General features: G+C 38.4%; 57 protein-coding genes, 1 tRNA gene and 2 other annotated features (2 of these 60 cut by a window edge). Of the genes, 9 read left to right on the top strand and 49 right to left on the bottom strand.

Going from position 1 to position 57,671, the window contains the following annotated elements:
• On the bottom strand, positions 1 to 428 hold the 5' end (the start) of the coding sequence (locus FC85_RS10890; RefSeq protein WP_057865562.1) for a peptidoglycan D,D-transpeptidase FtsI family protein. The gene continues 1,630 nt to the left of window position 1, outside the view; only the first 428 of its 2,058 coding nucleotides appear in the window; the start codon lies at positions 426 to 428; its stop codon lies off the left edge, out of view.
• Between the two features lie 133 nt (positions 429 to 561).
• Between FC85_RS10890 and FC85_RS10885 the strand changes: the two genes are divergently transcribed.
• The gene (locus FC85_RS10885) at positions 562 to 3,198 is read left to right on the top strand and encodes a YfhO family protein (RefSeq protein WP_057865561.1); all 2,637 of its coding nucleotides are present in this window, start codon (positions 562 to 564) and stop codon (positions 3,196 to 3,198) included.
• A 119-nt stretch (positions 3,199 to 3,317) separates the two neighbouring features.
• Here the strand turns inward: FC85_RS10885 and FC85_RS10880 are convergent, their stop codons facing one another.
• The 9 genes from FC85_RS10880 to FC85_RS10840 form a co-directional block, all read right to left on the bottom strand.
• Complete coding sequence (locus FC85_RS10880) at positions 3,318 to 3,629, bottom strand: HesB/YadR/YfhF family protein (RefSeq protein WP_057865560.1); 312 nt, start codon at positions 3,627 to 3,629, stop codon at positions 3,318 to 3,320.
• Between the two features lie 326 nt (positions 3,630 to 3,955).
• Positions 3,956 to 4,432, bottom strand: coding sequence for a transcription elongation factor GreA (gene greA / locus FC85_RS10875; RefSeq protein WP_057865559.1), 477 nt, complete (start codon positions 4,430 to 4,432; stop codon positions 3,956 to 3,958).
• A gap of 30 nt (positions 4,433 to 4,462) precedes the next feature.
• Positions 4,463 to 5,137 carry a uridine kinase gene (gene udk / locus FC85_RS10870; RefSeq protein WP_057865558.1) on the bottom strand — a complete coding sequence of 225 codons (675 nt, stop codon included), beginning with the start codon at positions 5,135 to 5,137 and terminating at the stop codon, positions 4,463 to 4,465.
• Between the two features lie 20 nt (positions 5,138 to 5,157).
• Positions 5,158 to 6,279 carry an endolytic transglycosylase MltG gene (gene mltG, locus FC85_RS10865; RefSeq protein WP_057865557.1) on the bottom strand — a complete coding sequence of 374 codons (1,122 nt, stop codon included), beginning with the start codon at positions 6,277 to 6,279 and terminating at the stop codon, positions 5,158 to 5,160.
• Between the two features lie 43 nt (positions 6,280 to 6,322).
• A complete protein-coding gene (pheT, locus tag FC85_RS10860; protein ID WP_057865556.1) occupies positions 6,323 to 8,734 on the bottom strand; it encodes a phenylalanine--tRNA ligase subunit beta in 2,412 nt (803 codons plus the stop codon).
• A gap of 4 nt (positions 8,735 to 8,738) precedes the next feature.
• Positions 8,739 to 9,788, bottom strand: a complete 1,050-nt coding sequence (pheS, locus tag FC85_RS10855) for a phenylalanine--tRNA ligase subunit alpha (protein ID WP_057865555.1) — start codon at positions 9,786 to 9,788, stop codon at positions 8,739 to 8,741.
• 45 nt (positions 9,789 to 9,833) lie between these two features.
• Positions 9,834 to 10,051, bottom strand: a binding site (T-box leader).
• A 37-nt stretch (positions 10,052 to 10,088) separates the two neighbouring features.
• Positions 10,089 to 10,439, bottom strand: a complete 351-nt coding sequence (locus tag FC85_RS10850; protein ID WP_057865554.1) for a winged helix-turn-helix transcriptional regulator — start codon at positions 10,437 to 10,439, stop codon at positions 10,089 to 10,091.
• Positions 10,440 to 10,467: 28 nt separating this feature from the next.
• A complete protein-coding gene (locus FC85_RS10845; protein ID WP_057865553.1) occupies positions 10,468 to 10,965 on the bottom strand; it encodes an HD domain-containing protein in 498 nt (165 codons plus the stop codon).
• Positions 10,966 to 11,036: 71 nt separating this feature from the next.
• Positions 11,037 to 11,801, bottom strand: a complete 765-nt coding sequence (locus FC85_RS10840; RefSeq protein WP_057865552.1) for a TrmH family RNA methyltransferase — start codon at positions 11,799 to 11,801, stop codon at positions 11,037 to 11,039.
• A 41-nt stretch (positions 11,802 to 11,842) separates the two neighbouring features.
• On the opposite strand from FC85_RS10840, the gene FC85_RS10835 reads away from it, so the two are divergent.
• Positions 11,843 to 12,127 carry an acylphosphatase gene (locus tag FC85_RS10835; RefSeq protein WP_057865551.1) on the top strand — a complete coding sequence of 95 codons (285 nt, stop codon included), beginning with the start codon at positions 11,843 to 11,845 and terminating at the stop codon, positions 12,125 to 12,127.
• 68 nt (positions 12,128 to 12,195) lie between these two features.
• Complete coding sequence (yidC, locus tag FC85_RS10830; protein ID WP_057865550.1) at positions 12,196 to 13,224, top strand: membrane protein insertase YidC; 1,029 nt, start codon at positions 12,196 to 12,198, stop codon at positions 13,222 to 13,224.
• Between the two features lie 180 nt (positions 13,225 to 13,404).
• Here yidC and FC85_RS10825 read toward each other — a convergent pair whose 3' ends face one another.
• Entirely contained in the window at positions 13,405 to 15,006 is a 1,602-nt protein-coding gene (locus FC85_RS10825) for a HAMP domain-containing sensor histidine kinase (protein WP_057865549.1), read from the bottom strand.
• Entirely contained in the window at positions 15,003 to 15,689 is a 687-nt protein-coding gene (locus FC85_RS10820; protein ID WP_057865548.1) for a response regulator transcription factor, read from the bottom strand. Before FC85_RS10820 ends, FC85_RS10825 begins: the two co-directional genes overlap by 4 nt.
• Before the next feature lie 247 nt (positions 15,690 to 15,936).
• Here FC85_RS10820 and adhP point away from each other — a divergent pair, with 247 nt between their 5' ends.
• Positions 15,937 to 16,953 carry an alcohol dehydrogenase AdhP gene (gene adhP / locus FC85_RS10815; RefSeq protein WP_057865547.1) on the top strand — a complete coding sequence of 339 codons (1,017 nt, stop codon included), beginning with the start codon at positions 15,937 to 15,939 and terminating at the stop codon, positions 16,951 to 16,953.
• A 263-nt stretch (positions 16,954 to 17,216) separates the two neighbouring features.
• On the opposite strand, the gene rpmF is transcribed toward adhP, so the two are convergent.
• The 25 genes from rpmF to FC85_RS10690 form a co-directional block, all read right to left on the bottom strand.
• Entirely contained in the window at positions 17,217 to 17,390 is a 174-nt protein-coding gene (gene rpmF / locus FC85_RS10810) for a 50S ribosomal protein L32 (protein ID WP_057865546.1), read from the bottom strand.
• A 54-nt stretch (positions 17,391 to 17,444) separates the two neighbouring features.
• Positions 17,445 to 17,999, bottom strand: coding sequence for a DUF177 domain-containing protein (locus tag FC85_RS10805; protein WP_057865545.1), 555 nt, complete (start codon positions 17,997 to 17,999; stop codon positions 17,445 to 17,447).
• Between the two features lie 81 nt (positions 18,000 to 18,080).
• Entirely contained in the window at positions 18,081 to 19,220 is a 1,140-nt protein-coding gene (locus FC85_RS10800) for a nucleotidyltransferase (protein ID WP_057865544.1), read from the bottom strand.
• Between the two features lie 4 nt (positions 19,221 to 19,224).
• Positions 19,225 to 19,968, bottom strand: coding sequence for a class I SAM-dependent DNA methyltransferase (locus tag FC85_RS10795; RefSeq protein WP_057865543.1), 744 nt, complete (start codon positions 19,966 to 19,968; stop codon positions 19,225 to 19,227).
• Positions 19,965 to 20,321, bottom strand: a complete 357-nt coding sequence (rsfS, locus tag FC85_RS10790; protein WP_057865542.1) for a ribosome silencing factor — start codon at positions 20,319 to 20,321, stop codon at positions 19,965 to 19,967. Before rsfS ends, FC85_RS10795 begins: the two co-directional genes overlap by 4 nt.
• Positions 20,322 to 20,337: 16 nt before the next feature.
• Positions 20,338 to 20,943 carry a bis(5'-nucleosyl)-tetraphosphatase (symmetrical) YqeK gene (yqeK, locus tag FC85_RS10785; RefSeq protein WP_057865541.1) on the bottom strand — a complete coding sequence of 202 codons (606 nt, stop codon included), beginning with the start codon at positions 20,941 to 20,943 and terminating at the stop codon, positions 20,338 to 20,340.
• Positions 20,933 to 21,565: a nicotinate-nucleotide adenylyltransferase gene (locus FC85_RS10780; protein ID WP_057865540.1), complete on the bottom strand. Its 633-nt coding sequence runs from the start codon at positions 21,563 to 21,565 to the stop codon at positions 20,933 to 20,935. The genes yqeK and FC85_RS10780 overlap by 11 nt, the downstream gene beginning before the upstream one ends.
• 11 nt (positions 21,566 to 21,576) lie before the next feature.
• Positions 21,577 to 21,888, bottom strand: coding sequence for a ribosome assembly RNA-binding protein YhbY (gene yhbY, locus FC85_RS10775; protein WP_057865539.1), 312 nt, complete (start codon positions 21,886 to 21,888; stop codon positions 21,577 to 21,579).
• A gap of 17 nt (positions 21,889 to 21,905) precedes the next feature.
• A complete protein-coding gene (gene yqeH / locus FC85_RS10770) occupies positions 21,906 to 23,042 on the bottom strand; it encodes a ribosome biogenesis GTPase YqeH (protein WP_057865538.1) in 1,137 nt (378 codons plus the stop codon).
• A 9-nt stretch (positions 23,043 to 23,051) separates the two neighbouring features.
• Entirely contained in the window at positions 23,052 to 23,567 is a 516-nt protein-coding gene (locus FC85_RS10765; protein ID WP_057865537.1) for a YqeG family HAD IIIA-type phosphatase, read from the bottom strand.
• Positions 23,568 to 23,650: 83 nt separating this feature from the next.
• Complete coding sequence (gene rplT, locus FC85_RS10760) at positions 23,651 to 24,007, bottom strand: 50S ribosomal protein L20 (protein ID WP_057865536.1); 357 nt, start codon at positions 24,005 to 24,007, stop codon at positions 23,651 to 23,653.
• A 67-nt stretch (positions 24,008 to 24,074) separates the two neighbouring features.
• Positions 24,075 to 24,269, bottom strand: a complete 195-nt coding sequence (gene rpmI / locus FC85_RS10755; RefSeq protein ID WP_057865535.1) for a 50S ribosomal protein L35 — start codon at positions 24,267 to 24,269, stop codon at positions 24,075 to 24,077.
• 35 nt (positions 24,270 to 24,304) lie between these two features.
• Complete coding sequence (gene infC / locus FC85_RS10750; protein ID WP_057865534.1) at positions 24,305 to 24,814, bottom strand: translation initiation factor IF-3; 510 nt, start codon at positions 24,812 to 24,814, stop codon at positions 24,305 to 24,307.
• 38 nt (positions 24,815 to 24,852) lie between these two features.
• Positions 24,853 to 24,985 (bottom strand) — a sequence feature (ribosomal protein L20 leader region).
• A gap of 121 nt (positions 24,986 to 25,106) precedes the next feature.
• Positions 25,107 to 27,050 carry a threonine--tRNA ligase gene (thrS, locus tag FC85_RS10745; protein WP_057865533.1) on the bottom strand — a complete coding sequence of 648 codons (1,944 nt, stop codon included), beginning with the start codon at positions 27,048 to 27,050 and terminating at the stop codon, positions 25,107 to 25,109.
• 335 nt (positions 27,051 to 27,385) lie between these two features.
• Entirely contained in the window at positions 27,386 to 28,336 is a 951-nt protein-coding gene (dnaI, locus tag FC85_RS10740) for a primosomal protein DnaI (protein ID WP_057865532.1), read from the bottom strand.
• 10 nt (positions 28,337 to 28,346) lie between these two features.
• Entirely contained in the window at positions 28,347 to 29,732 is a 1,386-nt protein-coding gene (locus tag FC85_RS10735) for a replication initiation and membrane attachment family protein (protein ID WP_057865531.1), read from the bottom strand.
• Positions 29,732 to 30,223, bottom strand: a complete 492-nt coding sequence (nrdR, locus tag FC85_RS10730; RefSeq protein WP_057865530.1) for a transcriptional regulator NrdR — start codon at positions 30,221 to 30,223, stop codon at positions 29,732 to 29,734. Before nrdR ends, FC85_RS10735 begins: the two co-directional genes overlap by 1 nt.
• 14 nt (positions 30,224 to 30,237) lie before the next feature.
• Positions 30,238 to 30,828: a dephospho-CoA kinase gene (coaE, locus tag FC85_RS10725; RefSeq protein WP_057865529.1), complete on the bottom strand. Its 591-nt coding sequence runs from the start codon at positions 30,826 to 30,828 to the stop codon at positions 30,238 to 30,240.
• Positions 30,821 to 31,663, bottom strand: a complete 843-nt coding sequence (mutM, locus tag FC85_RS10720) for a DNA-formamidopyrimidine glycosylase (protein WP_057865528.1) — start codon at positions 31,661 to 31,663, stop codon at positions 30,821 to 30,823. The genes coaE and mutM overlap by 8 nt, the downstream gene beginning before the upstream one ends.
• 265 nt (positions 31,664 to 31,928) lie before the next feature.
• Positions 31,929 to 34,586: a DNA polymerase I gene (gene polA, locus FC85_RS10715; protein ID WP_057865527.1), complete on the bottom strand. Its 2,658-nt coding sequence runs from the start codon at positions 34,584 to 34,586 to the stop codon at positions 31,929 to 31,931.
• Positions 34,587 to 34,813: 227 nt separating this feature from the next.
• On the bottom strand, positions 34,814 to 35,509 hold the full coding sequence (locus FC85_RS10710) for a Bax inhibitor-1/YccA family protein (protein WP_057865526.1): 696 nt from the start codon (positions 35,507 to 35,509) through the stop codon (positions 34,814 to 34,816).
• Between the two features lie 98 nt (positions 35,510 to 35,607).
• On the bottom strand, positions 35,608 to 36,939 hold the full coding sequence (gene murC, locus FC85_RS10705; RefSeq protein WP_057865525.1) for a UDP-N-acetylmuramate--L-alanine ligase: 1,332 nt from the start codon (positions 36,937 to 36,939) through the stop codon (positions 35,608 to 35,610).
• A 51-nt stretch (positions 36,940 to 36,990) separates the two neighbouring features.
• Complete coding sequence (locus tag FC85_RS10700; protein ID WP_057865524.1) at positions 36,991 to 39,261, bottom strand: DNA translocase FtsK; 2,271 nt, start codon at positions 39,259 to 39,261, stop codon at positions 36,991 to 36,993.
• Positions 39,262 to 39,284: 23 nt separating this feature from the next.
• Complete coding sequence (ytpR, locus tag FC85_RS10695) at positions 39,285 to 39,923, bottom strand: YtpR family tRNA-binding protein (protein ID WP_057865523.1); 639 nt, start codon at positions 39,921 to 39,923, stop codon at positions 39,285 to 39,287.
• A 24-nt stretch (positions 39,924 to 39,947) separates the two neighbouring features.
• Positions 39,948 to 40,271, bottom strand: a complete 324-nt coding sequence (locus FC85_RS10690) for a thioredoxin family protein (RefSeq protein WP_057865522.1) — start codon at positions 40,269 to 40,271, stop codon at positions 39,948 to 39,950.
• 141 nt (positions 40,272 to 40,412) lie between these two features.
• On the opposite strand from FC85_RS10690, the gene FC85_RS10685 reads away from it, so the two are divergent.
• The gene (locus FC85_RS10685; protein WP_057865521.1) at positions 40,413 to 40,742 is read left to right on the top strand and encodes a hypothetical protein; all 330 of its coding nucleotides are present in this window, start codon (positions 40,413 to 40,415) and stop codon (positions 40,740 to 40,742) included.
• Here the strand turns inward: FC85_RS10685 and trmB are convergent.
• The 3 genes from trmB to FC85_RS10670 form a co-directional block, all read right to left on the bottom strand.
• Positions 40,727 to 41,368, bottom strand: coding sequence for a tRNA (guanosine(46)-N7)-methyltransferase TrmB (trmB, locus tag FC85_RS10680; RefSeq protein WP_057865520.1), 642 nt, complete (start codon positions 41,366 to 41,368; stop codon positions 40,727 to 40,729). The two genes, FC85_RS10685 and trmB, sit on opposite strands and share 16 nt — an antisense overlap.
• Positions 41,369 to 41,761: 393 nt before the next feature.
• Positions 41,762 to 42,991, bottom strand: a complete 1,230-nt coding sequence (locus FC85_RS10675) for an ABC transporter permease (RefSeq protein WP_057865519.1) — start codon at positions 42,989 to 42,991, stop codon at positions 41,762 to 41,764.
• Entirely contained in the window at positions 42,988 to 43,725 is a 738-nt protein-coding gene (locus FC85_RS10670; RefSeq protein WP_057865518.1) for an ABC transporter ATP-binding protein, read from the bottom strand. The genes FC85_RS10675 and FC85_RS10670 overlap by 4 nt, the downstream gene beginning before the upstream one ends.
• Before the next feature lie 93 nt (positions 43,726 to 43,818).
• On the opposite strand from FC85_RS10670, the gene FC85_RS10665 reads away from it, so the two are divergent.
• From FC85_RS10665 to FC85_RS10655, 3 genes are all read left to right on the top strand, one after another.
• Positions 43,819 to 44,283: an HIT family protein gene (locus FC85_RS10665; protein ID WP_057865517.1), complete on the top strand. Its 465-nt coding sequence runs from the start codon at positions 43,819 to 43,821 to the stop codon at positions 44,281 to 44,283.
• Positions 44,284 to 44,286: 3 nt separating this feature from the next.
• The gene (locus FC85_RS10660; protein WP_057865516.1) at positions 44,287 to 44,601 is read left to right on the top strand and encodes a hypothetical protein; all 315 of its coding nucleotides are present in this window, start codon (positions 44,287 to 44,289) and stop codon (positions 44,599 to 44,601) included.
• Between the two features lie 123 nt (positions 44,602 to 44,724).
• Positions 44,725 to 45,609 (top strand): peptidylprolyl isomerase PrsA, encoded by an 885-nt coding sequence (locus FC85_RS10655; RefSeq protein WP_057865515.1) that lies wholly within the window; start codon positions 44,725 to 44,727, stop codon positions 45,607 to 45,609.
• Between the two features lie 110 nt (positions 45,610 to 45,719).
• Here FC85_RS10655 and FC85_RS10650 read toward each other — a convergent pair whose 3' ends face one another.
• From FC85_RS10650 to FC85_RS10615, 8 genes are all read right to left on the bottom strand, one after another.
• Positions 45,720 to 46,664, bottom strand: a complete 945-nt coding sequence (locus FC85_RS10650; protein ID WP_057865514.1) for an OB-fold nucleic acid binding domain-containing protein — start codon at positions 46,662 to 46,664, stop codon at positions 45,720 to 45,722.
• 12 nt (positions 46,665 to 46,676) lie between these two features.
• The gene (locus tag FC85_RS10645) at positions 46,677 to 49,247 is read right to left on the bottom strand and encodes an ATP-binding protein (RefSeq protein ID WP_057865513.1); all 2,571 of its coding nucleotides are present in this window, start codon (positions 49,245 to 49,247) and stop codon (positions 46,677 to 46,679) included.
• Positions 49,244 to 50,479 (bottom strand): metallophosphoesterase family protein, encoded by a 1,236-nt coding sequence (locus FC85_RS10640; RefSeq protein ID WP_057865512.1) that lies wholly within the window; start codon positions 50,477 to 50,479, stop codon positions 49,244 to 49,246. Before FC85_RS10640 ends, FC85_RS10645 begins: the two co-directional genes overlap by 4 nt.
• 170 nt (positions 50,480 to 50,649) lie before the next feature.
• The gene (locus FC85_RS10635; RefSeq protein WP_057865511.1) at positions 50,650 to 50,994 is read right to left on the bottom strand and encodes a YlbF family regulator; all 345 of its coding nucleotides are present in this window, start codon (positions 50,992 to 50,994) and stop codon (positions 50,650 to 50,652) included.
• A gap of 68 nt (positions 50,995 to 51,062) precedes the next feature.
• A complete protein-coding gene (locus FC85_RS10630) occupies positions 51,063 to 53,153 on the bottom strand; it encodes a PBP1A family penicillin-binding protein (protein WP_057865510.1) in 2,091 nt (696 codons plus the stop codon).
• A gap of 784 nt (positions 53,154 to 53,937) precedes the next feature.
• Positions 53,938 to 55,629, bottom strand: coding sequence for an arginine--tRNA ligase (argS, locus tag FC85_RS10625; protein ID WP_057865509.1), 1,692 nt, complete (start codon positions 55,627 to 55,629; stop codon positions 53,938 to 53,940).
• A gap of 294 nt (positions 55,630 to 55,923) precedes the next feature.
• Entirely contained in the window at positions 55,924 to 56,661 is a 738-nt protein-coding gene (locus FC85_RS10620) for an SDR family NAD(P)-dependent oxidoreductase (protein ID WP_057865508.1), read from the bottom strand.
• A gap of 124 nt (positions 56,662 to 56,785) precedes the next feature.
• Positions 56,786 to 56,856: transfer RNA gene (locus tag FC85_RS10615), tRNA-Gly, on the bottom strand.
• 126 nt (positions 56,857 to 56,982) lie between these two features.
• Here FC85_RS10615 and FC85_RS10610 point away from each other — a divergent pair.
• The gene (locus FC85_RS10610) at positions 56,983 to 57,321 is read left to right on the top strand and encodes a YisL family protein (protein ID WP_057865507.1); all 339 of its coding nucleotides are present in this window, start codon (positions 56,983 to 56,985) and stop codon (positions 57,319 to 57,321) included.
• A 157-nt stretch (positions 57,322 to 57,478) separates the two neighbouring features.
• Here the strand turns inward: FC85_RS10610 and FC85_RS10605 are convergent, their stop codons facing one another.
• Positions 57,479 to 57,671 carry the final stretch of an aspartate/glutamate racemase family protein gene (locus tag FC85_RS10605; RefSeq protein WP_057865506.1) on the bottom strand. 530 nt of this gene lie beyond the right edge of the window, so the window shows 193 of its 723 coding nt (coding positions 531-723); its start codon lies beyond the right edge, outside the window; it ends in the stop codon at positions 57,479 to 57,481.

Raw genomic sequence — 57,671 nt, 5'->3', positions numbered from 1 at the left:
TCAATATTTGTTAGTCGGTCTGGCTCTGATAGGTAATAATCCGCTAGTTGGCGTTTGGTTAAACTGCTGGTTGGAACTTTAACATACTGAGCAAGTTTAGTTGCTGTCTTGTAAATATCAGTTGTTAACTCGTTAACACCCTTTGTATACACAATTGCTTGGTGTGCAGAATTACCAACCAATACCTTTCCTTCAGAATCATAAATCATGCCACGCTGAACATTGCCGCTTACGACCGACGTATCTGAACGATTAACCTCGGCTTTAAATTTGGATCCATACATAACTTGTAGATATGCCAATTGTGTCAGTAATGCAATAAATAAAATACCAACCACAATAAAAATAATGTTGATTCTAAAAGGTAATGAAGCTGCTTTGCTCTTCTTTACCTTTTTATTTCGATTTCGTTTCTTAAAAATTTTCAAAGTAATTACTCCTTGCCATGGATTTAATTCTATCAAATTTTTCGAGCAAAAACTAGAACCGTTGGTCAATCTTTAACTTATTATGATATTCTAGATGTTGACATTTATTTTTGATGAAAAGGACGATTAAAATATGAAATCAAGACGAACAACATTAATCATGTGCTTTTTAGTCCCAATCATAATTAGTGCCAGTTATTTTATTTTTAGGCACTTTGCTCCTTTTGGATCCTCTTCAGTTTTAACTGTCGATATGGGTCAACAATACGTAGACTTTTTCGCTCATTATCACGATACGCTGCTCCATGATCCAAGTGGCATCCTTTACTCGTTTGCAAAGGGACTGGGTGGTGATATGTTTGGGACCTGGAGCTATTACCTTATGAGTCCACTAAACCTAATCATACTGTTGTTCCCTGTCGAAAAACTTCCCAGTGTCATTGCTATTATCACAATTCTTAAATATGGCTTGTCAGGATTGAGCTTCGGCTATTTTATCATTAAAGAAAAAGCAATGACAAACTGGCCGGTTATTGGATTTGCCACTACATATGCTTTAATGGGCTGGATGGTCGCCAATCAACTCAATACACTTTGGATTGATGCAGCCATTCTGCTGCCAATTATTTTCTTAGGACTCCTGCGCATCTTAAAGGGTGGTTCGATTAAGCTATACATAATCAGCTTAACAGCCATGTTAATTATTAATTACTACATGGGCTGGATGATCGCTATTTTTCTAACAGCATACATGTTAATCTTTGGGTTCGCTAAAGCATTCCCAAAAAGTAATCAAACCTCTCGCCGCCGAATTCTTCAATGGCTGAAGGGTTCGATCATTAGTGGCGGGTTATCAGCCTGGATATTAATTCCAACATTCATTTCGTTGTTAAGCAGTAAAACACAGTATTCTAAAAATGAATTTCGTATCAGGTTTGAATACAATCCTTTACAAATTTTAGGAAAATTTGTAAACGGGGCATTTGATTTTAAACAGCTGCCAAATGGAACTGCCAATGTATTCGTTGCCAGCTTAGTTGTTATTCTGTTTTGTTATTACTTCTTTGGCTCACAAGCTAAGCGAAATTTTAAAATTGCAAACCTTGCACTAACAACCTTTTTTATCCTCTCGATGTGTTTTCAACCTCTCGATTTGTTTTGGCATGGCATGCAACTACCAGTATGGTACCCATATCGCTTCTCGTTTATCTTTTCGTTTTGGATGATTTACACTGCTTTTAATGCTTTGATGGATATCATAAAAAACGGCATCCACTGGAAAGGTTATGCTGTCAGTATGGTTGTAGTTATGTTGGCAATGACATACCTCGGCGTATTTATGAAGCAATTTGAATACTTGAATCAGTCAAATTATCTTTGGGGATGGGTTTACTTAATTTTAAGTGCCGGCATAATTACATTCTTAGGATTGTATCACGAGAACCTCATTCTGGCACTCGCTATCTTCTTTCTAATGACGGGCGAAATGAGTCTTAACTTTATCAACTCGTTTAACAATATTTCCTACCTCAATAATTCGGATTACACAAACTTTGCCAGTATCGTTAGAAAAACTGTTGGCAATATCAAGGAAACAGATAGAAGTTTCTATCGAATGGGAACGACTTTTTCTCGAACTAAAAATGATGCATTAACCGGTAACTTTAACGGCGGTTCCATTTTTTCTTCAACGCTTGAATCCGATACCTCAAATTTTATGGGTGATATTGGCCAACCTAATGGCGATGCCTACGTTTTCTATTCTAACGGCACTCTGTTTACCGACTCACTATTGTCGATGAAGTATTTTCTTAATCAGCGACCAATTCAAACAACCAACCCTGGGAAAGTAAAATTAACACAATTTTTGAACGCTCTAACAACTAAACCGGATTTAGGAAATTATCAGTTAACCTCACAAAATAAATTGATTTCAACATATAAAAATCCTTATGCATTGCCAATCGGCTTTGTAACGCCTAGTAAAGGACTAAAGAATAGTCGCGTTCCTAATAATCCTATTGCTTACCAAAATAAGTTGGCTCGTCAATTATCTCCAAATATTGGCAATCTGTTTCAAATTGCTAATTATAGTGATATTAAATATCATAACGTTTACCCCATCATGAAGCTAAATAACTCTGTCATTCGGAAAAAGAAAATGATGGCGCAATCATATTTCACAATTAAAGTTCCAATAAAAAAACATACATCATACTACATGACACTTGGTCCTGATATTTCTGATAAACAACTTACTATTTTGGTTGATGGTCAAAATCTGGTTCAGTTCCGGCCGTCAAAGAAAATGGTTGTTGCAAATATTGCTAACGCGACAGATCATGATCGAACCGTCAACGTTGAATTTATGACTACTGCAGATAATGTTTGGTTGCAAGATGTTAACATTTATCAGTTCAACCAAGCAAAATTCAGTAAAATGACTCATTCACTTAAGAAACAACCTTTTTCAATTAAAAAATGGAATAACCACACATTAAATGGCACGATTAATGTCAAAGCAAATAATCAGTCGCTTACAACGACCATCCCATATTCAAAAGGGTGGCACGTAACAGTTGATAATCATACTGTAACACCTAGACAATGGGCCAAAATGTTCCTATATATTCCAATCAGCAAGGGACACCATCAAGTTAAATTCACCTATTGGCCAGTTGGGTTATTTCCTGGTATCTTAATTACTGGAATGACTTGCATCTGGATCGGGACGGATTATTACTTAAAAAAGCGCAAAAAGTACGACTAAATTTTTAAATGCTACTTGCAGATAAAAAGAGGATTCTTCGACCAAAATTAAAAGTGGTCTGAATCCTCTTTTTGCTTACTGATATTAACGTTTTAACCATACATCGCAAAACATAGTTTTTACAGTTCACCATTTTCAGTGTACGTATAAACAACATTGTCTGGATCCTTTTTGGAATCAAAATCAACAGTTAAATCGTATCCCTTAAAGAACCACTCATCACCGGCGTCAACAAAATAAGTAATGCCATCCTTTTTAGTTTCAGTATAAACTTCCTCTGGATGGTCATCTCGGGTTAATGCGAGCGAAAAGCCATCATGAACCGGTGTTTTTCCATAAACTTTTCCATAGAAACGAACACCATTACCTTCGGCCAGTCCCATTTCATTTTGAAACCATTTGCTTGCAGAATCAGTTACTTCAATTTTCATTTTCCGCACTCTCCCAAATTGTTTTTCTGCGTCTTCTGAATTCGCTTACAACAATTATATCATCGTTCTCATATTTCACAAACAATCACAATCCAATCTTTCAGATAAAGGGCTGCTATTCAGCTAATAAGCGTATTTATTCGGTAACCGCGCTCGAGATCAACCGCCCATAGAATCAATTATTCAAGCATCTGTCACTCCCCACGTATAAAAATCATGATCCGGTCAAAACAAAAAAGGGCCAAAGTAAACTTCATGTTTACCTTAGCCCTTTAAATGAATCTGTTTAGAACTTTGTTATAAGCAAATTCATCAGTTCATTCAAACTATTCAACTTTGGTAATCTTAACCTTCATATCCCCAGCAGGAATTTGAATGGTTACCTGATCATTTAAACGGTGACCCAATAGTCCTTTAGCAATTGGTGAATCATTTGAAATCTTACCAGACATTGGATCAGCTTCGGCAGCTCCAACAATTTGATACGTTTCAGGTTCTTCATCAGGTAGTTCTTGGAATGTAACCCGTTTGCCGACCGTCACTTCATCTTTATCACTTGCGTTAGAATCAATAATTTCAGCGTATTGCAACATGTGTTCAATCGTTGTAATACGACTTTCTAACATACTTTGTTCATCCTTGGCAGATTCATACTCTGAATTTTCCGATAAATCGCCATAACTCCGTGCAATCTTAATACGTTTAACTACTTTAGGACGCTGATTAACTTTAAGATCTTCAAGTTCATTCTTAAGCTTATCGCGGCCCTCTGCAGTCATTGGATATGTTTCATCTTTAGCCATTTAATACGTTCCCCTTTATTCTGAATGATTTTAAATCGATGAATCAAAATTATTCTTAATTTGTTTGTTGCCACGTTTTATTAAAATCGAACGGACCTTCGTTGTCAAGAGGTCAATTGCAACTTGATTCTCGCCACCCTCTGGAACAATGATATCTGCGTAACGTTTTGTTGGTTCAACAAATTGATGATACATTGGCTTAACAGTTGTTAGATACTGTTTAATGATACTATCCAATGATCTGCCTCGTTCACCCATATCACGCTCAATTCGTCTAATTAGCCGAATATCATCATCCGTATCAACGAATACTTTAATATCCATCAAATCACGTAAACGTTTATCATCAAGAAGTAATATCCCTTCAAGGATAATTACCTCACGTGGATCCTGGCGAGTCGTTTTGTGACTTCGTGTCAACAGATTATAATCATAAACCGGTTTTTCAATCGGTTGATAATCAAGCAACTGCTTTAATTGGGTAATCAACAAATCATAATCAAATGCCATTGGATGATCATAATTGACCCTTGCTCGTTCATCCATGGACATATTTGCTTGATCGTTATAATAAGAATCCATTTGTAAAATCATAATCGAATAATTCGAAAGTTGATCAAATATTTTGCGGCTAACAGTTGTTTTGCCACTACCCGAGCCACCAGTGACACCAATCACAACTGGTCGTTTCTTTTGCGTTGTCATTAAGGTTGAAACCTCTCTAGTTAATTATTACTTGATGCATGTTTAGCAATTTGTTGTTGATGCTCTTCGTACGTTTTTGAGTAATACACTTTTTTAGTTTTTGTATTTGCAACAAAATACAGATAATTTTTCTTGCGGTCTAATGGATGCAAAACAGCCTCAATTGAACTAACGCTTGGACTATCAAACGGTCCCGGACCAAAGCCAGCATACTTATACAGATTGTATGGTGAATCATTTTGTAAATCTTTAGTCGTTAATGTTTTGTTATTTCGATGAATAGCATATAATACGGCCACGTCCGACTGAAGCGGCATATTAATATTAATTCGATTAATCAATACGCCCGCCATTTTTCGACGGTCAGTTTGGTTAACGCCCTCTCTTTCAATCAAGGAGGCCAACGTCATGAACTCTTGCATCGTCATATGGGTTTTCTTAATTTGTCGATAGTACGGTGACAAGACCTGATTTGTTTTGGCAACCATTTGAATAACTAATGCCTTTAATGATGTGTTTTTCTTGACTTCATAAGTAGCAGGATATAGATATCCTTCCAATCGATAACGCACCTGCTTTGCCTTCATTGCTGAATTAAGCAGTTGTGGATAATCACTGGCCAAACTCTTAATGAAAGTTTGATCCTTCATTAAGGTTAAAAAATCATTTTGATCAAAATCAGTCGTTAAGGCTACTTGAGAAGCAATTTGATCAACATTGGCGCCTTCACGAACTAAAACCTTTCCCTTGGTACTTTGAATCGGCTGATCGGTCCCACCCTTTTGTAATTGTTGGGCGATCTTTTTCAAACTCATTGATGGTTTTAACTGATAGTAACCAGCCCGGAAGTTGCTCATATTATTTGACTTAACGTAATAGTCAAAAACCATCCCACTCTTCACTATCTTTTTATTCTGAAGAATGGATCCAATCTGTTTATTAGATGCTCCTAGCGGAATATGAACCTGACTAACCTGCGTATTTTGTGGATTCATTGGTTTTAAAGCCTCTTGAAAATACCGGTATCCAAGTAGTCCGGTTGCCACAATTAAAATTGCTAAAATGGTTATGACGGAAATAATGATCCGATGCCCTAGACTTCGGTTGGGTTTGGGGGTTCGTTCATTTGAGTTGTTACTCATCGATAGCTCCTCCTATCTGCTACACTCAATTATATGTTTGAAACTACCTAATTTCCGCCTTTAAGTCATCTGTTAACCGTTTTTTAATCTTTTCAAATGCCGTAGTGACAACTTCATCCTTTAAGGTGTCTCGAGGATTTACATATGTCAGCGAATAAGCCATTGATTTTTTACCATCCGGCACATTTTTACCATCATAAACATCAAAAAGTTGAATATCGCTAAGGTAGGCTCCGCCACGTTTCTTCATAACTGCCAGAATTTGATCATTGGTAATTTGGCGATCAACAACAATCGAAATATCACGTTTAATTGATGGATACTTTGAAATTGGTTGATATTGGTCATCATTTTTCGGCAAATCAATCAATTCCTGAAGATTTAATTCAAACGCGTAAGTTTCTTTAATTTTAAATTGCTTGGTTACTTTCGGATGCACTTGACCAACAAAACCGACGTAATGACCATGAATCGAAATATTCGCAGTTCTTCCAGGATGCATATCAGAATATTGATCAGTAGCTGTATATTCAATATCACCATTAATGCCAAGGTTAATGAGAAATTGGTTGACAATGCCTTTCATCTGGTAAAAATCAACTGGGTTAATATGATTATTCCAAGCTGGATTGTCAAAATTACCAGTAATAACTCCAGCGATATGTTCAACCTCTTCTGGGCGAACTTGGTCAATATTGTCCTTATAAAAGACACGTCCGGATTCGTATAATGCCACATCATTGACCTTGTGGGCATGATTATAAGCAACATCGTCAAGCAAGCCGCTTAATAAGTTCATCCGCAAAACGGCATGGTCTTGTGTCATTGGTGAAAGTAGTTTTGTCACCTCACTTTGACGCATCAAGAACATTTTGGCTTTGGATTCTGTTGTTAATGAATATGAAATAGCCTGGGTTAGCCCCAAACCTTCGAGTATTTGCCGAGATGCCCGTTGAACCTTCTGAGGCTGAGTCAAAACACCAATCGTTTGTCGACCAGTTGGCAAGGTTGCAGGTAGCTTATCATAGCCATAAATTCGCGCCACTTCTTCAAATAAATCAGCATCGATGTGGATATCCCATCGTCGAGCAGGAATTGTAACATTCAAGCCATCTTCATGATCCTCACTCGTAAATCCCAGCCGATCAAAAATTTTCTTAATTTCAGCCAGGGTTAATTTAGTCCCCAAAACATGGTTTGTTCGTTCAGCGGTCATAAAAATTGTGGGCAACTCTGGATGATAGTCAGCTGCCGTGACAATTCCGGTTGCGATCTTACCGCCAGCTAAGGTTTGGATCATATTAGCAGCCTCGTCAATAGCTGCCTCAACTGTGTCCGGGTTAATGCCACGTTCAAATCGTTGTGAGGCTTCAGAGTGCAAAACATGGCGCTGCGCAGTCTTACGAATTCTAATCGAGTCAAAAATAGCTGATTCTAAGACCACACTAGTCGTCTGGTCATCAATTTGAGTATTAAATCCACCCATAACACCTGCAATTGCAATTGGATGATCATTATCCGCAATAACAATATCATTGGTTGATAGTTCATGATCTTCCTCATCAAGCGTCGTAATTTTTTCACCTTGTTGAGCCAAACGAACCTGAATATTACCATCAATTTTATCTTGGTCAAATGAATGAAGTGGTTGACCGTATTTTAATAAAATATAATTTGTCACATCAACAACGTTATTAATCGGCCGAACACCAGCATTCCATAAGGTAATTTGCAACCACGATGGACTTGGTGCAACCTTCACACCCTTGATAACTCTCAATTTATATGTTTTAGCCAAACTCGAATCAGCGGTTGCTGAAATTTCTTGATTCACATCAATTTGTGAGTCCTCATTAGCAACTGGTGTTTTGATATCGGCATGTTGATCATAAATAGCAGCCAATTCATGAACGGTCCCTAAAATGCTTAACATGTCACCACGATTAGGAGTGACGTCCAAATCAATAATCGGATCATCCATTCCTAAATAATGATAAACAGGTTCGCCAACTGGAACACTGTCGTCAAAAACATAAATGCCGTCTGCCCACTCCTTTGGAACGACATCTTTGCTAAACCCAATTTCATCAAGTGCACAAATCATTCCCTCAGATTCAACGCCACGCATTTTAGAACGCTTAATTTTAACATTGCCACCAATTCTAGAGCCGGGCAAGGCAACAATAACCTTTTGATCAGCTGCTACATTGGGTGCCCCACACACAATTTGTAATGGCTGATCTTCACCAACATCAACTTCACAAATGTGTAAGTGATCTGATTCAGGATGATCTTTCATGGACAAAATATGACCAATGACAAGTTTCTTCAACCCAGTTTGAGCAACGTCAACTGAGTCAACTTCAACCGCTGTCCGCTCAATCTTTTCACCCAGATCTTTTGCTGGCATATTAAGATCTAAATATTGTTTCAGCCATTTATAAGATACTTTCATTACTTTAATTACCTCTCTTGTTGAATTGATTTAGGAAACGAACATCATCGAGATAAAAATCACGAATATCATCGACCCCATATTTAAGCATTGCAAATCGATCAGGACCGACACCAAAAGCAAAGCCGCCGTATACCTTTGAATCAACTCCAGCCATATTCAAAACATTTGGGTGAACCATTCCGGCGCCCAGTACTTCAATCCAACCGGTATGTTTGCAAACATCGCAACCCTTTCCCATACAGTTAAAGCATGTCACATCGACTTCAACAGAAGGCTCAGTAAATGGAAAATAACTCGGTCTGAGACGAATATCGAATTTATTGCCAAAAATTTTTTGGGCCATTGTGATCAGAGTGCCCTTTAAATCGGCCATTGTAATATGCTCATCAATGACCAACCCTTCAACCTGATGAAATTGATGTGAATGAGTTGGATCATCAGTATCACGCCGATAAACAATTCCTGGTGAAATCATTTTTAAAGGCCCCTTTGAAAAATCATGCTTTTCTAAGGCTCGGGCTTGCATGGGTGATGTTTGCGATCTCATTAAAATTTCTTTGCTAATGTAAAAGGTATCTTGCATATCACGCGCTGGGTGGTTTTTAGGCAAATTCATCCGTTCAAAGTTATACTTATCCTCTTCAACTTCTGGACCTTGTAAAACTTCATAGCCCATCCCTAAAAACAAATCGACAAATTCATCAATGATTTGCTGAATCACGTGTGGTTGGCCTTGTGAAACCGGTTTTCCAGGTAATGTAACATCAATCTTTTCTTCTGCCAACTGAGCATCTAACTGTGCCTGTTCCAGTTGATCTCGGTGTTGTGTAACTGCCTGAGCAATTGCATCACGAATCTTATTTGCATAACTACCAACTTCAGGCCGTTCTTCAGGTTTCAAATCTTTAATCCCTCTAAGCGCGGCCGTAATTGGTCCTTTTTTCCCTAATAAATGAACCCGAATTTCGTTGAGCTTTTTTAAATCACTGACTTGTTTAATATCAGTTAATCCTTTTTCCTTAATTTCAGTGAGTTGATCACGTAATGACATAGTATCCCTCCAATTTATTTTTAGCCACAAAAAAAGCCTCGCCCACAAAGGGACGAAGCAACGCGGTACCACCCTAATTTGCCATCTTAAGAAATGACACACTTAGAATCGTTAACGGTGATTACCGGAAAATTTTTCGTTATAAATAACTCCCAATTTCAGCTCGAAAAATGAATTCGAATAATTGACCTTCTCTGTTCACACCAACCACAGATTCGCTGACCAAGTTAATTATCTACTACTTTTTTCTCAAACGCATTTACTTAATGAATGATAATCTAAAACAAAAAAATGGTCAAGCTAACTTTCGTCGCTTGGATACCATTTTTCAGACCATGAATGAATTGCATCCATAATTGGTGCTAATTCTTTTCCTTGTTCAGTTAATGAATACTCGATTAATGATGATTCAGGGAATTCCTTTCGGACAACAACCCCGTCCTCCTCAAGCTCCCGCAATCGTTCTACAAGAACGCGATCACTACACTTAGGAATCTGACGTGCAACTTCACGAAAACGCAAGGCACCTTCTTGCAATAAAACATCAATAATTAAACCATTCCATTTCTTTCCCAAAAATGAGAACGTCTTTTCAAACCTTGGACAAAGAAAATAGTTGATTGGATTTCGTAAACCAATACTTTCTCGCATAGTTTCCCCTCCTTAAATTGAACGATATTTATTTACTGGTTTCAATACGTTGTAAACGACTCTTAATTTTAGTTCGTAACGGGCTTAGAAACTCATGAACTGCTTCATAATCGTCAACCAACGATACGATAACACTTTCTTCGTACTTCGGTCGGGCAAGAGTTAATCCCCACATATGCTTCAAGATAATGTCTTTTTCAATTGGAGAAAGCTCAGTTATCTTTTCAGCATTTCTAAGGGCAACTCGTGGATGAATAAACGCATGAGAACCCAAATCAAACTTAGTTGTCCGCCAATCATAGAAAAACAAATCATGAAGTAAGCCGGCACGGGCAACCGCACGGTAGTCCAATTTCCGTCGCTTCGCAATTTTATAACTATCAAAGGAAACCGCTAGAGAATGCTCAAGCCTGGTTGAGTGATGGTGTTGTTTATAATTGGCCATTTTTTTCACAGTCTTATTTGCTAACAAATCGGCAACTATATCACAATATTCAGAATCATTTTTCCATTCATCCTTTTGCATGTAATACCCCTTTACCCTTTATTAACTGATATGATACTAGGAATACTTGTAAATAGCAATGAAAACGAACATTATTTACAAAAATGAAAAATTAAAATACCAGTGGCCACCGCAACATTTAACGATTCGGCTTCACCATTCATCGGAATATACAAATTTTGACTTGTCCAACTAAGGATTTCAGGATCGACACCATTTCCTTCATTCCCCATTACCAGGCCAAACTTCTTCGTTGGTTGGACATCATAGTAAGAAATTGCCTGATCATTGAGTTCGGTTCCGTATGTTGGCACCCCGTTCTTTTTAAATGCGGTCATCCAATCAATCAAGTCTCCGGCAAAAAGCCGCATGTGAAATTGGCTACCTTGCATTGAACGAACAACTTTGGGATTATAGATATCAGCGGATCCTTTTCCAAAAACGACACCATTCATTCCGGCTGCATCCGCTGTTCGAACCATCGTGCCAATATTACCTGGATCTTGAATACTATCTAATAACAACCATGAACCGTCCAGATCGTCGGGAATCGTTTCATGATAATCTTCAGTTGCGAGAACGGCAAAAACGCCCTGTGGTGTTTCAGTTGCGGCAATATGTTTGGCAATTTCAGGTGTAATCACATAGACTTCTGTAGCGGAGTCGACCGGTAGGTTTTCCAAGTACGTCTCATCAGTAACCATCAGGGCTTGGAGCTGTTTATGATGTTTAATTGCTTCGTCAACAATGTGCCAGCCTTCAATGACATATTGGCCAGATTTGACCCGTCCCTTTTTTGACTGCATTTTGGTCCATTCTTTAACACGTGAATTTTGATTTGAAGTAATTTTTTGCATATCGTTCTCCTTTATCAAACTAATTTTAGGTGGTTAATATCATGAACAAGACAATTAAGTCAGTTAAAATAATCATTTCTGGACACGTCCAGGGAGTTGGGTTTCGCTACTCAACGATTCAAGTGGCAAAACACTATAACATATCTGGTTGGGTAAAAAACAACTTAGACGGTACAGTCGAAATTGTTGCCAGTGGTCAGGAAGATAAACTAGATTCATTTATTAACAAAATTAAAAGTTCACCAACGCCGTTCGCCCGGATTTATGACGTCACAATTAATTATATATCCAATTATGAGCAAAAGGGCTTTAATGTAAAATATTAAATTGAAAACTAGTGGATAATCGAGTAATATTACTCTTGTTTACATCTAAATTAAGAAAGGTCTTATCAATGAAAAAAATTAAGCATTTTACGACCCTTGGAATATTATCAACGATTGCATTATTCCTAAGTGGTTGTGTTCGGACGACCAAATCTGGCAAACCATACGGATTTGTGTATGATTATCTAGCTCGACCCGCTCAATCAGTTATGGAAATGATCGCACAATTTGTAGGGAGCTATGGATGGGCAATTATCGTGCTAACTGTTCTTGTCAGAATTTTGTTGTTGCCAATCATGGTTCGCCAAATGAAGGCGTCAACAATTCAACAAGAAAAAATGCAGATGGTTCGACCACAAATGCGTGAGATCCAAAAACGACAGCGTGAAGCTCAAACTCAAGAAGAAAAAGCAGCTGTTAGTCAAGCCATGATGAAACTTTATCAGCAAAACGGAATCTCAATGACAGGCGGAATTGGCTGTTTACCGTTGTTAATCCAAATGCCGGTATTTGCTGCTCTTTACGCAGCCATTCGCTATTCTCCAGAATTATCCCATACGGTGTTTATGGGCATTCGCTTGGGACAGTCAAGTTGGATTTTAGCTTTGCTATCATTTCTATCTTATCTACTTCAGGGTTACTTAACGTTACTCGGAACTCCTAAAGCTCAGAAGAAACAAATGGGCGCGATGATGTTAATGAGTCCTGTCATGATCCTGGTGTTCACTCTTTCGGCTCCAGCCGGTTTAGGAATTTACTTCTTTATCGGTGGTCTGTTTGCCTGTGTTCAAACCGTTATCATTAACATGTACCGACCAAGAATTCGAAAGAACATTGCAAAGGAAATGGATGGCAAAAAGCCAGTCTCAGTCGAAGATTTGTTACCTAAATCAACCGTTGCTGAAAATCAGGGCAGCCATGAGACTTCGGGGACAACAATTCATCACCGAAACCGCCAACGAAATGCTGGTAAGCAACGAAATGCAGGTCCACAAAATCGATCTCATTCCGAAAATACCACAACCACAAGTAGCGAAACACCTGAGCCCAAACCGACAAATCGCAATCGAAATGCCGGCAAACAACATCGAAAATAAGCATCACTAGTTATAGCAGCTAGATTAGCCAGTGTTAATTTAAATTCTGCACCAAAAATAACCTGAACCTCCCAATATGGGAAGCTCAGGTTATTTTTTCTTAATTTCATTTATTCTTTGCAAGCCCATTAGTAATAATCTAACCGAATCAAAAACGTCGAATTTTCGCTAAAAATAGTCTTAATCATCCTCATTATCATGATTTAAATCTTTTTTTGAATCACGATCACTTGAGTGTTTAACAGTTTTTATTCCAGGAATTGGATTTTCAGCATTATCATCTTCCTCAGGCATATTCTGCATGATCGGTAAATTAATTTGGAAAATTGATCCGTAACCCAGCGAACTTTCAATTGTGATGTTACCATGATAAGCTTCAATTAATCTGTGGGCAATTGACAATCCTAATCCATTACCGCCCTTATCCCGACTTCGTGCTTTATCAACTCGATAAAACCGATTAAAAACTTTATCAATGTCTTCCTGAGAAATCCCTTCACCAAAATCCTGAACCGCAATATTAACAGTCGCCATTGCCGTTGACAAGGATAAGTGGACCTCTTTACGTTTTTCAGAATATTTAATGGCATTATCAAGTAGAATAACCAATACTTGCTCCAAATGATTCCGATAAATTTTAACATAAACCCCGTCATGAGTATCATCATCCAAAGTAAACGTAAAATCTGGATGAATCATTTTGAAATCATTGTACACTTGACCCACAACTTCATTAACATTCGTAATTTCTTCTCCGTAATTCAACTCGATCTGCTCAGCTCTTGACAGATCAAGCATTTCCGAAACTAAACTCTTCATTCGCTTTGTCTCCTGCAAAGAGGCATTCAGAGATTCCTTAAGGACTTCAGGATCGTCCTTTCCCCAACGAAGAAGCATTTCGATATGGCCTTGAATAACTGCCACTGGCGTTCGTAATTCATGAGAAACATCCTCGACGAACTGCTGTTGTTGATCAATATATCGCTGTGTTTGATCCAACATGCTATTTAGTAAATCAGCCAAATCTGATAATTCATCATGAGTATTTAATTCTGGTACTCGAACGTCTGCATCTGGATCGCTTTTAACTTTATTAATTGTGTTCTGAATCTCATTAATTGGCCTTAACAACTCGGCAACTAAAATGTAGGCAAAAATCATGGCAATTAAAACGGAAATCAATACCAGAATCGCCAAAATGGCTAACAACTTTCGCGCAGTAGCATGATAACTGCTAAGCTTGTCTGTTACCTGTGCATACCCTAAAAGTGAGCCATTCTTTTTCGACAATAACGGCTCAGTACCAACCATGACCTTTTTTCCGTTTAATTTTGTCATGGCAATCTTTCGTTTATCAGAAGAATGAAAATCAACTGCATCTTTTCGAGACTCAAAAAGTTGCTTTCCATTAACCCCGTATACATTCACTAAGATATTATCACGTGAAAAATTAACAATGAGCGAATCCGAATAGATATTGTCATCATTATCTTGTGAACTATCCAAAACTTGACCATCGTCGCCGGAGATTCGCGGGCGCAGATAGCGATTAACATCTTTACGTCCCAGAGGGGAAGCGTAGTTCGTTAATCTTGAGGAAACGGTTGTTAGTGTGTTACTGATATGCATACGCTCTTGCTCAAGTAAAACATTTGTAAACCTGTTAAAAATTAAAACCGAAAAAACAACAACGATCGCCAAAACACCAATGGATGTAAAAAAAGCCCACTTCCACTTCAGCGAGATTTTTCGTTTGTTACCTTTGCTATTGGAATCAGTCATGACCTCATCACGTACCCGGTGCCTCGAACCGTTTGGATATAACTATTTTCACCTGGTCGGTCAATTTTATTTCGTAAATATCTAATATAGACGTCAACTACATTAGTCTCAACTTCTGAGTCGTATCCCCAAACTTTAGTAAGTAGAACATCTCTTGCAAGAACAACGTCAACATTTTCCATTAATGTCAATAAAAGCTCATATTCGCGTTTCGTTAAATTAATCACTTCATCGCCTCGGCGAACGATGCGACTTTCCTTTTCAATCGTTAAATCTTTAAATGTAACCGATTTTTTATTGCTCTTTTGTTGATCATTCTCAATTTGAATTCGGCGAAGTAATGCCCGAATTCGAGCCAATAATTCCTCAATTGCAAATGGCTTAACAATATAATCATCAGCACCATGATCAAAGCCAGAAACACGATCAATCACTGAATCTCTGGCGGTCATCATAATAATTGGTGTGTTCTTCTTTTCCCGCAATCTGCGAGCAACTTCCATTCCGTTCAACTCCGGCAGCATTAAATCTAACAGGATAACATCAAAATTATCATCTATTGCTGCTTGTAAACCCGTACGTCCATTTAATTCAACTTGGGTTTCGTATCCTTCGTGTTTTAATTCAAGTTCGACGAAGCGCGCCAAATTCTTTTCGTCTTCAATAATCAAAATTCGACTCATAAATAATCAGCTCTCCTAAAGTATCTTAATTTGTTTATTATATGCATTGAAATATTTTAACATAACTCTCATTTTACCATAATTATGAGAATTATAGTGTTTTACTTTAATAAATCGAAGCAATCTTAAGGTTTGGAAATATTTTTCATTTTTATGCTAATTGTGTATTTTTTCACTTGAATAAAGTGAAACCTCCATTTATAATGAACCTGTGTTGAAAAAATATTACAAAAAAGGATGATTTTAAATGAAAGCAGCAGTTGTACGAGATCCTGTAGATGGATATGTAGACATTAAAGATGTCACACTTCGCCCAATCCATGAAGGTGAAGCATTGGTTAAGGTTGAATATTGTGGTTTATGTCACACAGATTTACACGTTGCCGCTGGTGACTTTGGAAAAGTGCCAGGAAGAATCATTGGTCACGAAGGTGTCGGTCGCGTCATTCAAGTTGCCGATGATGTTGATAATTTGAAGATTGGTGATCGGGTTTCAATTGCTTGGTTTTATAGAGGATGCGGCCACTGTGAGTATTGTACCACTGGTCGTGAAACACTTTGCCGGAATGTCCAAAACTCAGGATTCTCAGTTGATGGTGCAATGGCCGAACAGGTTATTGTTCCAGCTGACTACGCTGTTAAAGTTCCTGACGGCCTTGATCCGGTTCAAGCAACATCATTAACTTGTGCCGGTGTCACCATGTATAAAGCACTCAAAGTTGGCCAAACTCGACCAGGTCAATGGGTTGAAGTTGTTGGTGCGGGTGGTCTTGGTAACCTTGCTGTCCAATTCGCCCACAACGTTTTTGGCGCACATGTCGTTGCCGTTGATGGTAATCCGGATAAATTAAATGCTGCCAAAGAAAATGGTGCCGATATTACGATTAATCGTCATGATCCTGATGTTGCCGAACAAATTCAAAAGAAAGTCGGCGGTGTTCATAACGCTCAAATTACCGCCGTTACAACTGAAGCTTTCACAACCTCCGTTAATGCATTACGTCCGGATGGTCGCTTGGTAGCCGTTGCTCTTCCTAAGGGTGATATGGCACTTAACATTGATAAGACTGTTTTGGATGGTATTCAAGTTGCCGGTTCATTGGTTGGTACTCGTCAAGACTTGGCAGAAACCTTCCAATTTGGTTCTGAGGGTAAGGTCACACCAATCGTTAAGACTCGTCGCTTAGATGAAGTTAACGACATTATCGATGAAATGAAAGCCAACAAGATTGTTGGTCGAATGGTTGTCGATTTTACTAAGTAATTTGGCTTAACCTTCTTAATGATTAAACAGTTTGGCATTTCATGCCAAGCTGTTTTTTTGTGCAGCAAAACACATTTTACTAAAACTGTAAAAGTTTTACATATAAAAACGTAATAATTATCCATTAACTAATTTCATTCAATTTTGCTTTGTTGCTGACAAACTTTTATAATACCTATTGTTTCAGAAAAAAATTAACTACCTTTAGACAACAAAAAAACAACCTAGAATCCATGGCGTTCTAAGTTGTTTTAAATTAGGTCTTACTTATTCTTTAAAACTTTACGACCTTTATAAAAGCCAGATGGTGAAACGTGATGTGGCATGGTATATTCACCGGTCTTTGGGTCAAGACTCAAGTTAGGAGTCGTTAACTTAATGTGACCGCGGCGCATACGTTTACGCGCCTTTGATGTTCTACGTGCTGGTGTAGCCATTTTCTTTCCCTCCTCGTTGAATAAAATATCCACTAGTGAAATTTTAAAGTCCGGTTATTTTGAATGATCATCTTTAAAGAAGTTCTTCAATTTTTCCAGACGTGGATCAACAGTTTTAAGTTCCGCCTTCTGATTTTGATAGTCATCTAATGAAAGAACCTTCCAATCATCACCACTTGGCATGTGATCGCCAGTGGCCTCTTCAGGCGTTAAAATGTGCATAGGAATATGCAAAATTACGTTATCAATGACAGCTGATTGAATATCAACCTCATCTTCCTCATCGAGAACAAAAACAACGTCGTCTTTACTATACCTTGATTCAGCAATCTTTGAAGGAACATAAAATTCCTCAACGGTAAAATCAAGTGGTAAATGAACCGGCTTTAATGATCTTGAAGATGGTACCACTAGTTCACCAACAATGTGAGTATCAATTACGACATCACCACGATCGGCAAAAGCAGTACCATCGATACTAAAGCTCGAAGCATCGATAACTTCATCAGCATATCGATCTAACAATTCTTCTTTAATATTGAGAGTTTCATTGAACGTAAATGGATCAGTACCAGAGTACTTCTGTAAATCTTTAAAGTACCATTTCAATGTAATTCCTCCAATGCAACAAAACTTATTATACCGGCAACAAAAAGGCTTGTCAAGGTGTTTTCCTTGATAGGAACTTGTTCAATTTCCAATGATTAGCGGATGCCGATAATAATCTTGGGACTTATTATTAATCATTTGAAAGAGCATTCCTGCTCCAAAGTCCATCTGCAACCAATTTTTGACAACCTCTTCATTTACCTTTGTAATCAATGGCAACTTAAGTTTGTTTTTAATCTGATTTAAATATACCTGCCCGTTCTTACTAAAACCCAACAGTCGTAAATAATTGGGCTGATTTAACATCTGCGCTTCAGTTGCATGTAACAGCACATACGTACATAGCCGTTGGATTCGAGTATAAGTGTATCGTTTAGTTTTGACAAGGTGTAAAAATGTTTTGAAGGTATCAGCTTTAATCGCACAACGTTTTAACCGATATTCAATTCCTTCTGTCATTTGGTAAATCTGATGCAATTGAGAAATGGGTGCTTCCACTAATTCAAATCGAAGCAATGGCCAAAAGTCATTCCAAGTAATGGGACGTTGCCCTTGAATCATGGAAAAAGTTGAACGTGGCACAAACTTATTGACTTCAGAAACGAGATCGCTGTGAATTGCGTTGCGAATTGCAGAGGCACTGGCAATTAACCCCGATGGCGATAATTTGTCCTGATTATGATCACTACCGATCCGCTGAATTGGAACCAAGTTTAATGGTGAACCAAGATTAAAATTGGCGTTTGAATACCCAAATGCCAGAATATCATTGGGTTGGTTTAATTGAATACCCGTTTTCTTCTTTAAATAGTCCTGGAAAATTGAAGCATACGGTCGATCAAATTGTCTGAAACTGGCATCGCGTTCCGGCTGATTTTTAATTAATTTAAGATAATCTATATTGGGATTTTCTGCCCCAAACGCTAACCAGCGGCAATTCATGGCTGTAATTAAACGTACCGCACCAGTCGAAAAAATATGAGACGGCTGAACAGCTGAAAAAAACGGTAATTCAATAACAATATCAACACCATTATTAATTGCCGCTCTTGTTCGCTCCCACTTGTCATAAATAGCTGGTTCACCACGTTGTAGCCAATTACCACTCATCACAGCAACGACAATATCAGCGCCGGTTATCTGCTTTGCCCGTTGCAATTGATAAAGATGTCCATTATGAAATGGATTATATTCAGAAACAATTCCAACAGCTGAAAGCATTAATTTAACCGATCTCCTTATGACATTCAAACATCCACCGCTTTACATGATTACTGAAAGGGCGGTCACCAAAATCCGTCGTAACCAAAATTCTTGAAAAGCCCGCATTGGCAAGCATTTGTTTATACGTTTCAACATCGTATGTTCGTTCCTGATGAAGTTCGCTATACGCATCATAAGCATCTTTATCAGCATTATAAAGAAAGAAAGCTAGTTCATGTTCTACAGAATGAGCAGCAAACTCCCCTTCATAGCTGGTCCACATAAATGCCGATCCTTCGTCCTGATAATTGTACATAAAACCAGGATATACCGTGTCAGTTTGATATGGCGTAATAACATCAAATAAAAATACTCCCGTTGGAATCAAATGATCATTAATCGATTGAAAAGCACGTCCAAGGTCTGATTGTTCAATTAAATAGCACAACGAGTCATCATAACAACTAATTGCATCATAACGTGGCAACCCCTCTAGATTCCGCATATCAGCTTGAATAAATGGAACATTGACATGTTCTGTACGTGCTCGCTGTTCAGCCATCGTCAGCATATCTTCAGAGAGATCAGCCCCATCAATATCATACCCTCGGTGAGCAAGCCTGATTGCCAATCTACCAGTTCCACATGCTAAATCAAGCACGTGCCAATTTGAACGAATTCGTTTGACAGTATAATTGAGCCAACGATCATATAATTTTTCATCAAAAAGTTCATCATAAAAGTGAGCAAACTCTTGATAAATCATGCCTCAACCCATGATTCAATATTGACCATTGGTGCATCTGACCATAGTTTTTCAAGATTATAGAATGCACGAACGTCCTTTTGAAAGATATGAACAATCACATCCCCCAAATCAATTAAAATCCATTTGGCACTATCTTTACCAGAAACACTATAAACGTGGATATCGCTCGCTTGAACTTGATCAATAACTTCATCAGCAATGGCCTTTACTTGTCGGTTTGAATTTGCATCTGCAATCACGAAGTAATCTGCCATTAAGCTTACCTTTTGCATATCTAAAACAACAATATCCTCTGCTCTTTTGCCATCAGCGGCCCGAACAACAATTTCTGAAATTTCTTTACTATCCATTTATTTAAGTCTCTCCTTATTTCAATCCTGAATTTGGTACCCAACTATTATATGTGACAATTGTTTGTGGGAAGACAGGTTTATTATGAGCAACTAAGTAGCTTAACGTTTGTTGGGTTTGATAAGCGACCCCATCCTGCAAACTATCAAACGTCACTTTACGGGCCTCATCAACACCGGGAAAATCTCTAGCCGGTTCAATATAATCTGCCATGTAAACAATCTGTTCAATGGGCGTCATAAATTCATGCCCAACCGTATGGTAACGAACTGCATTTAAAATCTCAATGTCATTAATATGCAGTTCATTTTTTACAAATAGCCAGCCAACAACACCATGCCAAATTGCGTTACCATAATTTAACAATTCTCGATCCAAATGATAGGCTTTTATCGCTTCAATAAAGTCACTATCCGAACGCTGCTTTGCGTAATCATGAACAAGTCCACCGATTGCAGCACGTTGAATGTCAACGTGATTTTTTTCAGCTAAATCAATTGCAGTTTGCTCAACTCGTAAACAATGCTGAAAACGGCTATCAGTTAAAGATTTCTTTAATTTGGCAACGAGCTGATCACGAGTAAATGGTGTATTTTGATACGTTAACTGACTATTCTTCATACAATTGCTTCTCCTTTATATATTTCTCAACTGACGCCGGCACAAGATATTTTATTGATTGATGCTGACGAATTTTTGATCGAATTAATGAAGATGAAATATCAATATAAGGAACATCTACCCAAAGAATTGGATACTTAGATGCAGGCGTATACCCATCCCGTTTGACCCCAACGAAAGAAACTAAATTGACCAGATCATCAATTCGGTGCCATTTTGGCAGGTAGCTTACCATGTCACCACCAATAATAAAGTAATATTTATTCTCGGGATGCTGTTGTGTAAGTTCTTTCATCGTTTCGTAAGAGTAGCTAATACCACCGCGAATAATTTCTGCCATCTCAATCGCAAATTTAGGGTTATCACATATCGCACCATTAATCATTGCCACACGATCTTTGCCATCAATCGCAAATTTGCGATCAACGTGTGGTGGATTTGCATCTGGCATGAAACACACCTGATCCAGTCCTAATTGGTCGCGAACCTGTTCGGCAACAATTAAATGACCGCTATGAACGGGATTGAACGTGCCTCCTAGAATTCCAATCCGTTTCTTAGGATTTTGGATAATCCTTTTGGTTTGAGATAATGTTTGGACATTACCAATAACGTTCGACATTTTTCATACTCCTAAATTGATAGTACCTTTTTAGATAAATCCCGATGATCAGCTTGGCTGGAAGGTTTAAACAAGACTAACGTCTTACCAATTGTCTGAACAACGTTAATATCATTTTTAGCTTCAATATAGTCCTGAATTTCACTAGTTGTAACTGACGCATTCTGTAATACATTGATTTTAATGAGTTCACGTCGTTCCAGAGCTCTATCAATTTCCTCTAGCCAAATCGGTGACAGACCATTTTTGCCAACTTCAAAAATTGGTCGCATTTGGTTTGCTTGCGCACGTAAAAAACGTTTTTGTTTTCCAGTTAATTTCATAAATTCCTCTTCTGATTTTATATCATTGCTGGCCGAATCAATACCGAAACACCCTTTGGCGCCCATCCAGAGACAACTACATCTGCCGGAACAGTTACCCAGCCAAGGCCCTCGATAACGACATCGCTTTTACGAGTCGTTTTAAATTCATGCATCTCAAGTGGTGGAAAATTAGTTTTATTCTCTTCACTCGGTGGCGTTAATAAATTCCCCACGTGACTGGCATAAAATGCATCGGCGTTTACTAATTTAGTTCGATGAATGTAGAGATTATTTTCAGCATAGACCGTAAACCCATGCTTTTTATCACCAGAATTGTAATCAAATCGCGCAACGCCGCCAAAGAATAAAGTTTGTTCTGGATTTAATTGATAAACTTTAGGCTTAATTGTCTTCTGAGGTGTCACCAATTTTAATTCCTTACCAACCAAGTGATGTGCCATTTGCTCAGGTTGAATGATTCCCGGTGTATCGACCAATAGCTTACCATCATCAAGTGGGATATCGATTCGATCAAGCGTTGTCCCAGGGAAACGAGACGTTGTAATCAATTCCTTGATTCCTGTCGATTGGCGAACAATTGAGTTAATCAAAGTTGACTTACCAACGTTTGTGACACCAACAACATAGACATCTTTGCCCTTTCGATATTTTTCAATCTGGTCAAGCAATCGATCAATATCAAAATTTGTTTTAGCGGAAATGAGTTCAACATCAATTGGTCTAATTCCAGCCGCATTAGCTCGTTGCCGTAACCAATCCTTTACTTTGTTCTTCTTTAAAGACGCTGGCAAAACATCTAATTTATTTCCCACTAGCAATACGGGATTATCACCAACAAACCGATGCAGTCCTGGGATCATACTCCCATTCACATCAAAAATATCAACCACATAAACAATCAATGAATCAGTGCTTGCAATTTTTGTTAGTAACTTTAGAAAATCATCATCAGATAAACTAACCGGGGCAATTTCATTATAATGACGCAATCTGAAACAACGTTGACAATAAACTTCCCCATTTTCAAGACCTTTTTTCAAAGCCGATTCTGGGGTGTATCCAATCATATTCTTATCAATTGTCTGAACCGCTGCGCCGCAGCCAATACAATGAACAACTTCACCATCAACAACCACTTCATTACTTGCCATAAAGGCCTCCTATTTCCAGTGTAAATTGGGATATTTTTTAATTAATTTGTTCCAAATAATTCTTTCAAAATAACGGTTGATGGTTGTGTTCCAAGCATCATTTCTAACAAGTGGTTTCACCAAAATACTTCTAACACGACAACTATTGGCCGAAACAACATCGGTTAATAGTTGGTCGCCCACCATCACCGTATTTTTTTTAGTTAAATGAAATTCTTTGATTGCATGACGGATCCCAATGGTCAAAGGTTTCATTGCCCGGGGAACAAATGGCAGTTCATAGTCTTTAACCGCCTCTTTAATTCTTCGATGACTATTATTTGAAACAACAATCACTTTGATACCGTATTTTTTGATATCCAGTAACCAATCACGCAACTCAGCTGAGCCTTGTTTGGAATTCCACGGAACCAAAGTATTGTCTAAATCGGTTAGAACACAGTTGATATTATTATCCAACAAGAATTGCGGAGAAATACTGAAAATATTCTCAATCATCCACGTTGGTTTAAATCGTGACAACATATGTCGCTCCTTAACAAATAGTTATTTTATTTAAAAAAACTTCCACCAAAAGGATCGGTGAAAGTCATTTTAGCACATCAAAATTACTTAAGAGCCTTTTTTGCTTCATCGGTGAGCGACTTAAAAGCATCTGCATCACTAACAGCTAAATCAGCTAACATTTTACGGTTCATGTCGATATTAGCAAGTTTCAACCCATGCATGAATTGGCTGTAACTAAGGTCGTTCAAACGCGCAGCAGCATTAATTCGGGCAATCCATAGCTTACGGAAATTGCCTTTGTTGGCACGACGGTCACGGAAAGCATAAACCTGTGACTTCATTACTTGGTCTTTGGCAGTCTTAAATAAACGTGATTTACCACCGCGATAACCCTTAGCTAATTTTAAGACACGCTTACGACGTGCATGTGTAACTGTTCCACCTTTTACTCGTGGCATTTTAAATTCCTCCTATATATAAAAACATGATTAATGACGATTCGAAATGTCATTACCTAGAACTAGATTACTTAGATAATAACTTCTTGTAAGTTTTAAGGTTAGTGTGATCCATCATATGTGTACCACGAAGTTGACGGCGTTGCTTCTTTGTCTTACCGTGAAAACGGTGACTAGTATATGCATGAGCGCTCTTGATTCCACCATTAGCAGTTTTACGGAAACGCTTGGCTGCTGCACGGTTTGTTTTTTGTTTAGGCATTAGTAATGATCCTCCTCAAGTATTTTAACGACTAATTATTTTTTATCTGATTCATTAGGCGAAAGCATTAAGAACATACTTCTTCCGTCCATCTTTGGACGTTGCGTTACGGTTGCAACGTCAGCTGTTTCGTCGGCCATTCGTTCAAGAACTTTACGACCAATCTCTTTATGAGTAATGGCCCGACCCTTAAATCGAATTGAAACTCGAACCTTTTCACCCTTAGCCAAGAATTTCTTAGCATTTTTCAATTTAGTGTTAAAATCATTAACATCAATTGTTGGGCTTAATCGAACTTCTTTGACACTGATGACTTTTTGTTTCTTACGAGATTCACGTTCCTTCTTTTGTAGTTCGAAACGATACTTCCCATAATCAAGAATCTTTGCAACTGGTGGTTTAGCTTTAGGAGCAACAAGGACAAGATCCAAGTCAGCATCTTCAGCTAAACGAAGTGCTTCACTTTTAGATTTAACACCAAGCTGATCACCATTAGCACCAATCAAACGGACTTCACGTGCGCGGATTCCACTATTAACCATCATATCTTTTGCTATGGTACTCCACCTCCAAATATTTTAAAAAAGCAGAAAAAAGACAGGCACAGAATTGTGCCCGCCTCAATTAAAGAACTTAAACAATTAAGCTCTTACTCGATATCGTGCCCAGCGAATCAGTTCACTAAGGCGAGAAGCGGGTTGCTTCTGCTTTCATTTAACAACTTTTATATCTTAGCATGAATTAGATAGGGTGTCAATATTAAGCCATCAAAACTAATAAGGTGCCCCCAAATTCATAATCAAATCATTTGCGATAAGTGATAAGTTAGTCAATTTATTATTCGTTTCTTGAATATGAAGCAATATCCTTTTGAATCTCATTAACGAAACCGTCAAGTGATTCGGATTCAGTATTCTTTTCACCATATCGACGAACAGAAACACTATTACCATTAACTTCTTCATCACCAACGACTAATGTGTACGGAATCTTATGGGTTTGTGCATCTCTAATGAGATATCCCATCTTTTCTGCACGGGTATCGACAGATGAACGAATCTTCAATTGACGAAGTTGATCGTTAATTTTGTTAGCGTAATCACCATGCTTGTCTTGGCTAACTGGGATAATTTTAACTTGATGTGGTGCCAACCATGTTGGGAAAGCACCCTTATAAATCTCAGTTAAGTAAGCAACAAATCGTTCCATTGTCGAAACAAGTCCTCTGTGAATCATCACTGGACGATGTTGCTTCCCATCTTCACCAACATAGTGAAGGTCAAATCGTTCTGGCAGCATAAAGTCTAATTGAATTGTTGATAACGTTTCTTCATTTCCAAGTGCCGTTTTAGTTTGAACATCAAGCTTTGGACCGTAGAAAGCAGCTTCACCTTCAGCTTCAACGTAGTCCAAACCAAGTTCATCCATTGCACCTTTCAACATTTTTTGTGCCTTGTTCCACATTTCATCGTCATCAAAGTATTTCTCAGTATTCTCCGGATCACGATAACTAAGTCGGAATTTATAATCTTTAATATCGAAGTCATTATAAACTTCAACCATCAACTTCAAAATGCGTTGGAACTCTTCTTGAATCTGATCAAGAGCAACAAATGTATGACCATCATTCAAAGTCATTTCACGAACTCGTTGAAGACCACTCAATGCACCTGATTTTTCGTAACGGTGCATCATACCAAGTTCAGCAATTCTTAAAGGCAACTCACGATATGAACGAATATGATGATTGTAAATTTGAATATGGCTCGGGCAATTCATTGGACGTAATTCAAGCATTTCACCATCACCCATGTCCATTGGTGGGAACATATCTTCGCGATAATGAGCCCAGTGGCCTGATTGCTTATATAAATCGAGGTTAGCTAAGACTGGTGTGTAAACGTGTTGGTAACCATGGGCAACTTCCTTATCAACGATGTAACGTTCGATTGTTCTTCTAATCGTGGCACCATTTGGCATCCAGTATGGAAGACCGGCACCAACTTTGGGATCAACGAAGAATAGATCAAGTTCATTACCAATAACTCGATGGTCACGTTCGTGAGCTTCTTTACGTTTTGCTAAGTCGGCATCAAGTTCTTTTTGTTTATTAAAAGCAGTCGCATAAATCCGCTGAAGCATTGGATTAGACGATTTTCCCTGCCAATAGGCACCGGCGACAGAAAGCAATTTAAAGATTTTTACTTTACCAGTTGAAGCCAGGACAGCACCTTCAGCAATTGACTTGAAATCGCCAATTTCATAAAATTTAACTTTTCCGTCAATGGTGTTTTCTTTAATTAATTCAGCCTGATAAGCATCACCATCGACTAATTTTAGTGCGTCGGCTTGGCTGAGCTCAACCACTTTAATTGGCAAATCCTGTTTAATGATTTTTTCCATAGATTTGCTTAGATCTGACAATTGATCAACACTAATTTGAGTCTCGGGTTTATCAGTATCAACGAAGAAACCATCCTCATCAGCTTCACTCTCGCCAAATTGAATATTTTTAAAATCGTTAGCGATGGCCATTTTTAATATTTGAGCAGCTGTTTCCCGTAAAACACTCAATCCATCTTGACTGTCACCAGTGATAATTTCAATCTTACCACCCTTATGTAATGGCTCCTGATTGTTGACAAGTTTGCCATCTACCTTACCAGCAACGGCCTTTTTACCTAAACTAATTGAAATTGATTTGGCAATATCTTCAGCAGTGATCCCATCATCAAATTGTTTAACACTGTTATCTGGAAATTCAAATGAAAGTTGTGACATAGCTATTAGCTCCTTTTTTATTTTTAGAACCACAAAAAAGTCCCTGATGTACAAAGTACACCAGGGACGCAATTAGCGCGGTTCCACCCAATTTGGATTTCTGTGAACACAATGGTTCGCAAAAAGCTCTCAAGTGGTTATTAACGGTACCCGACCGGGATAGCATTTCCGCAATCCATCTTCAAAGAGTGGTAATAATTACTTTCTAAACAAACGGCCTTCCAGGCTAGAGCCATTCTCCCTGTGATGAGAAATAATTATCATGTCTCTTTGTTTCATTGGCTATAAGTATAGAATGCCTTTTTTATAATGTCAATTAAAATTACAAAAAGGATTCATTTGGGGCGACGGTTTTCGCCAGTCATTTCAACTTCGCGTGAAAGGAATCGAACCCTTTCCATGATTCGCTTGGCTTTTAGAGGCTCATCATCACCACGATTATTGATCCGTAAATGTTCCTGCTCAAGCTGTGCCATTGAAAAATTAGACGTAAAAAACGTTGGTAATTGTTGCTGCATCCGATACTCAAGGATAACCCCCAAGACTTCATCTCTGATCCATGAAGACATGGCATCAGCACCGATATCATCGATCATTAATACTGGTGACTTTTTGATGACATCAATTTTATCATTCACTGAATTGGTATTAATTGCTGATTTCATTTCAACCGCTAAACTTGGGAAATGAACCAGTGTCGTTTGAATATCACGCTTGGCTAATTCATTAGCAATTGCACCAATCAAAAATGTTTTTCCTACTCCAAATGGACCATAAATGTATAGTCCTGGAAAGAATTCCTGTTTATGTGCTGCGAGGTTATTCATAAAATCAAGTGCCAAGTTCACGATATTTAATCTAGACGGATTGTCATCAGGTGTATCAACTTGATCAATCGTTGCATCCCTAATATCTTTGGGCATTGAAATCGTGGTCACCCGTCTTGATAGCGCTTCAGCTTTTTGCTTTGCAATCACCCTTGGCGAAGCTGCATAAGAAACATCGATCAAGTGATCGTTTACAACCAATTGAGGTAAGTAGCCAGGGGCGAATGACCGCTTGTTTTCGGCAACCTGATGCTTAACGTTAACATATTCATAAAGCTTTGCAGCTGAACGTTCAACGGCATTGTCCGCCAAATCACTTTGGTGTTCTTTAAGAAAACGCTTAATTTCTGGATCTTTTTTTATCTCGCCAATAATCATTTTGAATCCTTCATTAAAGTTGTTTCCTTTGAAGTTTTGCCCTTTCATTAACTGCTTAATATAATCACTAACGCTTTCCACAACTTATCACCTACTTTTGCTTTCTGAATTTCGCCAATTTCTCTTGGATTGCCTTCTTTTCAGCTTGAGATATCTTGGTTTGAGCCGGCTGGCTTGATTTTTTTTGTGGTTGTTCTTTTGCCCAATCCGGTAAGGTTTCCTTAACATTAATACGTCGAGAATTATTATAACGTTTGCCAGCCATCTTTTTCTTATCATCGCCGCGCTTTTGAAGATAAGCAATTGCACTCGCAGCATCTACGACGTGATGTTGAGCCCAATTATCGGCAATTGTAACAGTAAGAGCTTTAATTAAAGTTGATTGTTTCTCAGTCACCAAAATTGTATAAACCATCATGTTGATGACCTCGTTTGAAAACTTTCGATAATTAATAAGATCACGAAGAACCCGTTGTTCGCCCTCGGTAACAATACCGTCTTTCTGCTTTTTAATTTGCTCTAAAAAAACCATTGGGGCAGTCGTTTGACAAATTTTGATCAACTGTTGCGTTTTTTGATTGACGCGTTGGTTGTCTGCCGACAAAGCTGACTCAGAAGCAACTGGTTTGTTTACTGGTTGTGGTTTAATTGACGCTTGCTTAAAATCATTAGCAATCAGAAACTTCAGCTGTTTTTCATTTAGCTGATCCGTACTCAAGTTAGTCGCCCGCTGAATGAGTTTTGACATTTCAATCTCATCAATACCATATAATAGATGTTCTGATAAAATTAAATTTCTGGCAGCTTTGACACTAATTAAGTCAACATACGAATTGTCAAGCATTTCCAACAACAGTTCAAAATCAAAACTTGACCGATTCGGCTCAAGTTGACTCATTTTAACTGACTGACTATTTTGATTAACGGCTCTTTTGGCATCATTAACTGTACCAGGAATATTTTTAATTAAATTTTTTGGAATCTGAAAAACATCTAATAAACTAGCCGACACATTTGTAACCTCACCTAGATCAGGGTGTGGAATCACAAGCCTTGAGACGATCTGTTGGTAGGTGTCATCACCAACTTTGCCAAGTAACAAAATTGACAAAATATCAGTTTTTAAAAATTCTGTAGCAGATAATGGTTTCTGTAACGCATATACTAACGATTCAGGCGCCTTTTTTGAAACTAGACTAGCTAGCAGATTAACAGCTTCAAGCCTTTTACGACTGTCACTTATTTCACTTGTTCCCATATTTAACATACTCTGTAGCTCGTAATGCTTATGCAGCTTGAGTCGGTTATTATCATCCAAACTTAACGACCATAATAACTCATAAAGAACAAGTGCTTGTTCACCGATAATTGGTAAGTACAAGTTGGTGAGGATATTATGGTCCAATTCCGTATTTATACTCGTATTTATCATCAAAAACTTAGTATCAGGAGTTAATTTTTGCATAGGTTGAGCCATTATTTTTCCCCCTGACCGTGTTCAGAATTCTTCTTCCTATCCTTTTCCATAATTTCTTTTAATTCTTTGTAAAAGACTGACATATCCTTAAATTGCCGATACACACTTGCAAATCGGATATACGCAATTTCATCGAGATTAGCTAAATCTTCCATGACATATTCGCCAATTTGTTGACTAGTCACTTCATTTTCACCCAAAGATCTTAACCGATTCTCAACATGATCGACCAAATCCGTAATTGCATTCATGGAAACTGGTCGCTTCTCTGCAGAACGAACAATTCCCCTGAGAAGCTTCTCGCGGTTAAATTCTTCCCGATTACCATTCTTCTTAATTACAAGTAAAGGTGTTACCTCCACTCTTTCAAAAGTCGTAAATCGAAACCCGCAGCGTTCACATTCCCTACGGCGTCGAATAACTCGACCGTCATCCGTTGGCCGACTATCCACAACTTTTGAGCCATTGTATCCACAATGAGGGCATTGCATGGCTTTCACCTCACCTAATCTATTTCGTTTGCTAACCACTGATCAACTTGAATCAGAGTTTCTTTAATTGTTCCAGAATTATACATAATCGTATTTGCTAAGTTACATTTAATTTGAAGTGGCCACTGGTTTTTAATCCGAGCATTTGCCTCACTAATACTTAGTCTATTGCGTTTCATTAAACGATGCAATTGCGTTACTGAATCACAGTATACAACAACCACTTCATCAACAAGATGGATATAACCATTTTCGAATAATGTTGGTGCATCAATGACCACCAACTGCGCTTGTAAATGCATTGAAACTTGTTGAAATATAGCACTGCGAATGTGCGGATCAATGATTCTAACTAATTGTTTTAATGATTTTGAATCCGAAAATACAATCCGGGCAAGACGCTGACGATCAATTTCACCGGTTTCATCAAGAATTTGACCCCCAAAATGACTCACAATTGCATCAAAACCGCTTTGCCCACGCTTCTCAACCTGATGAGTGATTTGGTCTGCGTCAATAATAGGAATGTTCTTTTGCTTTAAATAGTTGCTGATAACTGATTTTCCGGTGGCAATCCCCCCGGTCAAGCCAATAATTTTAGTCATCTTTATCACCATGAACAATTTGACAAGCTGGGCAAAAATGAGTGCCACGCTGAGCTAACTTAATTTTAACGATTGGTGTTCCACACCGTAAGCAGGGCTGGCCTTCTCGACCGTATACACTTAACTGATTCTGAAAGCTTCCAGCTTCACCATATGCATTAGAGTATGAATGAACAGTCGTGCCATGACCGGCAATTGCCTTCTGAATTTCGTTAATAATATTTTTTCTGAGTATCTTAATTTCATCTAATGATAACGTATTAGCGGGTTGCTCCGGATGAATTTTGCTCATCCACAAAACTTCATCAGCATAGATATTCCCCAGCCCTGCAATGTTACTTTGATCCAATAAAAAAGGTTTAATCACTTTTCGACTTTTTCCAAAAATTTTGACCATGTAGTCCAACTTCAAGTCACTCTCAGTCGGCTCTGGCCCAATGGTTTTTAAGCCGGCGACAGTCATTTCGTTACCAGTATCCACTAAATTCATTCGACCAAACTTACGCGTATCATTGTAACGCAGCTGACGACCATCCATTAAATGAAATATCACATGAGTGTGTTTTCCAACGGGTGTCCCCTCAGGTTCAACATCATATTTTCCTTCCATTCTCAAATGAGAAACAATTGTCAAACCACCACTGATTCTAATCAGCAAATATTTTCCACGGCGGTCAATTTTGTCAATTGTTCGGCCTACCAAGGCTTTATTAAAATCATCGGCTGACAAATTAATCATTTTTTGATAGCGAACTTCAACTGATTTTATCCGACATCCGGCTACTAAATCCGTTAACCCACGCCGAACTGTCTCTACTTCTGGTAATTCTGGCATTTTTATCTCTCCATGTAACATTGGTGCGGTTAGATAACCGCGCCTGGTTTATTTTATGATTCAGGAAAAGTAGATCATGCGATTAATTAAAGTTAAAACAAATTTAAATATTGTCTCAGCTTCAATTCTTTAACATCTAATTAACAATAAATTGAAATAGGCGGCAAACAATTGATTAAACTGATCAGCTAGTCTCAAACCGGTTATGATATTATAATCAGATTCCCAGAATCAACTATCTTTTGTCTGTCACCTTTTTAATCAATTATTTGGCATCATACCATGTCTTTCCCCAGTGGCGATCAACTTTTAACGGGACATTTAAAGTAATTGCGTCATCCATGACTTTGGGGATTAACTCTTTCACAGTTTCTAATTCATCATCCGGTACTTCAAAAATTAATTCATCGTGAACTTGAAGCAACATGGTCGTCTTCATATCTTTTAAAGCTTTGTCCATGTTGATCATTGCAATCTTAATAATGTCGGCGGCACTTCCCTGAATTGGCGTATTCATCGCTGTTCGCTGTGCAAACGAACGTAAATTAAAGTTCTTTGAATTAATGTCCGGTAAATAACGACGTCTATGAGCAATTGTTTCAACAAAGCCGTGGTTCTTTGCAAACTCAACAATATCTTCAGTATATTTTTTAACTCCCGGATATTCCTCAAAATATCGTTGAATAAACTGATGAGCCTGCTTCCGGGTAATTCCAGTATTTTGAGCCAGCCCAAAATCACTAATTCCATAAACAATTCCAAAGTTTACCGCTTTGGCCTGACGCCTCAAGTTAGGGGTTACTTCTTCGTTGGAAGAGAGCCCAAAAATTCTTCTTGCCGTCGTTGCATGAATATCTTCGCCTTCTTTAAAGGCTTCCTGCATATTTTTGTCACCGGTAATCGAGGCCAATACCCGCAATTCAATTTGTGAATAATCAGATGAAAAAATTTGCCAGCCGGGATGTGATGGCACAAATGCCTGCCTAATCATCCGGCCTTCCTCAGTTCGGATTGGTATGTTCTGTAAATTAGGGTCAACAGATGATAAACGCCCAGTCTGTGTTAACGTTTGTAAATATCGTGTGTGGACTTTGGAATCATCTTTATGAATCACTTTAAGTAACCCATCAATATAGGTTGATAGCAATTTTGAAATTTGACGATAGTCCAAAACATGTTGAACAATCGGCGCTTCAGGTGCTAATTTTTCAAGCACCCCAACAGCCGTTGAATAACCCGTCTTAGTCTTTTTGATGACTGGCAGCCGCATTTTTTCAAATAGAATCTGCCCTAATTGTTTGGGTGAACCGATATTAAACTCTTCACCAGCTTCTTGAAAAATGGTTTGTTCAATTTCACTAAGTCGTTCGGTCATCTTGCTGCCCATTTCTTCCAATCGGGTCGGGTTAACCTTGATTCCCGCAATTTCCATTTTAGCTAAAACAATTGCAATTTTAATTTCAATATCCCAATACAATTTTGACTGGTTATGCTTTTCCAGTTGATCAAACATTGTATCATGCAATTGATCGATCGCTTTAGCTTTATGAACCATGTGACTCATAAATTCTGGCGTATTGACATCAATTTTCCGTTTGGCACCCTTACCAAAGACTTCCTCGTCAGTCTTGATATTCTGAAAGCCGTGAAGCCTGGCAACTGTCCCAACATCATTGCTATTATTAGTTGTATTTAGCAAATAGGAAACTAACAACATATCAAAATCAACATTTACTAACTGAATCCCTTCACGATAAAGGCCAACGTAAGTACGTTTAGCATCAAAAACATTTTTCTTAACCGCCGAACCACCTAGAATTTGATTAATGACGGTTGATTTCAATAATGCAACATCATTAGTTGCAAACCAATGATCACCCTGACCAATCGCAAAACCGATAATTGGTGACGTGTGGTAATTTTCTTCAGACATTTCTAAATAAAAAGAAACTTCATCAGAAAATTGATGTAAAGATGGCATATTTTTCTTCGTGAGAATCTGATATTTAATCGCCGTATAGTCATCTTCATGAGGCGAATCATCATCTACGGCTAATTTGGCTAAAAACGACTTAAATCCCATTCGCTCATAAAAGTCTGTCAATTTTTCAAGATCGTCGCCATTATAATTCAAATCCTTAAGTGAAACAGTCACCGGTGCATCACGCTTAATTGTTGCAAGTGTTCGTGCACGTTCCGCTTTATCCTGATCGTTAATTAAATGCTCTTTTAGTTTCTTACCGGATACATCATCAATATTTTTATATAATTGATCAATTGACCCGTACTTTTGAACTAATTTGAGGGCAGTTTTTTCACCAACTTTTTCAACACCGGGATAATTGTCGGAATTGTCTCCTTGAAGTCCCTTCATGTCAATAATTTGAGCAGGTGTAATCCCAAGCTTTTCTTTAATGTGTGTTGGCGTATAAGACTCCAGTTCGGTAACGCCTTTTTTGGAAACTTGAACAGTTGTTTTATCAGAGGTTAATTGAGTTAGATCACGATCACCGGTCACAATCACCACCTGATAATCACCTGCATCCTCAGCCTGTTTAGCCAATGTCCCAATAATATCGTCGGCTTCATAGTCAGGTAACTCATAACTGGTGATGCCCCTTGCTTTTACCAATTCTCGAATAAACGGAAATTGTTCAGAAAGCTCGCTTGGTGTTTTTGCCCGACCGCCCTTATAATCAGAATACATTTTTGTTCGAAAGGTTGTTTTGCCAGCATCGAAGGCAACCAAAACATCAGTTGGCTGCTCAGCTTCTAATACTTTTTCCAACATCCGATTAAACCCATAGATTGCACTGGTGTGTAATCCGGATGAATTAGTAAATCGATCCAAGGAATTATATAACGCGTAAAATGCTTTGAAGGCAACACTATTGCCATCAATTAATAATAATTTTTTTGTCATTAAATTCTCCTTTAAAATAATTCTCTGAATTTAATTTTACCACGAGCAACCCGTAAATTGGAAAGAGAGTGAATAAGCAGCTCAAATTCGTCATCTTAATGATATCGGTTCACTTTTTGTAGCCTTGATAAATTCATTCATTCTAATAAATATCACTTAATCCTCAAAAAAGAGACTAAAACAAAATTACTTTTGTCTGAGTCTCTTCATAAATTAACGATTGAATTTTAACGGTTGTCACCACTACCAAAGATTTGTAATAACTGTAAGAACAAGTTAACAAAATCAAGGTATAACTGCAATGCACCAAACACAGCCAAACCGGTCATCGAAATTTGATTACTTCCCGCATATTGATTATACATTTGCTTCATCTTTTGGGTATCATAAGCAGTCAACACCGTAAAGATAAGAACGGCAATGATTGAAAAGACGAAGGAAATTAATGGGCTTCGTAAGAACCAATTGATGATCATCGCAACGATTAACGCAATTAATGCGGCAACTGCTTGACGACCAACCTTATCCAGATTCTTTCGAGTGACTAATCCAAAAACGGTCATCGTAATAAAGATCGCTGACGCTGAAACAAAGGCTGAGGCAATCGAGGCTCCCGTGTACGCCTTAGCAATAATTGAGAAGACAAAGCCACTCAAAATTGCATATAGCATTAACGCCCCAAAAGCCAGAGTTGGTCTTTTCAGTGCTTGAAACGATACGACAAACGGAATGACAAACCAGAGAATCATTGATCCCCACATCATTCCTCTTGTGATCGCAATTCCAGAACCACTAATTAAAAATGCAGTTGCTGCGGATATTAAAACAGCCAAGCTCATCCAACTATACATTCTAGTAAGAAAAGCATTCAGACCAGCAGCGTTATTAGCAACTCGTCGTTCTTCATTAGGATAATTATCCATTGAATCCGCTCCCTTTTTATTTCTTGTTAAACAATTTTAACTAAATAAAAGTCATTAATCAAGCAAATTCACTTAACTAATGGCTTTCCTAAGATATCTTAATTAACTTTTCGACTTAAATGACTCAATAAATCCTCATAGGTCTTTTCATACTTTTGAATGTCGCCAGCGCCCATAAAAATAATCACGTCATTGTCGTAATCCAACAATGGTGACATATTATCAGCTGACAGAATTCGGCCGCCCTTGGTAATTTTCTTTGCGAGATCAGCGCTAGAAACATTTCCTGAACTTTCTCTAGGAGAACTATAAATCTGAGTCAAAAAGACTTCATCAGCCAAGTTTAAGCTCTTAGCAAAATCGTCCATTAACGCAATTGTCCGGCTAAATGTATGTGGTTGGAAAACCACGGCAATCTTTTTATTGGGATATTCTTGCCGGGCGGCATCAATTGTTGCCTTAATTTCAGTTGGATGATGCGCGTAATCATCAATGATTGTCATGTTATCAATTTTACGTTCTGAAAAACGACGCTTAACGCCTTGGAATGTTTTTAACTCTTTTCGGATTTCATCCAAATTAACGTCTTCAAAATACGAAACCGCAACAACTGCCAATGAATTAAAGATATTGTGTTCACCAAATAATGGTACTGAGAATTCACCAAGGTCTTTGCCTTGATACACGACATGAAAACTCGAGCCACTGGTTGTCCGTTTAACATCAACCGCTTGAAAATCATCGGTATCATTAAGTCCATAATAATAGATTGGCACTTTGGCTTTTAATTGACGCAGGCGCTTGTCATCCCCCCAAGCGAAAATCCCTTTTTGGGTTTGATCGGCAAATGTCTGAAAAGCTGTTTGAACATCATCAATACTCTTATAATAATCAGGATGATCAAAATCAATATTCGTCATAATGGCATAGTCAGGTCTCGTTGCCAAGAAATGACGGCGATACTCGTCAGCTTCATACACGAAGAACCGAGCGTTGGGAACCCCTTTACCTGAGCCATCTCCAATTAGATAATCAGTTGGTGCAATTCCCGAAAGGACATGTGAAAGTAACCCCGTTGTGCTTGTTTTACCATGGGCGCCAGAAACACCAATGCTTGTCTTTCCCTTAATCATTTTGCCAAGAAATTCATGATAACGATAAACCGTTAAGCCCATTTCTCTGGCTTTTTTTATTTCTGGATGATCATCCGTAAACGAATTTCCTGCAATAACTGTTAAACCTTCATGGATATTATCAGCATCAAATGGCAAGATCTTGATTCCGGCTTGTTCCAGGCCGCGCTGCGTAAATGTATACTGCTCGATGTCTGAACCTTGAACCTTTTCGCCACGATCGTGCAAGATCAATGCCATTGCACTCATGCCAGTTCCTTTTATTCCTACAAAGTGATATATCGTGTCTGAATTCATATTCATCCTACCTGTCCCGTCTTATTAATTTTGTTAATTGCTGTCAGCTAATTATTCTTCCGAATCTTGCTCCTTATCAGGGTTGTAATAAACTTGCCTTGGTTTTGATCCGTTTTGTTCCGAAACCAGCTGCCGCTTTTGCAAGCTGTCAATTATGTTTGCAGCTCTATTATACCCGATTGAAAATACACGTTGAAGCTTAGATGTTGAAATTGTATCTTCATTTGCAATATATTTTAATATCTGGGGCATCAATCGATCCTGGGACTGATTGTTTACCTCGGCCTTTTTCAATGACTCAGGAGTAAACAAGTAATGCGGTGTGCCTTGCTGACGAACAAAATCGATCACGCCTTCAAGCTCATTATTGGTGACAAAAGCCCCCTGCAATCGTTTAGGTTGATTAGCACCATTGCCTAGATACAGCATATCCCCTCTGCCGAGCAGACGCTCGGCACCAGCGGAATCCAAAATAGTTCTCGAATCGACTTGACTGGAGACCATAAAGGCAATCCGACTTGGAATATTGTTTTTGATTGTCCCGGTTACAATGTCAACACTTGGCCGTTGTGTTGCGACAATCAAATGAATTCCCGCCGCCCGAGCTTTTTGGGTGATTCGAACAATATAATCCTCCACTTCACTAGAAGCAGCCATCATCAAATCCGCCAACTCATCAATAATAACGAGAATATATGGCATCTTTAAACCGTATTGTTTAGTCTTAATTGCTTCCTGATTGAATTGTTCGATGTTTTTAACACGGGCGGCTGATAGCTTCTCATAACGCTGATCCATTTCCTCTGTTAACCAATGCAATGCCGCTGCGGCACCTTTAGGATCAGAAATAACTGGTGAAAGTAAATGTGGAATGCCATCATAAGGTGCCAGTTCGACTGCCTTAGGATCGATTAATAATAATTTTAAGTCGGCAGGCGTTGCTTTGTAAAGTAGCGATACTAATAAACTATTAATAAACACACTCTTACCAGACCCGGTAGCACCCGCAATTAATCCATGAGGCATTTTTCGAATATCTGTCGCTTGTGGTGTCCCTGAAAGATCAACGCCAACAGCTGTCGTTAACGGTGAATGATTCTCTTTGAATTTGTCAGTTGAAATAATTTCCGAAAGAACCACCGGTCGCGGATGTGGATTTGGAATCTCAATACCAACGGTGGTTTTTCCTGGAATTGGGGCTTCAATCCGAATATCTTTAGCAGCCAAAGCCAATTTGAGATCATCATTTAAATTAGTGATCCGACTAACCTTAACGCCAAGTGCAAGTTTTACTTGAAATTGTGTCACCGTTGGCCCATTTGTCCAATCGACGACCTGGGCATTAACTTTAAACGCAGAAAACGTTCGATCTAAAACATCGATTTGATGTTCAATCCAGTCATCCAACGAAGTATCGTCATGGAAATCAGGTTTTTTAAGTAATGATAGCGGTGGAAACTGATAACTACGATCATCAGCTTGACTATTATCAGAACTACCAACAGCATTGGTCTTATTACTTTGAGAATGATTATCCTGTGACTTCAGCAGCTCACCCGAAGACGGCTTTTGCTTTGAAGTGGGTTTGTTGTTTACTCGATTGTTATTAGGATCTAATTTGCGAGTCACAGTAGACTGATTTGGGTTTAGCTTCGAATCACTAAATAAGCTCAGATCTTTTCGGCCAGCGCTCTCCTCGTTCACAATCGTTTTAAAGGATTGTCCAAGCCCATGGTGATTCAAACGAGAAGTAAACGGCTGTTTACGGTCTGACTCCCCAGAATGATTTTCAAAAGATTGAGTCTTCACTGGCTGAGCAACTGATTCATTATCAACTGGTTTAGCTATTTGCTCAGTCATTACCATCTCTTTTGAAACGTCAGAGTCAGTCGTTGACGTTTGGCTCTTTGACTGAGTGGGAAGATTTTGAGCTGTTTGAGGATGAAAGTCCCTGTCATCCCCCGATCTATCAGCTAAAACAATAAGATCAGCAGTTTTAATTCGTAACTTGTTCGTCAGTCGATCGTATAAATGATCACGCCGATGCTGCTGACTCGTCAAATAATTTGTCATAATTTGTTTTTTTCGTTTATCAACTTGAGGTCGTTTTTTGGGAACAAAGTTTTTGATTTCCTCAAGAAAAGCCGGTGTTTGACGATCACCAACGGAACGTGATCGTCTCAAAACCGGCTTAACGTGTTTTTCCGGGACATTTATGGATTGAACACGTTGATTATTTTGTTCAGTTTTTTTGTGCTTTTCCGACCGCGATTCAATAAATTTGCGCCGTCGAAAAAAAGCTGGTCCATCATAATTTTTCATGTTCTACCTGCCACCCAATATTATTAATCAAATAAATGTTTTGCCTTATCAAATTCAAATGATTCACCAATTTGATAACTATCAGGCAAAATTAGCGCACCCGGAACTTGCGGTGCATTTGGTAATTCAAGTTCCCGACCTGAGCAAATCATTCCGTCACTTTGTACCCCACGCAATTCGCCTCGCCAAATAATTTGACCGTCAGGCATCATAGCACCAACCTTTGCAACAACAACTTTAATGTCAGCTTTCATGTTCGGAGACCCACTGACGATTTGGAGAATCTGTCCATTGCCAACGTCAGTTTTGGTAATTTGCAAATGATTTGAATGTGGATGATCAACAACGCTTTGAACATAGCCGACTACAAACTTAGGATCGTCATCAAACTGAATATCCCCAGGGAATCGGTGATCTTTAAGATATTGATTTATTTTTTTGATTTGATCAGGTGTTAATGAAACCCGACCATTCACATTAACAATTTCAGGAAGAATTTCACTCGCTTTTAAAAAGTTGTACCCCAAAGTGGTCTGGCTGTCCTCATCATAAATTCGAGCAACCTCATCATGAATTTCAACTTGTTGGTCACCAATATCTTGATTTAAAATGACCACCATTGTATCGCCAGTGCTTCGAGGGTTATAACTTGCTATTAACATTACGCTATCCTTCCGTCTCATTTATTATTTTTTCAAAGAGTCAATGAACTTTTCAACTTCTTGTTTTGTTTTTCGGTCAGGGTTAGAAAATCGACCAATTTCTTTACCATGATCATAGGCAACAAAACTGGGAATCCCCATGATATTCATCTCGCCAGCCAGGTCAATATTTTCATCCCGATCCACTTTTAAAAATGTATAATCTGAATATTCATTTTCAATCTGTGGCATCGCTGGCTTGATAAATCGGCAATCTGGGCACCAGTCTGCGGTAAAGAACAGCATATACTTACCATCAGAAATATCATTGGTCATTGTTTTCAAGTCGGTTTTTTGTAAATCTTTCATTAATGAATCATCCTTTCAATGGCTTTTACTTTTATTTAGTAAGTAAATTATATCGCATTTTGGGTAATTATCAGCATGATTTGCTCAATATCCCTTTCTATATTAAAGTATAGTTAATTTGATTCGAAAAAGGGGTAAATTTTGAAAAAACAAACAATTCTTTATAGTTTATCATTGGCTGGCGCAACCATTGGTGCCTGTGCCGCGTTCAGTCTGAATAAAGATTACCAAAAAAGTCGAGCTAATAAAAGGCTTTTACAACAAATCATGCATGGTAATCAGAATTTGGTGTCAACACCAGGGACAACTTATTTAGGAAATTGGTCCTTATCCCCAACACAATCAACGTCAACAGAATTTCATTTTGGCTTCAACTATCAAAAGAAAAGCGGTCAAGTTGAAGTTCACGAATTTTGGGCAAACCCTACCACGGGAAAAGTATTAAAAACCCGCATTTATGAATTAAAGTGAACAACAAGTTTGTAAATTGGGCCATTTGGACTAAACTTTTCCTCATATTCAGTTTCAATATTGGTTTCATTTTCTGGAGATTCATGTAAATCTAATGATACCTCATCAAAATGCATGGGAAAATTATTCATTGTCACTAAAGAATATTCAAATAAACCACGGTTATCTGTTTTAAATTCAATCTGACCGTCATGAGCCAAAACTGTCTGATAAGTCTTCAAAAATCTCGGCGATGTTAGACGACGTTTGGCATGCCGTTTTTTGGGCCAGGGATCGGAAAAATTAAGAAATATTTTTTCGATTTCATTTGGATGAAAAAACTCGTCCAAATCGGCACCATCTGTCAGAACGAATTGTAAGTTTGGCAGTGGATCAGTCATAAACCGCCTAAGTGCCGTGGCAATCACTGACTCTTGAAGTTCAACCCCAATGTAATTTATTTCAGGATGCTGCTTAGCCATTTGAATAATAAATTGGCCCTTTCCGGCACCAATCTCAACATCCAATGATTGTGTTTTGGTAAATCGTTCCTGCCACCTGCCAGTCCAATTTTGAGGATTAGTCACAATATAATCAGCATGATCTTGAATATATTTAGCCGCCCAAGGCTTTTTTCTTATGCGCATTAATAATCTCCTACCTTAATCTTTTAAGTAAATAACACAACTTGGAAAAAGTGGAGACTGAGGCAAAAGTAATTTTGTCCAGTCCCATTTTTTGTAATCACGATTGTTACTGAGTGGAAACGTGCGCCAAAAGGCAACTTCCTGCCGCATAACCGAACTATCCAGCTATTCCACCCGGAATAGTTGGATAATTCGATTACACTCGGGAAGTTAACCGCCTTTCGTCCACTCTCTTTTTAATTACACGAATTCTCGAATCTGACTCAAAAACAAAGATAAATGCTAGTCATTCAGGCTAATCAAACCAGCCGATCTGCCGCCTTCATCGTTAGAATAAAAACATCTTTAATTATTGGCCATCCTTAAATTTACCAGCGTGCATGATTCCGAGTACTATATATTTCGACTTCGCTGCCCACGTTGAATTCGTCGTGGGACATACAAATAAATAAACGCCAAAACCTCAAGCAGTTCACCAACGATAACACCAATAATCGTCACCACATTTGTATAGTTAATCGCAATAACGGCAATGGCAAAAATAGTTGCCACAGCACATAACATGATTAGTAGCACCCGCTGAAAATTTTTCATTTGATGATCATTCGTCACTGGATAAATATGAACAAATGCGTTGTCGTCAAAATGAAAATAAAATGGAATCATTTGAAACCCAATCAGATACAGGAAGATTAAGCACAAAGCAATTGGCAACATTTCGCCTTTAATAAACACCAAAAAAAGCGTGCCAATAACGGTTAGTCGGAAATATAGTCCACCCATTTCGTGATCCCGTAAAATGCCATGAGCGTATAAATACAGATACGTATTTTCAGGGATTAGCCTAATCCGCCGTAACAGCCAATCCAAATAACGGCGCCGCCTAACAGAACCATTCAACGATGGCACATCGGTAAATAAATTAAAGAATTGATAAACAGTATGCATTCGGTTGTTCTCGTCATCAATCATTGTTCGCCAATCCAATGGCCGAATTCCCCAACGCCAACTATTCACAGTGCTAAAAAGAATAATCAGAAATGTTAGCAATGAACCCACCCAATATTCGAAGTAAAATGAAATTGTGAATATTGCTAGTGGTAATAAAAATCTGAACAGGAATCTATTGGCAACCCATCTGCTTTTTACACGATACTTTCTAGCAAAATCGGCGTTAAGCCAAATGGCCTTCAGCAACAAGATACTTGCTAGAAGATAAAACAAATCTGAAGTTGTCGCCAAAAGTGTCACCTGAACGAACGGCATCAAAACAATCCAAATAATCACCTGAGTGACGCAGGCTAGAACAAGGCTATACCGATAAGCGGAACGCAAGTAATAAACCATCTCTGATTCCTGCGGGAGCAAAAAGACGTAATCCGGATCCTGCACTAACGTTGCAAACCGGCCAAGTTGGATCCCAATTAGTAAAACACCAATGGTGAGCAGTGGCGCCCACCAAATTCCGGAATGCAATTGCTTCAACGCATTTGAATAATAGTATCCGAGACCACCAATCAAAAAGACCAGTGCAAGGACGAAATAATCATTGAAGACTAATCGAAGATATTTCATCATCTCAGTCAAATGATTGGCCAGCCGCTTTTTGAAAAGTTGTTTCATTCAGATTCGCCTTCCCTTGCTAGTGAAAGATAAATATCATTTAAGGAATCGCCGGCATTGGGGAAAAGGGTTCTTAATTGTTCAAGCGTTCCCTCGGTTCGAACTTTACCATTATGTAGCAGAACAAACCGGTCACAATAACGTTGTGCAGTATCCAAAACATGTGTCGACATTAAAATACTGGCCCCTTGCTTTTTTCGATCTGAAATTAAGTTCAATAAATCATTAACTGCCAAGGGATCTAGCCCTAGAAAGGGTTCATCAATAATGAATAATTTTGCATTAGTCAAAAAAGCGCAGACAATCATCACTTTTTGCCGCATCCCTTTTGAAAAATTATCTGGAAACCAATCAAGCTTATTGTCTAAACGAAATTTCTTGAGCAACCGATGAGCTCGAGCCCACGCATCTTCTTGATTCAAGTTGTAAGCCAGCATCGTCATTTCCAAATGTTCTTTTAACGTCAATTCTTTATAAACAATTGGTGCTTCTGGGATATAAGCAATCTGTTGTTTATATGCTTTAACATCTTCATTCAGTGTTGTCCCATTAATCTTAATGGTCCCCTTAAACGGGGTTAACAAACCGATAATATGATTGATTGTGGTTGACTTACCAGCACCATTCAGGCCAATTAAGCCAACAAGCTCGCCATTTTTAACATCAAAACTAACATCATTAAGAACAGGAACTTGCGAATAGCCACCAACTAGGTTGGAAACTTCTAAAGTCATCTTTTTCCTCCATATTGTTCTTTAAAAATACACAGAACAAATTATAACATAGAAAATTAGTGTTTGTGATTGCGCTACGTAAGTCATGTTATAATGTTACATAGTATTAACAGAAAGAAGGTCGTTATTTTGAAAGATTGTATTTTTTGTAAAATTGTTCGCGGTGAGATTCCGAGTTACACCGTCTACGAAGATGATGTTGTTAAGGCATTTCTTGATATTTCTCAAGGAACGCCTGGTCATACGCTGCTAATTCCCAAAAAGCACATCGCCAATATTTTTGAATATGACGAAGAACTGGCAAGTGAAGTATTTGCTCGAATTCCTAAAGTTGCTCGGGCAATCAAAGCGTCTAACCCTGACATTAAAGGAATGAATATTGTCAACAACAACGGTCAAATTGCTTATCAATCAGTTTTTCATTCTCATTTTCACCTAGTGCCACGTTACACAACTCATGATGATTTTGCAATGATCTTCAAAGATAATTCAAACAAGTACACTGCTGATGATCTGAAGAAAGTGCAACAATCAATCGTCGACCACATGGGTGATTAACCAATGAAAACAATTATTAAAGTAATCGGTGCTTCTGCCGTTTTATTTGGCGCGCACCTATATGCACGTAAGGAAACCCCGACCGAATTCATCAATCGCGTTAAAATCGAATTTTTGAAAAAAAGACAAGCATATTCAGATTGGCGACAATCATATCGAGATTTTAAAGCTGCTTTAGAAAAATTTAAACAACAATTACCGGAAATGACTCAAGCAATCAACGCAATTCAACGTGACGTTGATGAGGCAATGTTTCAAATTGAACCACGGGTCGATGAGATTAATAAAGCGACCAACAAAATGAACCAAAACCACTAATGGAAATATGAATATTTGTTTAAATTCCCTGAGAGGTTATATATCATTCAGATAATATGTTATTATTGTCTGGAACGTTTGCTTGACAAACGAATAATACTGTAGAAATGGATGTGTTTTTGTATGAAAAAATGGCTAATCGTTTTAGCCGGTGTACTCATGAGTTTCACGCTTGCAGCTTGTGGTAGTAAATCAGTTGCCACAACTAATGGCGGAAAAATTACTGAAAGTGCTTATTATAGCAGCTTGAAGAGTACCTCAAGTGGTAAACAAGTATTGCAAACAATGATCTTAAACAAGGTCCTTCAAAAGCAATACGGTAGCAAAGTTAAAGACTCAAAGGTTAACAGCGATTTCAATAAGTATAAGAAACAATATGGTTCATCATTTAACGCTGTTCTTCAGCAAAATGGTATGACCGCTTCTCAATTAAAAGATTCAATTCGTTCAAATCTTTTACTTCAAGAAGCTGTTAAAGATAACATCAAGATTACTGATGCTCAACTTAAGGATCAATTTAAGTCTTACCAACCAAAAGTTACTGTTAACCAAATCTTAGTTTCAAAGAAGTCAACAGCTGAAACAGTGATTAAAGACCTTAAAGCTGGTAAGAGCTTCTCAAGTTTAGCTAAGAAGTACTCAACTGATTCTGCTACTAAGAACAAAGGTGGTCGAATTTCACCTTTTGACAACACCAACACATCACTTGATACAAACTTCAAGACAGCTGCTTTCAAGCTTAAGAATGGTGAGTACACTAAGACCCCTGTTAAGACGCAATATGGTTACCAAGTTATCCAAATGGTTAACCATCCTGCCAAGGGAACTTACAAAGACCATGAATCCACTTTAAAGGATCAGATTGTTTCCAAGAAGATGTCCGATAGTAATACATTGCATTCCGTTGTTTCAAAGGTTCTTAAGAAGGGTAAAGTTACCATTCAAGATAAGGATCTTCAGAATGTACTATCCGATTACTTATCATCATCAAGTTCATCAAAAAAGTAATTAATTAAGTTTATAAAGTAGTTAATTTACAACTTGTAAAAAGCGTTCAGGTTGCCGACATTTGTTAGCAATCTGAACGCTTTTTGTTTAACTTGAGTTATTGTAAATAACTAATCAGTAGGCTTATAAAAACGTCGATTATCTAATCCAAAAATCCGATCGGTAAAGTCCCCCGGTTGGATGTTTTTTAACGCGCCCTGAATCATCATGATTGTCGCATCCAGCTCGTCCAGATGATGCAAAATTTCAGCTTCTAAAATTTTCGGCCGTTCGGGTGAGCCATACTCCAACAAACCATGATGAGCCAAAACCATATGCCGTAACAAAATGATATCTTGATTTTGTTGATCAATCCCAAGGTGATCAGCTGCTTCCGCAATTTCTGCATCCATAATACTTAAATGACCCAGCAGATTCCCCGCAAGTGTATATTCTGTTGAAATTGGCCCTGATAATTCAGTCGTCTTTCCAAGATCATGAAGAATGACTCCTGAGTATAATAGCGGCGCATCAATCCCCTCATACTGACCAACTACACTGTGAGCCAACCGAAGAATCGAAATTGTGTGAAAGGCTAATCCACCTGCAAAGTCATGATGGTTTGTTTTCGCGGCTGGGAAACTAAAGAATGCATCAGCATGCTTTTGAATTAAGTATCGCACCACTCGATTGTACGTTGCGTTGGTAATTTCAAAAATCGTCTGGTTAATAAAATCCTCCATTTGTGGTCGAGTCAGTGGTGCCCGTTTGACAAACAGTAACGGATTGTGAGGCTCATTTTCTTTGGCTAATCGCATTGAAACAATTTTCATCTGTGGCATGTTCATATAACTTTCCCGTTTACCGGTTAGTAAAACAACCCGGCCGTTTACAAACTGTTGGATGTCTTGATCAGAAGCATCCCAATATTTTCCGGAAATCTGACCGGATTGATCTTGAAAAACAAGTGAGATGAACTTCTTGCCATTCTTAGCCACGCGCTTTGTTGCTTCTTTAATTAAAACATAGGATTCAAAATCTTCATCAAGTTTCAAATCCATTAATCGTTTTGCCATGAGAACACTTCCTTACAATTTATTCAAATTTAAAACAAGTGATTTGTCAACTTCTAAATTCAAATTAGCAGAGAAATAAATTACCTGTGTCTGCTGGCTTACCTGCTTCAACATTTCGTAAGCAGCCTGCCGCCGCTGCTGATCAAAATTGGCGAATCCATCATCAATGATAATTGGCATTGGATACTGACTGCTAAAACCAACTGCCATTGAAAAAATCAATGATAAATATAGTTGTTCCAAAGTACCCTTTGATAACTCTTCAATGACAAAATGAACATCATCAGATCTAACAACACTAATCCTGTCCTCAAAGATAATATCCCGATAATGTTGATTAGTCAGAATCTGAAAATATTTTTTTGCCAACCCCAGCATTTTGGGTAATCGACCCTTGGTAGCAATATTTAAAACCGTTTGAATCCAATCCGAACTTAGCTTCAAAGCTAAATATCGATGAACGCTGTTAATAATCTCGGTCTGTTGATTTGCAAGTGTTTGTCGAAGATCATAATATCGCCCGTTCTGAACTAAGTCGTTCAATTGAATGTTTAATTCACTTCGACGCTGACTTTTTTCATTAATCAATTGTTGGTAACGATTATTTTGGTTATTCAAATTGTCAATTTGATGATGAACGTCAATCTCGGTCATGCCAGCCGGTACCATCACCTTACTGACACGAAGCTGCTGCTCAACTTCGGTTTTACGGGTAAGATTCCGCTTAATTTTTTGCTGGTCTGCCATAAGTTGGTTGAATTCGGCATCATTAGTGACACCCCGCTGTTGGAAAAACGTCTGTTTACTCAGTGTCACCTGTTTGATTTTATCAGTTAAATTAGTAATCATTTCTTGATATATTTCTACTTTTTTCTTTTCATTCTGATAATCATCAAGCAACCGTCGCCAGTGAAACACCGCTTGTTCAATCTGATTGAGCTGTTCGGTCGGCTGATCGGCAGAAATCGTTAGCCAATCTTGTGTAAATTGCCAAGAATCCAAATACATCTGCAGCTTACCCTGATCATTATTTAACTGTGTCATAACTTTGGCCTGATCAGCTTGGATTCCTTTAATTTGGCGAATCGTTGGTTGAATAGAAAGCCAACGATCCTCATTAATATCCGATAAGTCAAATTTAGAACGAATTTGGTTAAGCTGTTGATCAATTTCATCGAACGTCCAATCATGCTTTGGTGACTGAGATGATTGCTGAATGGTTGATACCTCACGCTTAGGATGAAGCCACCCCCACCCCAGGACCATAATCCCAATGAAGTAACCCAACCAGCTGGCCATTGTTTGGTGGATAGCAAGCGACCCCACGAAAATAAGCGCACCAATGACGAAAAATGGCATGTTTGGCCGATTAACAGAACGTTGCACACGCTGGCGTGTGGATTGGCGAGTTGTTTGACCTGAAGCACCTTGCCTCTGCCTCAGTAAATCGCTTACCCGATGATACGTTTGATCGTCAAATAAACGTGGCACCCGTATCAAAGGATTGGAAGAAATAGAATGAACCAACCGTGTCAGCGTTGTATCGTTTTCGTGTTGCTGATTAGTCAAAAACTCAATCCGAGTCGCAAGATCCCTTTGTGTGGCCAGTTGATTAATCAATTCATCAATTTGACGTTTATTTGCTTGATAAAATTTCTGAACCGGCGTTTCAAACTGGTTATCGGATAACTGTTTTAACTTGGCTTGCGCTTGCTTTAACTCTTTTTGATGATTATCCAAAGCAATTGTCAATCGACTAAGGACGATCCGGTCATGATCCTGAAACCCATCTTTAATATCACTTTGAGAAACTCTTGATAATTTTTGTAATTCAGTTGCCAACGGCAGGCTTGCTAATAACTCTCGTTGTTGTTGAGCCTTTTTCTGGCCGGCTAATAGCTTAGCTTGAAGTTCCTGTAACTTTTTGGAAAGTTGATCAATCTCAGCTTGGATCCGTTCATATTTCGGAAATGCATGTTTAGCATCTTCAACTTGACCGACTAATTTATCGTAGTCTCTTAATTGCGCATTTAAAGCCTTTTTTCTGCCACGCGGTGCATATAACTCCTGACTTTGTTTTTCCAGCTCATTTTGAAGATCTATCCACTGATTCGCCCCAGCTACGCCAATCTGTTGAATTCGACGGCGTAGATCCATTTCACCAAGTTTATAAACCTCGCTTTGGCTAACATCCCCAAAATAAAACAGTTGATTATACGTCTGTCGATCAATTGGAGATATTAATTGTTGAAAGTCAGCTGCTGTTAATTCGCGACCATGTTCCAAATCATAAAATTTAATGTCACCGCCATGGGTTCCCTGAGTTCGAACAATTTTATAATGACGCCCTGATTCAGAAAACCATATTTCACCCCCATAAGTTGAGTGATTTTTGGGAATATATTGACCATGAACCGCTTGGCGCTTTGTTTGAAACCCAAACAAGATTGATTTAATAAAGTCAACCAGTGTGCTTTTCCCAGCCTCATTTGGGCCATAAACAATCTGTAGAGGCTGCTTAACTTGAATGGATTGATCAACCCACTTGCCATATCCATAAATGACTAATCTTTCAATAATCACTGATCAACACCATCCTCATTCACGTTTTGAATATTTTCTGCCATGATTAAAGTCGTTTGGTCAAAAATATCCTTCTGACTTGCCTTACTTGCCAGATCTTCTTTAATAAATGGATATTGGTTAAATACTTTAGCTAAATTACTTAGTTGAGGAATCGTCAAAGTTTGACCCTTGGCTTGATCAAACAGTTCTTGATCAAATTGGTGAGCCACAATGTGTTTTGACGGTAATAGTTGAATCGACGTTACCCAACAATTAAGTTGCTGCCAACTCATTGCATTTTGCTGCTGGACCAATTCCAATAAGTCACCATTAGAAATTGCAGCAATCACCTCTCGATTAAGTGATTGCTTCGCATCAATCTGAACTCTGACAAAATGCAATTGAGAAAAATGCTGCTTTGATAAATATTCTAGAATTTTTCCTGTCAAATCATTAAGCAGAACCTGATTTGTAGACATTTTCAAACGTTGCCATATGATAGGCGCTGTTGGTTCAAATGTTGTTCTCAATTGATGACCATTACTTTGGATCAGCAAATACCCTTTCTCACCAGATTCATTAATCTGGCGGCCCTGTATGTTCCCTGAATAATTAATAACCCCCTGATCATCTAATGATTGACGTTTATGGATATGACCCAAAGCCCAATAGTCATAACGCTTAGATTTTAAGGCTTGAAGCGTGAATGGTGCGTAATTGGCCTCCGAAGATTTCAGTGAATCTAAACTACCATGCAACATTCCAATATGCCAATCAGCATTAGCAACCGCTTCTGGATAATCCTGGATCATCGGTTGCTTTACCCATTGGTTTGGGAAACTAAAGCCACTAATTGCCACAACCGTTCCATCGGTCAAAGTAATTCTTTTTGTTTCGACTTGATTGGAAAAAATATGAGTATTGTCAGGATAACCTAAATGAGGAGAATCAATTGTTGCGTAATCATGATTGCCAAAACTAATAAACGCGTCAATTTGATGATCCCTTAATCGGTTTAACTGCTCAGTAAGAAATGCCGTAGCAGCGACACTTTGTTCGTTACGATCAAATAGATCCCCGACCAACAGAACAAAATCTACTTGCTGGTTAATTGCCTCGTCAACTATTCTTTCAAACGATTGGAAAGTTGATTGCCGAATTTGCTGCCAAAGTTGCTCCGGAAGTGAGTCATTTTGTAGCCCTTGGAACGGACTATCTAAATGCAAATCTGCTGTATGAATAAATTTCATTAGAACCTCCTACTAACTATGTACGTAAAAAAGGCCGGAACAAAACTAGAAAGTTCGTTGCCGCCCCAATTTAAGAATTTCTATTGAATTATTGAATCAGATACTCTTGATTGAACAAACTCAAAAATTAGCTGTTGCTTAACTGACATCGAATAACTCGGACGTTAATCCTAGTTTCGATACAATTCCATTAACGGCTGAGTAACAACTTTGTTAACATCATTCAACAAATTATTAACGCCCTTTTCCTTCTTCATCAAGTCAGCGATAATGTCATTCTTACCCATTTTGCCAGCCATTGCCTGGGCGTTTTTAATTTCATCTTCCGATGGTTGTTGTCCCTGCATCTGCATTTGTTGTAACTTTAACTGAAGTTCTTGAAAATCCTTAAACAGCTTAAACGTTTCAGGATCACTCTTCAGATTTTCGTATGATGCTTTTAGATCTGCAAATTCGCTAGAAGCCTTTAACTCCGCCTGTAGTTGATTTGCAGTATCCATAATTTTGTCAGCCATTGTATATCCACCTTTTTATTGTATTCGATTCATTCTAACATAAAATCAACTGGGACTTCCAAGTGAATCTAGTGTTTGAACCAGCTCTTGGCATCATTAATAAAATCTTTTGCCTTTTGTTCAAACTTATTAGAGTATTCATCCGTTTTCTTTTGAATCGTGTCCCACAAATTACCATTGTCCTTATTCTCATCTTGAACAATTGTTTGAGCATCCTTTGTGTTAAAGCTTGAATTTTTAGTGTAAGGCAACATTGTCTGCATTTCATTTCGGAATAATGGACCGACCCCGGTACCACTCAAATTTTCCAAATGATGCGCTTGACTGGTGCTGTCAAAGCCTTCCCAGGTTGCAACGACCAAATCAGGAGTATACCCAATAATCCATTTATCTTTTGTTGCATCGGAGGAACCGGTATTATCAGCCTCGGTACTTCCAGTCTTACCGGCAACCGAATAGCCATATGGCTTGGCATCAACACCGGTCCCATTATTGAAGACGCCCAGCATCATACTGGTCATTTGCTTGGCAACTGATGCGGACATGATCTGTCGTCCCTGTTGCTTTGCTGTATTGTCAACAATCACTTTCCCGGTTGAATCCACGATTTTTCTAATATAAAACGGTTTAACGATCTTACCACCATTTGCAAAAGCTGTGTAGGCGCCTGCCATCTGCTGCGGTGAAACGCCACCAGACAAACCGCCCAGTGCCAAAGCCAAATTTTTATCTTTCTTGGTTACTGGTAAATTAAAGTCCTTTACCGATTGATAACCACGATTAACGCCGATTTGATTAAGCAGCCAAACCGCCGGTGCATTCATACTCTGAGCAACCGCCTGATACATTGGCACCTTACCTTGATAGACATTATTGTAATTCTTAGGTGTGTAATGATTAGACCCATATGATTTTTTCTTGTCAACCAGTTCGGAATCAAATTTATACCCTGCCTCTAGTGCGGGCGTATAAACCGCCAATGGCTTCATTGTCGATCCGGGCTGACGTTTGATTTGTGAAGCACGATCAAAGCCACGGAAAACATGTTTACCACGACCACCAACAACCGCTGTCACACCACCTGTTGTCGGTGAAACGCCAATTGAAGCAGATTGAACTTCTGTTCCATCAGCCGCATTAGATGGAAATAGAGCATCATTATTATAAGTGGTCTGCATTGCTTGTTGTTGCGATTGATTCAAGTTGGTGTAAATCCGATAACCACGATTCATAATCTCAGATTCAGTTAAACCGTATTTACTAATTGCCTCATCAATAACAGCATCAAAATAGTAAGGGTACTTATAGCCATCTTTGCGGACATAAGTATCTCTGACAACAATCGGTGTTTTCTTATAGTAATTGGCCTGAGCTTGCGTTAACTGATTGTTTTCCACCATGAGCTGCAAAACAACATTTCGCCGCCATTTCGCCGCCTTGGGATGATCAATTGGATTATAGGCACTAGGTGACGTCAACATCCCCGCCAATACAGCCGCATCAGGAACTGATAGGTCAACTGCGTTTTGACCAAAATACTTTTGAGAAGCATCTTGAACCCCCCAAACGCCGTTTCCAAAATAGGCATTGTTTAGATACATTGTCAAAATCTCTTTCTTCGAATAAACATTTTCAACTTGAATCGCTAAAAATAATTCTTTTAGTTTACGGGTCATTGTCTGTTCTTGAGAAAGATACGCATTTTTAACGAGTTGCTGCGTTAAAGTACTACCCCCACCGCTAATATAATCTCGATGAAGTAACTTATTCTTAACTAATAAGAACACCGCCCGACCAATTCCTTTGATCGAAAATCCGTGTTCATGATAGAAATCACGATCCTCGGTTGATAAAACCGCTTTAGGAATATTTTTTGAGACCCGATTAAGATGAACATAAGTCCCCTTTTGGGCATACAATTCGCCAGCCTTATGATTACTAGCATCAAATATTTCGGTTGTTTTGGCAAGTGAAGATTCCAGATTCTGCACATGAGCAGTCTTAGCCAGGAAAACGAGATAAGTACTCATCGCCAACATGACTGTTAGAAAAAGAACTGCTAACCATTTTACTAAATGAAACTTTCGACAAAAACGATTGAGCCGCCTGAACATCGGCCCAACCCATTTCTTGGATGATCTCTTCGATTTGTTGTTCATAAAAAATACTCCTTTTATGGATACTCAAACATTGTATCACAACTGATATATCCATTAAGGAGCGGTGCGGAAACTTAAAAAGGATTTATATTTTAACTAGAATTGCTAAAGAAATACTTAACACTCAAAATGTAGGCCACTTGATTAAAAATAGCTCCTTACGATATGCTGCAATTTAATGATCTGACAATTGCAAGTCATCGCAAATGCCACCACAAATTAAAATTCTTGCTTGGACATTACCAGTCAGATAGGAAAAAATTTTCAAATCTGATAGTTGGAAAAACAACTAATACCTGTTTGGATATAGATCAGTTCGAATGTCATCAAAAAGAAAAAGGCTGAGACAATAGTCGTTTTGCCCAGTCCCAGTTAGTGCCAACACGATTGTTACCAAGCGAAAATATAGGACAAAATGGCTCTTTTCATGTTGAAGTGATAATTTAAAATTAAATCAGATGAAAATTGTTTGAACTCGCCAAGTTATTCCGTTTTTAGTTTGAAGTTTAAAAATCATCATCAAAATTTCACTAAAGTATGGAAATAGCCGACAAAAGGCAACTTCCGGCTGTGTAACTGAATTATCCAACTATTCAAGTTCAGAATATCTCACTAAACTTGTTACTTAGCCAAAACGTGGACCAGCAAGCAGACCCCGGCCATATAAGCCCCTAACCTGACATTCCAAAATCGGGAATATCAAGTTAGGGGCTTATATTCTGGGGTCTAACCGCTTGCCGGCCCACCCTGTTTAAAAATTTATTCAGATTAATCCAAATCCGGATTACATTTCATCAGGTGCCTTAACACCTAATAAACTTAATGATTCTTTTAACACAATTGAAACGGCTTTAACAAGTGATAAACGTGCTCCCAGCTGATCGTCTTCCACTAAAACCTTTGAATGAGCATAGTATTTATTAAACGACTTTGCCAATCTTAGTGAATACTTGGCAATTTCTGATGGTTCGAAGTCTCGGCAAGCATTTATGACAACATTCGGAAAGTCTTTTAAAGCAGTGATTGTCTCCCAAGCTTCAGGATCAGCTAATGATTTATTAGCCGCGTGTAAATCAATGTCGCCAGCTTTACGTAAGATACTTTCAGCACGGGCATGTGAATATTGAACATATGGACCCGTCTCGCCTTCAAATCGAAGTTGGTCCTCTAAAACAAAGTCAATATTATTCATTCGTTCATTCTTTAAATCGCCAAAAATAATAGCACCAACACCAACTTCTTTAGCAACTTCATCTTTGTGAGGCAAATCAGGATTCTTTTCTTCAATTTGCTTCTGCGCAAGGTTAATCGCATCATCCAGCACTTTGTCCAACAAAATAATCCGACCGGAACGCGTCGATAATTTTTTACCATTAACAGTAATGAGGCCAAATGGAATGTGATGCAGGTCTTCAGCAGACTTTAGCCCCATTTCCAATAAAACCGCTTTTAGTTGCTTGAAGTAATAAGTCTGTTCCGAGCCAACAACGTAAAGATTCATGGCTGGTTTGTACGTTCGATCACGGTAAATCGCGGTTGCAATATCCCGGGTGATGTAAAGAGTTGCCCCGTCACTCTTCAAAATCAAGGCAGGATTTAAATTATACTTATCCAGCTTAACGACCTGAGCACCTTGGGACTCTACGAGAAGACCCTTGTCTTTCAGAATTTGAATGCCTTCATCCATCTTATCGTTATAAAAGGCTTCACCATTATACGTGTCAAAATCGATACCTAATTTTTGATAAATTTTGTTAAAGGCTTCCAACGAAACTTTACGGAACCATTTCCAAAGATGAATTTCTTCTTCGTTACCATCCTCAAGTTTCTTGAAAGTCTCTCGAGCTTCATCATCTAATTCCGGATGTTCTTTATCTTCCACATGGAATTTCACGTAATATTTAACTAAATTATTAATGGGATCTTTTTTAACGTCTTCCTCGTTACCCCACTTTTTATAAGCAACAATCAGCTTACCAAATTGAGTTCCCCAATCACCTAAATGGTTATCCTTAATTGGATGATAGCCATTTTTCGTTAAAATATTAGCGATTGAATTTCCAATCACGGTTGAACGCAAATGTCCCATTGAAATGGGTTTGGCAATGTTAGGTGATGACATATCAATTGGTACATTGCCACCCTTTCCGCGATCGTTTTGACCATATGCCGATCCCTCTTCAAGAACATCAGTTAAGATTTGGCGGCTAAACTGACCCTTGTCAAGAAAGAAGTTAATATAAGCACCCTTTGCTTCAACCTTGTCATAGGAACTCTGATCAATCTTCGAAACCAAATCTTCAGCAATCATATTTGGAGCTTTATGAAATACCTTTGCTAATGAAAATACTGGAAATGCCAAGTCACCCATTGCAAGTGTCTTTGGTTTTTCTAATTTTTGATATACCTCTGCCGAAGATAATTCATCGTTTAAAACAGTTAAAATTGAATTTGTTACCTGCGCCTTATAATCCATTATTATTTCCTCCATCTATAAAAATGCACAAAAAAACTCTTACAAAAAAATTGTAAGAGACGAGTAACCCCCGCGGTACCACTCTATTTGATATAAATATCCGCTCAACTATTAAATTAGCATTCTAAAAAGCACGCTTCGTTGACTAATTAGTCCGGCTTCCACCCCTCCGAACTCGCTGAATAATTAGTGACCAACTACTTCTCTTTTATTATTGAATAATCATAACGTAACAAATGTATGATACCTTGCTAGCCTGCGATATGTCAACACTTATCGTCTAAATCTTATCAATTACCAAGGCAACTTACCCGCATTTTCAGAAAAAGTCCCTGTTACTTCACTATCCAGATCACGCGCTAGTGAAACAATTCTAGCAGCACCTTGCTGAACCGTTTGAGTTCCGCCAAAACGACCGCCAAAATCAGTGGCCGTATATCCAGGATTAACCGCATTAACCGTAATTCCTACATGTGCTAATGTTTTACTAAACGTAATCGTTGCTGAGTTAACAGCCGCTTTTGAAGCTTGATAACCTAGTGAACTAACATTATAAAATTGAGATGTCGGATCACTGGCAAGGTCTAGGGAACCCATGTTGCTTGAAACATTAATAATCTTTGCGTGATCAGCTTTCAGCAATAGTGGCACCATTGCTTGGGTGACTTGGATCAGGCCAAAGAAATTGACATCGAAGTCCCTTCTAATCGTTTCAATACTCATTGTCAGCGCCGACTCATGGTGGTCAAACGCCACTCCGGCATTGTTAATTAAAATATTAAGATAACCAAACTGGTTGCGGATGCGGTCGGCAACAGCTCTTATTGAGGCTGCTGATGTCACATCAAGAATCATCAAGTCAGACTTAATTCTTTGCTGATGAAGTCGCTTCACGGCCCGAAACCCGCGCGACTTATCTCGTGAGCCCACTAAAATATGCTGACCCAGCCGCCCTAATTCCATTGCAGTTTCAAAACCAATTCCCTTATCGGCACCAGTAATTAGTGTCAAAACAGATTGTTTTTCCGGCAATCAAATTCACCTCATTTTGTTAAATATATAAAAAGATCTAAAACAAATTTTATTATCTGTCTTAGATCTTATAACAAACGCGGATGATCCACCAATATTTACTAATTGGATGACCAAGTATTTAAGCGGGTAACGGGAATCGGACCCGCGACGCAAGCTTGGGAAGCTTGAATTTTACCACTAAACTATACCCGCACAACAGAAATAATTATATCACGAGAATCTGTTCTTGTCATAATGTTTTGAAATATCTAAAGAATTCGCCAAACAATTGCTTTTTTTGCCTAAATTCATAATACTAAAGGTAAAGGGGTGATCTGAATGTGGGTCGCATTAAATTACGCTTGTTGGGGCATTTTATTTATTAATTTCATTTGGGGGTTAACCCGATCCATCAAAAAGCATGTTATTGATTCAATGATGATTTCACGATTATTTTATTGGGTAATTGTCATCAGCCAAGTCGTCATCGACCTTCGTTCATTTCAACGTCATCCACTATTGGTTATCATTGGCGGCTTAATCACTCTAAGCATTATTGCTTTAGCAGAGACCGCTTATGGCCGGAAGCAAGATACCAACTACACACCAAAGTTGTTATGGTTCCTTATAGTAGGCGTGCCAATAGCTGCAATGGTTCAAACATTAGTTAATTTTTAAAGCGTACATGACAAAGTGCCAAATAAACTAATTAAGAAGACTGGTTATCTGGATTTTCCTTGCTTAACTAAATAGCTACACGAAAAAAGCTGAGATATTTGATCTCAGCTTTTTTCTGTCTCAGCAAACAATTCTGGCTATTCAAAATCAGACCTGCTTAGACATGTTTACTTTTCTGACGATTCTTCATCGCCAACTCGATTGATCGATCAGCCAAAACTGTTTGGGCATCAATGACTGGATAAGAATGATCACCAGCTCGTTGTTGGGCAACCGACAATTCAGTGCATCCCAGAACAACAATATCGCAGTGAAACCCATCAACCATTTCAGATAAGATGTGATGATAG

The organism is Lentilactobacillus diolivorans DSM 14421 (assembly GCF_001434255.1).
Classification (GTDB): Bacteria; Bacillota; Bacilli; order Lactobacillales; family Lactobacillaceae; genus Lentilactobacillus; species Lentilactobacillus diolivorans.
This window is presented reverse-complemented; position numbering and strand designations above follow the sequence as displayed.

Excerpts from the sequence above, each read along its gene's own strand:
- FC85_RS10885 (WP_057865561.1), top strand. The coding sequence starts at position 562 with ATGAAATCAAGACGAACAACATTAATCATGTGCTTTTTAGTCCCAATC.
- FC85_RS10880 (WP_057865560.1), bottom strand. The coding sequence starts at position 3,629 with ATGAAAATTGAAGTAACTGATTCTGCAAGCAAATGGTTTCAAAATGAA.
- greA (WP_057865559.1), bottom strand. The coding sequence starts at position 4,432 with ATGGCTAAAGATGAAACATATCCAATGACTGCAGAGGGCCGCGATAAG.
- udk (WP_057865558.1), bottom strand. The coding sequence starts at position 5,137 with ATGACAACGCAAAAGAAACGACCAGTTGTGATTGGTGTCACTGGTGGC.
- mltG (WP_057865557.1), bottom strand. The coding sequence starts at position 6,279 with ATGAGTAACAACTCAAATGAACGAACCCCCAAACCCAACCGAAGTCTA.
- pheT (WP_057865556.1), bottom strand. The coding sequence starts at position 8,734 with ATGAAAGTATCTTATAAATGGCTGAAACAATATTTAGATCTTAATATG.
- pheS (WP_057865555.1), bottom strand. The coding sequence starts at position 9,788 with ATGTCATTACGTGATCAACTCACTGAAATTAAGGAAAAAGGATTAACT.
- FC85_RS10850 (WP_057865554.1), bottom strand. The coding sequence starts at position 10,439 with ATGCGAGAAAGTATTGGTTTACGAAATCCAATCAACTATTTTCTTTGT.
- FC85_RS10845 (WP_057865553.1), bottom strand. The coding sequence starts at position 10,965 with ATGCAAAAGGATGAATGGAAAAATGATTCTGAATATTGTGATATAGTT.
- FC85_RS10840 (WP_057865552.1), bottom strand. The coding sequence starts at position 11,801 with ATGCAAAAAATTACTTCAAATCAAAATTCACGTGTTAAAGAATGGACC.
- FC85_RS10835 (WP_057865551.1), top strand. The coding sequence starts at position 11,843 with ATGAACAAGACAATTAAGTCAGTTAAAATAATCATTTCTGGACACGTC.
- yidC (WP_057865550.1), top strand. The coding sequence starts at position 12,196 with ATGAAAAAAATTAAGCATTTTACGACCCTTGGAATATTATCAACGATT.
- FC85_RS10825 (WP_057865549.1), bottom strand. The coding sequence starts at position 15,006 with ATGACTGATTCCAATAGCAAAGGTAACAAACGAAAAATCTCGCTGAAG.
- FC85_RS10820 (WP_057865548.1), bottom strand. The coding sequence starts at position 15,689 with ATGAGTCGAATTTTGATTATTGAAGACGAAAAGAATTTGGCGCGCTTC.
- adhP (WP_057865547.1), top strand. The coding sequence starts at position 15,937 with ATGAAAGCAGCAGTTGTACGAGATCCTGTAGATGGATATGTAGACATT.
- rpmF (WP_057865546.1), bottom strand. The coding sequence starts at position 17,390 with ATGGCTACACCAGCACGTAGAACATCAAAGGCGCGTAAACGTATGCGC.
- FC85_RS10800 (WP_057865544.1), bottom strand. The coding sequence starts at position 19,220 with ATGCTTTCAGCTGTTGGAATTGTTTCTGAATATAATCCATTTCATAAT.
- FC85_RS10795 (WP_057865543.1), bottom strand. The coding sequence starts at position 19,968 with ATGATTTATCAAGAGTTTGCTCACTTTTATGATGAACTTTTTGATGAA.
- rsfS (WP_057865542.1), bottom strand. The coding sequence starts at position 20,321 with ATGGATAGTAAAGAAATTTCAGAAATTGTTGTTCGGGCCGCTGATGGC.
- yqeK (WP_057865541.1), bottom strand. The coding sequence starts at position 20,943 with ATGAAGAATAGTCAGTTAACGTATCAAAATACACCATTTACTCGTGAT.
- FC85_RS10780 (WP_057865540.1), bottom strand. The coding sequence starts at position 21,565 with ATGTCGAACGTTATTGGTAATGTCCAAACATTATCTCAAACCAAAAGG.
- yhbY (WP_057865539.1), bottom strand. The coding sequence starts at position 21,888 with ATGAAATTAACTGGAAAACAAAAACGTTTTTTACGTGCGCAAGCAAAC.
- yqeH (WP_057865538.1), bottom strand. The coding sequence starts at position 23,042 with ATGGCAAGTAATGAAGTGGTTGTTGATGGTGAAGTTGTTCATTGTATT.
- FC85_RS10765 (WP_057865537.1), bottom strand. The coding sequence starts at position 23,567 with ATGTTGTCACGATTTAAACCAACGTGGATGATTGAGAATATTTTCAGT.
- rplT (WP_057865536.1), bottom strand. The coding sequence starts at position 24,007 with ATGCCACGAGTAAAAGGTGGAACAGTTACACATGCACGTCGTAAGCGT.
- rpmI (WP_057865535.1), bottom strand. The coding sequence starts at position 24,269 with ATGCCTAAACAAAAAACAAACCGTGCAGCAGCCAAGCGTTTCCGTAAA.
- infC (WP_057865534.1), bottom strand. The coding sequence starts at position 24,814 with ATGATGGTTAATAGTGGAATCCGCGCACGTGAAGTCCGTTTGATTGGT.
- thrS (WP_057865533.1), bottom strand. The coding sequence starts at position 27,050 with ATGTCACAACTTTCATTTGAATTTCCAGATAACAGTGTTAAACAATTT.
- FC85_RS10735 (WP_057865531.1), bottom strand. The coding sequence starts at position 29,732 with ATGGCTCAACCTATGCAAAAATTAACTCCTGATACTAAGTTTTTGATG.
- nrdR (WP_057865530.1), bottom strand. The coding sequence starts at position 30,223 with ATGCAATGCCCTCATTGTGGATACAATGGCTCAAAAGTTGTGGATAGT.
- coaE (WP_057865529.1), bottom strand. The coding sequence starts at position 30,828 with ATGACTAAAATTATTGGCTTGACCGGGGGGATTGCCACCGGAAAATCA.
- mutM (WP_057865528.1), bottom strand. The coding sequence starts at position 31,663 with ATGCCAGAATTACCAGAAGTAGAGACAGTTCGGCGTGGGTTAACGGAT.
- polA (WP_057865527.1), bottom strand. The coding sequence starts at position 34,586 with ATGACAAAAAAATTATTATTAATTGATGGCAATAGTGTTGCCTTCAAA.
- FC85_RS10710 (WP_057865526.1), bottom strand. The coding sequence starts at position 35,509 with ATGGATAATTATCCTAATGAAGAACGACGAGTTGCTAATAACGCTGCT.
- murC (WP_057865525.1), bottom strand. The coding sequence starts at position 36,939 with ATGAATTCAGACACGATATATCACTTTGTAGGAATAAAAGGAACTGGC.
- FC85_RS10700 (WP_057865524.1), bottom strand. The coding sequence starts at position 39,261 with ATGAAAAATTATGATGGACCAGCTTTTTTTCGACGGCGCAAATTTATT.
- ytpR (WP_057865523.1), bottom strand. The coding sequence starts at position 39,923 with ATGTTAATAGCAAGTTATAACCCTCGAAGCACTGGCGATACAATGGTG.
- FC85_RS10690 (WP_057865522.1), bottom strand. The coding sequence starts at position 40,271 with ATGAAAGATTTACAAAAAACCGACTTGAAAACAATGACCAATGATATT.
- trmB (WP_057865520.1), bottom strand. The coding sequence starts at position 41,368 with ATGCGCATAAGAAAAAAGCCTTGGGCGGCTAAATATATTCAAGATCAT.
- FC85_RS10675 (WP_057865519.1), bottom strand. The coding sequence starts at position 42,991 with ATGAAACAACTTTTCAAAAAGCGGCTGGCCAATCATTTGACTGAGATG.
- FC85_RS10670 (WP_057865518.1), bottom strand. The coding sequence starts at position 43,725 with ATGACTTTAGAAGTTTCCAACCTAGTTGGTGGCTATTCGCAAGTTCCT.
- FC85_RS10665 (WP_057865517.1), top strand. The coding sequence starts at position 43,819 with ATGTTACATAGTATTAACAGAAAGAAGGTCGTTATTTTGAAAGATTGT.
- FC85_RS10660 (WP_057865516.1), top strand. The coding sequence starts at position 44,287 with ATGAAAACAATTATTAAAGTAATCGGTGCTTCTGCCGTTTTATTTGGC.
- FC85_RS10655 (WP_057865515.1), top strand. The coding sequence starts at position 44,725 with ATGAAAAAATGGCTAATCGTTTTAGCCGGTGTACTCATGAGTTTCACG.
- FC85_RS10650 (WP_057865514.1), bottom strand. The coding sequence starts at position 46,664 with ATGGCAAAACGATTAATGGATTTGAAACTTGATGAAGATTTTGAATCC.
- FC85_RS10640 (WP_057865512.1), bottom strand. The coding sequence starts at position 50,479 with ATGAAATTTATTCATACAGCAGATTTGCATTTAGATAGTCCGTTCCAA.
- FC85_RS10635 (WP_057865511.1), bottom strand. The coding sequence starts at position 50,994 with ATGGCTGACAAAATTATGGATACTGCAAATCAACTACAGGCGGAGTTA.
- FC85_RS10630 (WP_057865510.1), bottom strand. The coding sequence starts at position 53,153 with ATGAACAACAAATCGAAGAGATCATCCAAGAAATGGGTTGGGCCGATG.
- argS (WP_057865509.1), bottom strand. The coding sequence starts at position 55,629 with ATGGATTATAAGGCGCAGGTAACAAATTCAATTTTAACTGTTTTAAAC.
- FC85_RS10610 (WP_057865507.1), top strand. The coding sequence starts at position 56,983 with ATGTGGGTCGCATTAAATTACGCTTGTTGGGGCATTTTATTTATTAAT.